Genomic DNA, 57671 nt, shown 5'->3' on the forward strand with positions numbered 1-57671 from the left:
AGAGGGCTAACCCGGCAGCAATATCCATGGCATGACCAGGCTGGCGGAACCGTCCACGCTTTCCGGCTCCTCCGAAACTCAACAACGAAGGCGACAGATCACGAGCTACAAAAATACGACATCTTCATCCGCTACGGACAGGATTTCGTATTCTTCACGTCGCCACTCGGTAAGCTGCTCAATCGTTGCCGCCGGCAATCCTGATTTGCCTTCGATTTCGATGGAGGTTCTTTGGGGAAGCCGTCGAATGCCAAAAAATTCTTCACCTCTGCGTCCGTTTCAGACTCTACGAACGCTTTCGCCAGCTGCTTGTCATCCAGCACCGCTAGGCAGAGAAGAAGTGCTTCAACGTAACTACGGAGCAATGCTTTTGCAGGTGCATCGAACCCGCAAGCGCACAGAAGTCGAATAGAAAGCCCAAAGGAGACGGCAGAACCAACGAGCGCCCAAGTAGCGAGATATCTGTATCGATTTTCTTCTGACTTATTTTCGAGATCATTCGTAAGTGCGACGTGAACATACGATAGCCATTCGAGACCCAGCTCCAAAATAGCGAACCATGGCTGTAGATCGACAGCAGCCTTTGTTCTCGCTTCGTTTTCTTCGTTCAAAATGAATTCGGCAAACACACCCCTATCGTCGGGGCTCTGTTTAATATCCGCGTAAGCCTTAATCCACGCCTGTCCTATTTCTTCGTAGATTGTCCACATGAGCCGGCCTCGAGAGCCTTCGGAATCAAAAGCAACGGAGAGGAGACAGCGAGTGAACGCAATGTCAGGCTACTATTTTCCCCACACCTCCTGCGCCACCTCGACCGCGAGGCGGAGCTTGGCCCATTGCTCCTCTTCGGTCAGGACGTTGCCCTCCTCGGTCGAGGCAAACCCGCATTGCGGCGAAACCGCGAGTTGATCGATCGGCGCAAAATGGGAAGCCTCTTCGAGCCGGCGCTTGATGTCGTCCTTCTTCTCGAGCTCGCCGCTCTTTGACGTAATCACGCCCACCACGACGACCTTGTTGCCCTTGGGCAGATAGCGCAGCGGCTCGAAGCCGCCGGCACGCTCGGAATCATATTCCAGGAAATAGCCGTCGTAATTGGTGCCACCGAGCAGCGTCTCGGCCACCGGCTCGTAGCCGCCGGAAGAAATCCAGGTCGAGCGGAAATTGCCGCGGCAGACATGCGTGGTGATGGTCATGTCGGCGGGCCGCTCGGCAAGCGCGTAGTTGATCACGCGGGCGTAAATTTGCTGCAGACCGTCGAGATTGTCGCCGCGTTCGCGCGCCTTCTTCAACTCGTCCTGCGAACAGAGATAGGCCCAGACCGTGTCGTCGAACTGCAGATAGCGGCAGCCGGCGTCATAGAACGCCTTCACCGCCTTGCGGTAGGTTTTGGCAAGGTCGTGAAAGAACGCGTCGAGATCGGGGTAAACCTCCTTCGAGATCGACCTGCGGCCGCCGCGGAAATGCAGCACCGCTGGCGAGGGGATCGTCATCTTCGGCGTGACGTGAGCGGTGTCGCATCGCTTCTTCAGGAACTTGAAATGTTCCAGCATCGGGTGATCGTCGGGAAAGTCGAGCGGGGCGATGACGCGCACCGCATCGTGCCGGGTCTGAACGCCGGCGAACTGGATGCCCTGCTCGGGATGGAACATTTCGCATCCGGTGAGCCTGGCGAGAAAATCGAAATGCCACCACGACCGGCGGAATTCGCCGTCGGTCGCAAGCCGCAGGCCGGTCGAGGCCTGCCGGTGCACGACCTTCTCGATTTCCATGTCCTCGATCTTGCGCAGCTCGTCCGGCGAAATCTCGCCTTTCTCGAGTTGGGCGCGCGCTTCCTTGATGCGCGGCGGCCGCAACAGGCTGCCGACCTCGTCAGCGCGGAAGGGGGGCTTTGTTCGTTGCATGGTTTTGCTCCCTAGAACTTCAAGGTCATTCCGGGATGGTCCGAAGGACCAGACCCGGAATCTCGAGATTCCGGGTTCGACGCTTCGCATCGCCCCGGAATGACGGCCAAAGATAACCTCACGACTTGCCCGCGACACCCAGAAAGCGTTCCAGCGCCAGGGGATCGGCCCTCAGGGCACTGCTTGCGGCATCGTGAACGATCGCACCACGTTCCAATATCACGGCGCGGTCTGCAAGCGACAGGATTTTCCGCGCGTTCTGCTCGACGATGATCGAGCAGATGCCGCCCGAGCGGGTGATGGTGCCGAGCGCCCGCAGCAGTTCCTCGACGATGATCGGCGCGAGCCCTTCGGTCGGCTCGTCCAGCAGCAAGACCTTCGGATTGAGAATGAGCGCACGGCCAACCGCCAGCATCTGCTGCTCGCCGCCGGAAAGCTGATTGCCAAAATTGCTGCGCCGCTCCTTCAGGCGCGGAAACATCTCGTAGATCCGATCGACCGTCCACGGCCCCGGTTGCGCCACGGCGGTCATGTTCTCTTCCACCGTCAGCGAACGAAAGATATTGCGCTCCTGCGGCACCCAGCCGATCCCGGCCCGCGCCCGCTGATCCGGCCGCATCGCCGTCAGGTCGCGCTCCGCCAGCGCCACCTTGCCGCCAAAGCGGCGCGTCACGCCCACGATCGAGTTGATCAGCGTGGTCTTGCCGGTGCCGTTGCGCCCGAGCAGCGCCAGCACCTCGCCTTCCCTCAGGCTCAGCGTCATGTCGGGGAGCACGATCGCCTCGCCATAGCCGGCGCGCAGGTTCTTGATTGAAAGCAGATCAGCCATCGGCGCCCTCGCCGAGATAGACCGCTTTCGCCCGGGCATCGCGCGCGACCTCGTCGGGCGCGCCTTCGACGAGCACGGCGCCATTGACCAGCACCGAAATCCGGTCGGCAAAGGAAAACACCAGATCCATGTCGTGTTCGATCAGAAGCACCGTGACGTCGCGCGGCAGGCTGGCGACGGCGGCGAGAATATCATGACGCTCGCTTTCCGGAACGCCGGCGGCGGGCTCGTCGAGCAGGAGCACGCGCGGTTTGCTCGCGATCGCGACCGCGATTTCGAGCAGACGCTGCTTGCCGTAGGCAAGCGTTACAGTCGGCTCGTTCCTGACATCGGTCAGATGGAAGCGTTCGAGATTCTCGGCGATCTCGGCATTGACGTCGTCGCGCGTGCCCATCACGCGCCACCAGTCGCCGCCGCGCCCGAGCCGTTCGGCCACCGCAAGCCCGATGGTCTCGATCGGCGTCAAATCAGGGTAGAGCTGGTTGATCTGGAAGGTGCGCGACAGCCCGCGCAGCACGCGGCGATGCACGGTCAGGTTCGTGATGTCATTGCCTTCCAGCAGGATCCGCCCCGCATTCGGCTTCAGCACCCCGGTCAAAAGGTTGATCACGGTGGTCTTGCCGGCGCCGTTCGGGCCGATCAGCGCATGGCGGGCGCCTTGCGTGACCTGCAGCGACAGGTCGCGCGTGACCTTGAGGCCGCCGAACTGTTTCCCCAGCCCTTTGGTTTCCAGCGCGAGCGTCATGATGCCTCGCCCTCGGAGACGGCGACGGTGGCCTTTTGCCCGCCGAATTGCCGGATGATCCAATTCGGCACGAACAGCACCCAGCGATGGAGCCGTGCGCGGCCGACCAGCACGATCACGACCAGCACGAGCCCGATCCAGAACTGCCAGTATTCCGGCGTGATGTTGGAGAAAAACTCCTGCAGCATCCGGAACACCACGGCGCCGATCAGGCCGCCATAGAGATAGCCGGTGCCACCGATGACGAGCACCAGCATCAGGTCCGCCGAACGCTCGAACGAAAACACATCGAGCGAGGCGAGCTGCGTGGTCTGGGTGAATAAAGCCCCGGCAATGCCGGCATAGAAGGCGGCCAGCGTATAGACCCCGATCAGGCGGCGGTTGACCGGCACGCCGATCGCGGCTGCGCGCAGCGGATTGTTCTTGATGGCGCGCAGCGACAGGCCGAATGGCGAATGCACGATCCGCCGCGCGATCAGAAACAGCACGAACAGCACGATCAGCGCGTAGAAGAAGCCGGTCCTGCCGAAGATGTCGAACTGAAACGCGCCGAGCACCGGCGCCATCTCGATGCCTTGCAGCCCGTCGGTACCGCCGGTGATGTTGGAAAAGCGTTCGGAGAGCGCTTCCAGCAGAAGCGCGATGCCGAGCGTGACCATCAGCCGGGTCAGGTCGACGCCGCGGATGACGAGAAAGCTGGTGAGAAAGCCGATCACCGCCGCGACAAGGCCGGCCACGATCAGCGCGAGTACCGGCTGGGTGATGACGCCGTGCACCGCCAAAAGCCCCGCGCTGTAGGCGCCGATGCCGAAGAAAGCGGCGTGCCCGAGCGACACGATGCCGGCATAGCCCAGGATCAGGTCGAGCGAGAGCGCAAACAGCGCCAGCCGCACGATGTCGGTCATGATCAGGTAGCGCGAGGGAAACAGGAAGCCGCACGCAAGCGTGAGACACCAGAATACGATCTCGCTCCAATGCCAGTTGGCGTGAGCCCTTGCGATCCTGCCGACGTCTGACGAGGCGGACATGCTTTACCGAATTTACCGGGCCGCCGTACGGCCGAACAGGCCGTTGGGACGCCAGATCAGGATGACGATCATGATGGTGTAGATCACGAACGGCCCCATCCTGGGCACGTAATATTTGCCGGCGACATCGCCGATGCCGAGCAAAAGCGAAGCGAGGAACGGTCCGGTGATGGAGGAAGAGCCCCCGACCGTCACCACGATCAGGAAGTAAATCATGAACTTCAGCGGGAAATACGGATCGAGGCCGAGGACTTCGGCGCTCAACGCGCCGCCCAAACCGGCAAGGCCGCAGCCGAAGGCAAAGGTGAAGGCAAAGACCTGCGGCACGTTGATGCCGAGCCCGCTTGCTGCGCGGGGATCGTCGACCGCGGCGCGCAGGCGGCTGCCGAAGCGCGTCTTCGCCAGTATCAGTTGCAATAGCGCGGTCAGCAGGCCGCAGATCACGATGATCATCAGCCGGTAGCGGCCGATGCCGACGCCGTACACATCGAACTGGCCTTCGAGAGCGGAAGGCAAATTGATGAAGACGCGCGACGAGCCCATGAAGTAATCGACGGCGGCGACCGACATGAAGACGAGGCCGATCGAGAACAACACCTGGTCGAGATGGCTTCGTGTGTAGAGATGACGGTAGAGCGTGCGCTCGAACGCGGCTCCGATCAGGCTACTGCCGACGAATGCAAGCGGCAGCGCCGCGAAGAACGGCCAGCCTTGGCCGTTGACCAGCACCGCGCAGATATAACCGCCCGCCATCGCGAACGAGCCGTGGGCGAGATTGACGAAATTCATCAGCCCGAGCGTCACCGCCAGCCCGCACGCCAGCACGAACAGCAGCATGCCGTAGGCGACGCCGTCGAACAGGTTGGTGAGGATCGAGGTCATGCAGGAAAAAATCCGGCTTGCTTGATCCCTCCCCCTTGCGGGGAGGGTGGCACGTTGAGAGCGTAGCGAGCGACGTGGCGGGTGGGGGGAAATTCATTTTAAAATAATACCCCCACCCCGGTCTTCGCTTCGCTCGACCGACCCTCCCCGCAAGGGGGAGGGATAGGAACTCCGGATGACGTCGCTCTCGCGACGTCACTTCTTGGTCTTGCCGGGGTCCTTGACGTCCTTGAAGGTCTCGAATTCGACGTTGTAGAGTTCGCCGTCGACCTTCTCGACCTTGCGGATATAGACGTTCTGGATGATGTCGCGGGTTTCCGGATCGATCGAGATCGGGCCGCGCGGGCTCTCCCATGCCAATCCCTTCATCGCCGCGATCAGGGAGTCACCGTCGGCCTTGCCGCCAGTCTTCTTCAGCGCCGCGTAGATCAGGTGCATGCCGTCATAACCGCCGACCGCCATGAAGCCCGGCCGCTGCTTGAAGGCCTTCTTGTAGGCGGCGACGAACTCCTTGTTCTTCGCGGAAGGATGCGCGGCCGAGTAGATATGCGCAGTGACGGTGCCGAGCACCGCATCGCCCATGTCCTTCAACTGGTCGTCGTCGGTGACATCGCCGGGACCAATCACCTTGATGCCGGCCTTGTCGAGGCCCCGTTCGGCATATTGCTTCATGAAGTTGCCGCCCTGGCCTGCCGGCACGAACACAAACACGGCGTCGGGCTTGGCGTCCTTCATGCGTTGCAGGAACGGCGCGAAATCGGGATTGGCGAGCGGCGTCTTGACCTCTTCGACGATCTGGCCGCCGCCGGCCGTGAAGTGCTCCTTGAAGAATTTCAGCGCGTCGTTGCCGGGCGCATAGTCGGAGGTGAGCGTCGCGACCTTCTTGATGCCGTTCTTCACCGCCCAGTCGGCGATGATGGTGGAGGACTGGCCGAGCGTGAAACTGGTGCGCACGATATAGGGCGACTTCTCGGTGATGACCGAGGTGCCGGCCGCCATCACGACTTCCGGCACTTTCGCCTGCGTCGCCAGCGGCGCCGCCGCGAACGCGGACGGCGTGATGCCAAAGCCCGCGATGATGTTGACCTTTTCGTTGACGATCAGTTCCTGCGCGAGACGTTTGGTGTTGTCGGGCAGCGTCGCGTCGTCCTTGAGGATGACTTCGATCTTCTTGCCGGCAACCGTGTCGCCGTTCTGCTGCATGTAGAGCTTGACCGCATTGTCGATCTGCTTGCCGGTCGAGGCCTGGCCGCCGGTCATCGGCACAATCAGGCCGATCTTGACGACTTCCTGCGCCGGCACAGGCCCTGACGCCAGCGCGCTCGCGGCAACAACGCCGGCTGCGAGCAAGAGGTGACTGCGAACAAACATGAATGTTTCTCCCTGATCGAATCGTGTCCGAAAATGCCGGCTTTGCCTCATCCCGCCGTCGATGCGCTGGCGGCTGCATCGCAGCAGCCTGGCAACCGTACCTGCAGCGGACATGGCCACCGGACTTGGCAATGGTTTTGGCAGTGACTTGGCATCGCTTGCGCCGCTGCCGTCAATTGAACGAAGGGCGTCCTCCCCAATCAGCCGCTCGTTTGCCGAAGCGTAGATGATGAGCGGACACGCTACGGTTCCATCGTACCGTCAACTGCGACCGGGTTGCGTCTTCCCGGCTCTCGATTCCCCAATCGCCGTCCTCAATTCCCGCCTCAATTTTCATTTGTACGATTGTACAAATGAAATGGTCTTGTCAACAAGACCTTCCTCGTGGACAAGGCGCTGGTGACGTCCACCGATTGCCTTTCGCCCGGTGCAGCATGAACTCTGCGGAGCCGGCGTCGGCCCCAAATCCATCTTTTTTAAAGGCCATAGCCCTATCGTCTCGCCGACGAGAACCGCTGGCGTGGCGGTTCAGAAGTCCGCATAGGATGTTGCCACGAATGCAAGCGAACTTCGCAATCGGAGCACGGGCCCGCGCCCGCTATGTCACCACGATTGCCGCGCTCGCCCTTGCGGGGGCCATTCTCGCCGGCTGTTCGTCGGTCAATGAGCGAATTGGGCCTGCGATCGGCGATACGCTGCCGCAATGGGCTGGCGGCGAACCAAAGGACATCCCGCCGCGGCGCGGCACGCCGGAATACGATGCCTACATGAAAGAGCAGGAGCGCAAGCGGCTTGAGCCTGCGCCCTCCAACGCGAATGCTTCGTCGGCGCCAGCCTCGTCGTCCGGGCTCGGGCCGGTGCATTAAATCAACGACTGTCATTCCGGGGCGATGCGCAGCATCGAGCCCGGAATCTCGAGATTCCGGGTCTGGTCCTTCGGACCATCCCGGAATGACGAAGGCTTCAATCCATGAATACGACGGTCTTGCGGCCGTTGAGGATCACTCGGTCCTCCAGATGATGGCGCACGGCGCGCGCCAGCACGCGCCGCTCGATGTCGCGGCCCTTGCGAACGAGGTCTTCCGGCGTGTCGCGATGGCTGATGCGCTCGACGTCCTGGTCGATGATCGGGCCCTCATCGAGGTCGCTGGTCACATAGTGCGCCGTAGCGCCGATCAGTTTGACGCCGCGCTCGTGGGCCTGGTGATACGGCCGCGCGCCCTTGAAACCCGGCAGGAATGAATGGTGGATGTTGATGCATCGGCCGGACAGTTTCGCCGACAGGTCGTCCGACAAAATCTGCATATAGCGCGCGAGCACCACGAGATCGGCTTTCGTCTTCGTCACGAGATCCCAGATCGCAGCCTCCTGCTCCGCCTTGGTCTCCCTGCTGACCGGCAGATGGTGAAACGGGATGTCGCCGAAATCGAGGCCCGCATAGGTCTCGCGCGGATGGTTGGACACGATGGCGGCGATATCCATCGACAGCTCACCGGTGCGCCAGCGATAGAGAATGTCGGCGAGGCAGTGATCGGATTTGGAAACGAGCAGCATCACCCGCCGGCGGCTGGCGCGGTCGCGCATCTGCCATTCCATGCCGAAGCGATCGGCAATCGCGGTGAATCCGGTTTGCAGGGCCGCCAGCCCGACGGCTAGATCAGCGGCGTTGAAAACCACGCGCATGAAGAAATGCCCGGTCTCGACGTCATTGAACTGTTGGGCGTCGAGAATGTTCTGCCCGTTATGGGCCAGAAACGTCGACACTGCGGAGACGATGCCGGGTCGATCCGGGCAGGAAAGCGTCAGAACGAATTGATGATCGGGCATGGGACGAAACCTTGGCAGCGATGAGCCCTGCTCTATCACCCGCGACTGCCTTGCGCCAATCCGGCAAGATGAACAAAGTAACGTCAACGTAAACCGGGATCACAGATCATGACCGAGCGACTGAATGGCTATCGCATCCTGATCCTGGAAAGCCGCGAGGAAGCGCAATTCTCAAAGCTCCTGACCGAGCAAGGCGCCGACGCGCTGCAATGTCCGATGTTTACGATCGAGGATGTGCCGGACCCGGCGCCTGTCGAGGCCTGGATTCGCGGCTCGATCGAGCATCCCCTTGACGATCTCGTGCTGATGACCGGCGAAGGCCTGCGGCGGCTGATGAAGGCGGCGCGACGCATGAATGCCGAAGCGGATTTCATCGCCGCGCTCGGCAAGGCGCGCAAATTCGCGCGCGGACCAAAACCCGGACGCGCCCTGCGCGAGATCGGCCTCGACCCGCAGATGACGACGGAAAAGCCGACCACCGAAGGCGTGATCGAGATGCTGGCGCAGATCCATCTCAAGGACCATCGCGTCGGCGTGCAGCTCTACCCGGACAAGGATCACGGCGCGCTGCTGGGCGCAATTTCAGCCCTAGGCGCCGTGGCGATTCCCGTGACACCTTATGTTTACGATGCACGCGCTGCCGAAAGCCACATCATGACCGCGATCGAGGAAATGGCTTTGGGGCGCATCGATGCGATCGCGCTGACCAATCTCGGCCAGATCCGCCGGCTGTTCGACGTCGCGCAAGCGAAGGGACACGAAGCGCGCCTGCGTGAGGGCCTGAACAGGACGCCGATCGCCTCGGTAGGACCCGCGGTGTCGAACGAACTCGCGTCGCACGGGCTCTCCGCCGCCATCTATCCGCCAAACGATGCTTTCTTCATGAGACCGCTGATCGCGGCGATGGCGGCGGCGCTTGGAAAGAGGCCGCCGCGCGGAGCGAGGTGAAGTTAAAGTCGTCATTCCGGGGCGCACGAAGTGCGGACCCGGAATCTCGAGATTCCGGGTCTGGTGCTAACGCACCATCCCGGAATGACACGATATCAACTGAGCAATCTGCTGCTCACTCCGTCGCCTGCTTGTGCTCGCGCAAGTAAGCCTGATAAGCGAGCTTGATGCCGTCGTTCAACGAGGTGCGCGCGCGCCAGCCGCGTCTGGCGAGCCGGGAAACATCGAGCAGTTTCTGCGGCGTGCCGTCGGGCCGCGAGGAATCGTAGCTGATCTTGCCGGAATAGCCGACCACATCGGCCACCACGCGGGCAAATTCCGCGATGGTGATGTCCTCGCCAGTGCCGATATTGACAAGTTCACCGCTCGAATAGGTCTTCATCAGGTGGATGCAGGCGTCCGCAAGGTCATCGACATAGAGAAACTCGCGGCGCGGCGTTCCGGTGCCCCACACCTTGACCTCAGGCGTGCCCGCGACCTTCGCCTCGTGAAAGCGGCGGATCAGCGCCGCCACCACGTGGCTATGTTCGGGATGATAATTGTCGCCCGGACCATAAAGATTGGTCGGCATCACGCTGATGAAGTCAGATCCGTACTGGCTGCGATAGGCCTCAACCATCTTGATGCCGGCGATCTTGGCAATCGCATAAGGCTCGTTGGTGATTTCGAGCGGACCGGTCAGCATCGAATCCTCGCGCAACGGCTGCGCAGCGAGTTTTGGATAGATGCAGGATGAGCCCAGAAACATCAGCTTCTCGGCGCCATTCTGATGCGCGGCATGGATGGCGTTGGCAGCAACGACCAGGTTCTCATAGATGAATTCGGCCCGCAGCGTGTTGTTGGCGACGATGCCGCCGACCTTTGCCGCGGCCAGAAACACGGCGTGCGGACGCTTTTTCGCAAACCAGTCGAACACCGCCGCCTGATCGCGCAGATCGACCTCGGCTCGCGCGACCGTAAGAAGCTCGACGTCTTCCGAAGCCAGCCGGCGCACCAGCGCGCCGCCGACCATGCCCCTGTGGCCGGCGACAAAAACCTTCTTGCCTTTCAGCTCAAACGGCGTCTTTGCCATTGGCAACCTCGCGCCGGGCGATTGCGAGATCGCCGGCCACCATCTGCTTGACGAGGTCGGCGAAGCTCGTTTGCGGCTTCCAGCCGAGCATCTTGTGCGCCTTGCTGGCATCGCCGATCAGAAGGTCGACCTCGGTCGGACGGAAATACTGCGGATCGATGCGAACGAGCGTCTTGCCGGACTTCTTGTCGAGGCCGGTTTCCTCGACGCCCTTGCCGCGCCACTCGAGACTGCGGCCGACCTCCTTGAACGCCAGCTCGACGAATTCGCGCACCGAACGCGTTTCACCGGTTGCCAGCACGAAATCGTCCGGCTTGTCGGCTTGCAGGATCCGGTGCATGCCGACGATGTAATCCTTGGCGTGGCCCCAGTCGCGTTTGGCGTCGAGATTGCCGAGATAGAGCGTTTCCTCAAGGCCGGCTTCGATACGCGCCACGGCGCGGGTGATCTTGCGGGTGACAAAGGTCTCGCCGCGGATCGGGCTCTCGTGGTTGAACAGGATGCCGTTCGAGGCGAACATGCCGTAGGCCTCGCGGTAGTTCACCGTGATCCAGTAGCCGTAGAGCTTGGCGACCGCATAAGGCGAGCGCGGATAGAATGGCGTCGTCTCCTTCTGCGGAACCTCCTGCACCAATCCATACAGTTCGGACGTAGAGGCCTGGTAGAAGCGGGTTTCCTTTTCCATGCCGAGAATGCGGATCGCCTCCAGAAGCCGCAGCACGCCGATCGCGTCGGCATTGGCGGTATATTCGGGGCTCTCGAAGCTGACGGCGACGTGGCTCTGGGCGGCGAGATTGTAGATCTCGGTCGGCCTGATCTGCTGTACCAGCCGGATCAGGTTGGTCGAATCCGTCATGTCGCCGTAGTGCATCAGAAACGGCACGTTGCCGGTATGCGGATCTTCATACAGGTGATCGACGCGGGCGGTGTTGAACGAGGACGACCGGCGTTTGACGCCGTGCACGGTGTAGCCGAGGCCGAGCAGGTATTCGGCGAGATACGCCCCGTCCTGACCGGTGACGCCCGTGATCAGCGCCACACGCCGCCTTGAATCCTGAGCCGTCATTTCGTCTCCAAAAGCATGATCCGGACCCGGAGGGCCGCGTTAGCGCAAAGTGGAAACGGTTTTCCGAAAGATCATGCGCAATCAAAGGGATTTTGGAGGAGGCCTTAGCATCCGGCTTCCGCGAAGTCTAACGCAAAAGATGATGGAAAATCAGCTTGATAGAAACAAACCCAAAGAATTTGGTTACTCGCCATAACTGCGCAGGCGCTCGATATCAAGGATAGTGACCCCGCCATATTCAAGGCGGAGCAGGCCTTCTTTCTCAAGCCTTTTCAGGCACTGGTTGGCGTTTTGCCGGGATATGCCTGACAGCGCTCCGATTTCCTCCTGGGTGATCTCGAGATGGCGGCTCAGATCAGGATAGAGGATCGGATTGAACAGCGACGCGATCGAACGCGCCAGGCGCGCGGTGACATCCAGCGTCCGGCCATACTCGACAAGGCCGATGAATTGGCCGAGCCGCTCGTTGAGCTGTGCGACGAGGAAGCGGTTGAAAGCGACGCTGTTATCGTAAAGCCAGAAGAACGTGCCCTGATCCATCAGCGCGATACGAGTGTCGCGCAGCGCCACCAGGTCGTAGCGCCGCGCCTCCCTCTTCAGCATGGTGCCCTCGCCGAACCAGGCGCCCGAAGTCAAACCGGTGAACGTCATGGCCTTGCCACCGCGGGAGACCGTACCCATCCGGATCAGTCCCGAGACGACTCCCGTCCAGTAGTCGAAGCGGTCGCCGCGCAGGAAGATGGACTCGCCCTGCCGGTACGACTTCTCCGCGATGCCCCCGCGCGCGGTTTCGATCTCGCGCTCTGACAGTTCGCGCGACCAGATCGCGATCTTTCGCAGGTAGTCCGCCGTGATCATGACGACGCCAGCCTTCCTGCTGCATCGCAGCAAGCAACGTTTTCGCTTAGTCGAAAATCGCACATGAATTGTCGGCCCCAAGACATTCCAGGCGCCGGCTTTACTCTATGCAGGCGGATACGCCCAATCGGGACGTTGGGCGTAAACCGACCCTGATGGCATTCGGTGTGCCAGCGCGAACAAATTGCCAATCGTCGCATGGCTTCACCGGTTCGGCCGATATAGGATCGCGTTGAAAATTCAGGGATAACGGCCAAGAGCTGCGAAAAGCGCCTGCCCCTAATTCCTAAGCTGGGAGGGACGATTGGACCAGACGTTGGAGGTGCGCGGGGTTTCGCTACGCTTTGGCGGCGTGCGCGCGCTGACCGATGTCAGTTTTGCCGTCAAACCGGGCGAGCTGTTCTCGATCATCGGTCCCAACGGCGCCGGCAAGACCTCGATCGTCAACTGCATCTCAGGCCGCTACCGGCCGACCGAGGGCAAGCTGTTTTACAGCGGACAGGATATCACCGCGCTGAACCCGAATGCCCGGCCGCGGCTTGGCATCGGCCGCACCTTCCAGAACCTCGCGCTGTTTCACCACATGAGCGTACTCGACAACATCATGGTCGGGCGTCATCACCTGTTGAAGAACAACTTCGTCACCGGATCGCTGTACTGGCTGACGGGCGCGAGGGCCGAGGAGCTGCGGCATCGCCACAAGGTCGAGGCGATCATCGACTTTCTCGATTTGCAGTCGGTGCGCAAGGCGACCGCAGGCACCCTGCCCTATGGCCTGCGCAAACGCGTCGAACTGGCCCGCGCGATGGCGCTGGAGCCGCGGCTGATTCTGCTCGACGAGCCGATGGCCGGCATGAACTTCGAGGAAAAGGAGGACATGGCGCGCTACATCGTCGACCTCAACGAAGAGTTCGGCATGACCGTGATGATGATCGAGCACGACATGGGCGTGGTGATGGACATCTCCCACCGCGTGATGGTGCTCGATTTCGGCCGCAAGATCGCAGAAGGCGACCCGGCCTCCGTGCTCGCCGATCCTCATGTCAAGCGCGCCTATCTCGGCGAGGAAGACGAAGCACTGGTTGATCCCGGGGAAGCCCCAACTCCCACCAGTACCGCCGATCTGAAGTCCCTGCACCGCGAGCGGCGAGTTCTTTCAGGGACTTCAGATCGATGAGCGGTACTAGAATTATTGTTTGTTTGGTGATGCCCATGACTTTCCGAAGTTCGCAAATAGACATCGAGGAGCCAATTAGCGAACTTCGGAAAGTGGGCATCACGCTGGAGACCGCGGCATGATGGATTACGCCGCCCGCGTCGCAGAGGCCGACACCTATCCGAAACTCTTGCGGCTGAACGCGCGCGAATTCGGCCAGGAGATCGCGCTACGCGAAAAGGATCTCGGCCTCTGGAAACTCGTGACCTGGAGCGACTATCACACCCGCGTTCGGGATTTCACGCTCGGCCTGGTCGAACTCGGTTTAGAGCGCGGCGACGTCGTCAGCATCATCGGCGACAACCGGCCGGACTGGGTTGCGGCCGAGATCGCAACCCATGCGATCGGAGGCTTGAGCCTCGGTCTTTATCGCGACGCGCTCGACGAGGAAGCCGCCTATCTCCTCAACTATGGCGAAGCTAGGCTCGTCTTCGCCGAAGACGAAGAACAGGTCGACAAGCTCCTGGGGCTGGCCGACCGCGCGCCATCGCTGCGCCACATCATCTATTCCGACCCGAGGGGTTTGCGGAAATACAGCGATCCGCGCCTGATGTCGGCCGAGCAACTCGTCACAAAAGGACGCGAACGGGCGAGCCGCGAGCCCGCGCTGTACGACAACCTCGTCGACGCCACGCGCGGCGAGGATGTCGCGATCCTCTGCACTACCTCGGGCACGACGTCCCATCCGAAGCTCGCCATGCTGGCGCCGGGCCGCGTGCTGCGGCATTGCGCGACCTACCTCGAGTTCGATCCGAAGGGGCCGGAAGACGAATATGTCTCGGTGCTGCCGCTGCCCTGGATCATGGAACAGATATACGCGCTCGGCAAAGGGCTGCTCTGCCGGATGAAGATCAACTTCGTCGAAGAGCCCGAGACCATGATGAACGATCTGCGCGAGATCGCGCCGACCTTCGTGCTGTTCGCGCCCCGGGTCTGGGAAGCGATCGCCGCCGACGTTCGCGCGCGGGTGATGGATGCATCGACGCTCAAGCAGGGGCTCTACGATCTCGGCATGAAAGCAGGCCTTTCGGCGCTGGCCAGGAACCGCCATTCGGTCGTGGCCGAAACGCTTTTGTTCCGCGCGCTGCGCGACCGGCTCGGTTTTACCCGCCTGCGTTCGGCCGCAACCGGCGGCGCGGCGCTCGGCCCCGACACGTTCAAGTTCTTCCGCGCGATGGGCGTGCCCTTGCGCACGCTCTACGGCCAGACCGAGACACTTGGGGCCTATACCCTGCACCCGGAGGATGCCGTCGATCCCGACACGACGGGCGTTGCCATGGCGGAAACGGTCGAAATCAGGATCGACAATCCTGATATTCACGGCGTCGGCGAAATCGTGATCCGCCACCCCAACATGTTCCTCGGCTATTTCAAGAATCCGGAAGCCTCAACGGCCGACATGAAAGACGGCTGGCTGCAATCGGGAGACGCCGGGTACTTCAATGGCGCGAAGCATCTTGTCGTCATAGACCGCATCAAGGACCTCGCCGAGACTTCGCGGGGCGAGCGCTTCTCGCCGCAATACCTCGAGAACAAGCTGAAATTCTCGCCCTATATCGCCGAAGCGGTCGTGCTTGGCGCCGGCCGCGATCATCTCGCGACGATGCTCTGCATCCGCTTCTCGATTCTGTCGAAGTGGGCGGAAAAGAACCGGATCGCGTTCACGACCTATACCGATCTGTCGGCGCGGCGCGAGGTCTATACGCTGTTGCAGAAAGAAGTCGAGGCGGTCAACGCCACGCTGCCGCCGGCGCAGCGCATCTCCCGCTTCCTGCTGCTTTACAAGGAGCTCGATGCCGACGATGGCGAACTGACCCGCACGCGGAAAGTCCGCCGTGGCGTGATCAACGACAAATACGCCGACATCATCGAGTCCATCTACGCCGGAAAAAACGAGATACCGGTCGATACCGTGATCCGTTTTCAGGACGGCACCACGCAACGCATCCGCACCAAGCTGAAGGTGGTCGATCTGGCGCCAGCCACGCCACTCGCGGAGGCCGCGGAATGAGCAAATCCAACGGCAAGCACACTGTTTGTCTTCACCTCTCCCCGCCTGCGGGGAGAGGTCGGATCGCCTTAGCGATCCGGGTGAGGGGGAGCATCCGCGAGAGCAGCGGAAATTGCGTCCAGCACTCCAGCCATGTTGCGAAGAACGTCGTTGTTCCAAAATCGCAGGACTTTGAATTTATGGTCGGCGAGCCAGCGGTCGCGTATGGAGTCACGACGGCTGTCGGCATGTTGTCCACCGTCCACCTCCACAATCAGCCGGCATTCGCGACATACGAAGTCTACTGTGTACGGCCCGATCGGTTCCTGCCGAACAAACTTGTGACCATTCAATCTGCGAGAGCGCAGTCGATACCAGAGCCTTCCTTCCGCAACGGTTGGCGTACTTCGCAACCGTCGCGCACGTCCGGTCTTGAATTCGTCAGCACCTCGCAAGTCGCGATCCCCCTCACCCGTCGTGCACCGGACGATGCTCCGCATCGCCGAGCGCACGCCGGCCTCTCCCCGCACGCGGGGCGAGGCGAAGAATAGCATAAAGCTTATGAACACTGCGTTCCTGATCCAGCTCCTGGTCAACGGCCTTGTGGTCGGCACGCTCTACGGCGTGGTCGCGATGTCGTTCGTCTTGATCTACAAGGCCACACAGGTCGTCAATTTCGCGCAAGGCGAATTGCTTCTGATCGGCGCCTGGGTGTGCTGGGCGCTGCTCACCAAATATGGCGTACCGTTCTGGATCGGGATGCCGCTGACGCTCGTCTTCATGTTTGTGTTCGGCATCGCGATTCAGGTCGTGATCCTGAGACCGATGATCGGCGAGCCGATCATTTCGGTGATCATGGTGACGATCGGGCTGTCGACCGTGCTTGATGCGGCGCTGAAATGGATCTTTGGCGTCAACCCGCAGCCGTTCCCGCGCGTATTTCCCAGCGAGTCCGTCAACCTCTTCGGCCTGCAGATCCAGAGCGTCTACGTCATGAGCCTTGCGGTGTCGCTCGCGATGATGATCGGCATGGCCTGGTTCTTCCGCGCCTCGAAATACGGCCTCGCGATGCGCGCGACAGCCTTCAACCAGCAAGTCGCGCAATCGCTCGGCATCTCCGTGAAAAACGTATTCGCGATGGCCTGGGCGATCTCGGCCACGGTCTCGGCCGTCGCCGGCGTCGTGGTCGCCGTCGTTAACGGCGTGTCGTCGGGGCTTGCCGACTACGGCATCAAGGTATTTCCCGCTGCGATCCTCGGCGGGCTCGATTCGATCGGTGGCGCCGTGCTTGGCGGCGTCATCATCGGGTTGCTCGAAAACATCGCCCAATATGTCGACAGCCAGTACCTGCACTGGGGCAATCTCTACGAGATCGCACCGTTCTACGTGCTGATCATCATCCTGATGATCAAGCCGTACGGCCTGTTCGGCACCAAAGACATCGAGCGGGTGTAGGCATGATCGCCGAAAAGTGGAAACCGGTTTTCGCCCGCGACAAACGCGTAACGCGTTTGCGCGGAGATCATGCCCAAATAAAAATCGGCGGTCCGATGACTGACACTTACCGTCTCGGAAGGTAGAGCCCCTATGGCAAGCCCCTCCCTCATTCCCTCCGGCGACTTCCGCACCTCGTACGCGGCGGACACCACGATCTTTCCGACGCTGAAGAGCCGCAACTTCGCGATTGCCGGCGTCATCCTCGCCTGCCTCGCGCCGTATCTTTTGTCGAATTACTGGCTCAGCATCTCGATCCAGATCGGCATCTTTGCGATCGCAGCGCTCGGTCTCAACGTTCTCGTCGGCTTCACCGGCCAGATATCGATCGGCCACGCGGCGTTCTTCCTGTTCGGCGCCTTCACCTCGGCCTACCTTTCCAACAATTTTCCGATCCCGGTATTCTTTGCCATTCCGCTCGCCGGCGTGGTCACGGCGCTGGTCGGCCTGATCTTTGGCGTGCCGGCAGCACGGCTGAAGGGACTTTACCTCGTCATCGCCACGCTTGCCGCGCAATATATCCTGCTCGACTTCTTCTCGCGCGCCGACTGGTTTTCCGGCGGCTCGGTGCCGGCGAGCGCCAATCCGTTCTCGATCTTCGGCTACACCTTCCGCGGCGACCGGCAATATTTCTACGTCGTGCTGGCCTATCTCGTGGTCAGTTTCCTTCTTGTGACCAACCTGATGCGCACGCGCGACGGTCGCGCGCTGGTCGCGATCCGCGACCACTATCTCTCCGCTGAAATCATGGGCATCAACCTGACAAAATACCGGACGCTATCGTTCGGGCTTGCGGCATTCTTCGCCGGCATCGCAGGCGCGCTTTATGCGCATTATCAGCTCGTGATCTCGCAGGAAGGCTTCGGGATCGATCGTTCGATTCTGTTCCTGGCGATGATCATCATCGGCGGCACCGGCTCAGTGATGGGAACGCTGATGGGAACGGCCTTTGTCGTGCTGCTGCCGGAGTCGATGGAATGGATCAGCGCGAACCTGAAAGGATCCGCCTTCGATCACGCGCTTTCGCTCAACAACAACATCACCTTCCTGCGCGAGATCACGGTCGGCGCGATCATCATCGGCTTTCTGATGTTCGAGCCTGACGGACTCGCGCACCGCTGGCGGCAGATCAAGATCTATTGGAAGCTCTACCCGTTCTCGCATTAGGGTTTGGAATAGCTCGAATTGAAATAGCGACTTAAACAAAGTACCGGAGGAGACCCCATGATGTTGAAATCTCTGCTTGGCACCGTTTCGTTGGCCATCATGCTCGGCGGCGCCACATCGACAGCGCACGCCCAGATCGCGATCGGTCATCTCGAAGATCTCTCGGGCGGCACGGCCGACGTCGGCGTGCCCTACGGCCAGGGCGTCGTGGACACCTTCGCCTGGGTCAACAAGAACGGCGGCGTCGGCGGCAAACAGCTTTCCGTCGACTCCAACGACTACGGTTATCAGGTGCCGCGGGCGATCGCGCTCTACAAGAAATGGTCGGCGGGCGACAACAAGGTCTCGGGGATCATGGGCTGGGGCACCGCGGATACCGAAGCGCTGACCGCGTTCCTCGCGCAGGACAAGATTCCCGACGTGTCCGGCTCCTATGCGGCCGCGCTGAGCGATCCCGAAGGCACCAGCGGCAAGGCGAAGGCGGCCCCGTATAATTTCTTCTACGGCCCGACCTATTCCGATGCGCTACGCGCCGAACTCACCTGGGCGGCGGAAGACTGGAAGGCCAAGGGCAAACCCGGCAAGCCGAAGTTCGTCCATATGGGCGCCAACCACCCCTACCCCAATGCGCCGAAGGCAGCCGGCGAAGCACTGGCGAAAGAACTCGGCTTTGAGGTGTTGCCGCCACTGGTGTTTGCGCTCAAGCCGGAAGATTTCAGCGGTCAGTGCCTGAGCCTGAAGAGCTCCGGCGCCAACTATGCCTATCTCGGGAACACGGCCGCCTCCAACATCTCGGTCATGAAGGCGTGCAAGACGGCCGGCGTCGACGTCCAGTTCCTCTCCAACGTCTGGGGCATGGACGAGAACGCCGCCAAGACCGCCGGCGCCGCCGCCGACGGGGTCGTCTTTCCCTTGCGCACCGCGGTCGCCTGGGGCGGCAATGCACCGGGCATGAAGACCCTGATGGAAATCTCGAAGATGAGCGATCCGACCGGAAAGGTTTATCGCCCCGTGCACTACATCGCCGCCGTTTGCTCGGCGCTTTATATGAAGGAAGCACTGGACTGGGCCGCCAAGAATGGCGGCGCGACCGGCGAGAACGTGGCGAAGGGCTTCTATCAGAAGGCCAACTGGGTGCCATCAGGCATGGACGGCGTCTGCAACCCCTCGACCTGGACCGAAAAGGACCATCGCGGCTCGATGAAGGTCGATCTCTATCGCGCCAAGATTTCAGGTCCGACCGACGGCGACATCAACGACCTGATGGCCAAGGGCACGATCAAGCTCGAGAAGGTCAAGACCATCGACCTGCCGCGCAAGGCCGACTGGTTCGGCTGGTGATCCCGTAACCAGCTACGTCAACGTGGCGCGGGGCTTGCCCCGCGCCTCCATCGGAAAAAAGGTTCTCTTGAGGGTGGATTGCCGGGCGAGCGGAGGCGACGCCATTCTTCGAACGCTGTGCTCAGTATCCACTTGGCACCACCACAGGCAGGATGGCCGAGACGGCGGATCACGTGCAACAAGTCCATGTTACGCCGCCACCAGATTCTGAGAGTACAGAAATTGACGACTGACGTGAATCATGCTGTCTCCACGAGCGTCTCGTCGCGCGATACGTTTCTGGACTGCCTGAAGGGCTTTGCCATCGGCACCGTCGTGCTCGGTCATACTTTCCAGGGCGCAACACCGGATTTCGATCACTCGCTGCCGTTCCGTCTCATCTACTCGTTCCACATGCCGATGTTCATGTTTATCGCCGGCATGACGGCGTCGTTGAGCTTTTCGAAGAGATTGAATACGACGCCTGATTTGCCGTCCTATCTCTCCGAGATAAAATCCAAGGCGCTCAGACTGGTCGTGCCCTTCATGACCTGGGCCATCATCAAGTACTTCCTGGTTCATCCGGCTGGATACGACCCCGCGACGTGGCTTCTGCACATGTTGCAAGTTCCCGACGAAGGCCTTTGGTTTCTCTGGGCTCTGTTTCAGTGCAGCTGCGTCCTGGCTTTGGCAAGCATGGCGGTCCAATACTTCTACTATTCCCTGACTGCCACTTCATCCAGCGGAAGAAATAATCCAGCGGAACTCTATCTTCTCTTGATCCTGGCGTGGCCCATCGCCAACGCATCGTTTCGTGCGTTGCCCTCCGATCTCGGCCTCGGCATGGCCAAAGCATTCTTTCCATATTTCTTTGCCGGCTTCATTTTTCACATCATACGGCCTGCCGGGCTTCCCAATACCCTTCGTTGGATTCCTTACGTCATATTCGTCGCGCTGGCGCCTTTTTGGTATCGAACCGAAGTGTCGCCGGTCGCGCAGCTGTTCCCAAACCCGGGGTCAGCCAACCTGGAATTTCAACGAATCGTGGCAGTCGCAGGCACTCTCGCCCTGGTCGATTTTGCCCGCTTGTTCACAGACAACGCGCCCGCCGTGCTGACACGAGCGGTCGCTTATTGCGGCAAGCGGTCATTGGATATCTACGCAATACATTTCTTCTTTCTCCCATACTTCCCGCCGGTGATAGCTCCGATCGTCGCCAGCCTCGGCGTGTCTGTCATCCTTCGGACCAATCCTGTGACATCCTGGCTCTGCCTCGGGCAGAAGCCGATGAAAATCTGGCCGATGAACCGATACCGTTTGTCTCAGGGCCCTGCGGGATTGACGAATAACGCTGTAGCGATGCCGAAAGAGTAACGAACATGAGTGAAGTCCCTCATATCGAGCACCAGCCATCGGGCGCGGCCGCCGCCTCCCTCCTCGCCGTGCGCAATATCGAGGTGGTGTATGACGACGTGATCCTGGTCCTGCGCGGCTTGAGCCTGGATGTGCCGAAGGGATCGATCGTGGCGCTATTGGGCGCGAATGGCGCCGGCAAGTCGACCACGCTGAAAGCCATCTCCGGTCTGCTCAAGACCGAAGACGGCGAGGTAACGCGCGGCGAGATCCTGTTCAACGGCGAGCGCATCGACGGCATCGATCCCGAAAAGATCGTCCGGCGCGGCATCTTTCAGGTGATGGAGGGACGCCGCATCGTCGCCGACATGACCTCGCTGGAGAACCTGAAGCTCGGCGCCTTCACCCGCAGCGATGGCGAAGTGCCGGCCGACATCGACATGGTGTTCGACTATTTTCCGCGGCTGAAGGAACGCACCGGGCTCGCCGGCTATCTCTCCGGCGGCGAACAGCAGATGCTGGCGATCGGGCGCGCGCTGATGGCGCGACCGAAGATGATTTTGATGGACGAACCGTCGATGGGTCTATCCCCGCTTCTGGTGAAAGAAGTGTTCACCATCATCAAGGCGATCAACCGCGATCTCGGCGTGACGATCCTGCTCGTCGAGCAAAATGCTCGCGCGGCGCTCTCCGTCGCCAGCCACGGCTATATCATGGAGCAAGGCAAGGTGGTGCTCGACGGCACCGCCGACGAATTACGTGACAACGAGGACGTCAAGGAATTCTATCTTGGCGGCGCGGGCGATCAACGCAAGAGCTTTAAAAATCTGAAAAGTTTCAAGCGTCGCAAGCGATGGTTGTGAAGAAATATCTGCTGTCGTTCCGGCGCACGCGAAGCGTGAACTATGGTGCGCAGTTGCGCACCGGAGAATCTCCAGATTCCGGGCTCGGTCCTGTCGGACCGCCCCCGGAATGACGGATTAAACCCATGACCGACCACTACGACTGGAAAGAAACCCGCGATCACGCCATGCGCGAGGCCGACCTGTTTTCGCAGCTGCCGGATGTGCTGCGCGGGGCGCTTGCCGCGCCCGGCTATGCCGAACACCTCCACGGTGTCGATCCCGCGGCGATCACAAGCCGCGCAGCGCTCGCCACGCTGCCGGTGCTGCGCAAATCCGACCTGCCGGCCCGGCATAAAGCCGCGCCACCTTTCGGCGGATTCGTGGGCGCGCCCACGGGCTCATTCGGTAGGCTTTATACATCGCCCGGCCCGATCTTCGAACCGGAGCCCGCGCACGCCGACCCATGGCGCGGGGCGCGCGCGCTGTTTGCGGCCGGCTTTCGCGCGGGCGATGTCGTGCTCAACACCTTCAGCTATCACCTTACGCCGGGCGGTTTCATTATCGACACCGCGGCGCGCGCGCTCGGTTGCGCCGTGATTCCCGCAGGCCCCGGCAACGCCGAAGCACAGTTCGAACTGATCGAGGCCTACCGCCCGACCGGCTATTGCGGCACGCCGGATTTCCTGAAGATCCTGATCGACGCGGCCATCGCCGCCGGCCGCGACGTCTCCTCTCTCAAACGCGCGCTGGTCTCGGGCGCGGCATTTCCGCCGTCGTTACAGAAAGAGATCAAATCGCACGGCATCGAGGCCTATCAGGCGTTTGGCACGGCGGACCTTGGCCTGATCGCCTACGAGACACCGGCGCACGAGGGCATGGTGGTGAGCGAAGACATCATCGTCGAAATCGTCAAGCCCGGCACCGGCGAGCCGGTGAACGACGGCGACGTCGGCGAAATCGTCGTCACCACGCTCGATCCCGATCACCCCTGGATCCGCCTTGCCATCGGCGACCTCACCGCGGTGCTGCCAGGCAACAGTCCCTGCGGACGCACAAATTTGCGCATCAAGGGATGGATGGGCCGCGCCGATCAAACGACCAAGGTGAAAGGCATGTTCGTTCGCCCCGAGCAGATCGCCGAGATCGGCAAGCGCCATCGCGAACTCGGACGGCTGCGCCTCGTCGTCGGCCGCGACAACGAACAGGACGTGATGGTGCTTCGGTGCGAATGCGCCTCGCCCGGCGACGCGCTGCACGAGGCGGTCACCTCCACGCTGCGCTCGTTAACGAAACTCGGAGGCAGTGTCGAACTGGTAGCACCGGGAAGTCTGCCGAACGACGGCAAAGTGATCGCGGATGAACGGGATTGATCAGAAGATCATCGCCGATCGGCTCAGCCGCCACGCCCCTTCTTGCCGAGTACCGCTACTCAAGCGGCTTGCGCCGCGGCTCTTCGGCGACCGTCCAGCGTCTGCTTGAGTTTTCGAAGAAGAGGTTTTTCTATGCAAAGGTGGATGGCAATACCAACCAAAGCGGCCGCTACTACCTCAAATATCGTCACCAATACGTTCTCGCTCGCTATCGGCAGATGCAAAGCCCTGAATAGCGCACGCTCAATCCCATAGAAGATGGGATGAGACAAATAGAGAGAGTAGGAAGAATCACCAAGCAATACGGCCGGCTTCCAACTGACCTTCGCGCCGCTACTTTCCGCAAAAAGAGCACATCCAACAACGAGCGGGGGAAACCACCAATAGTAAGCGAGGATCCAATTCGGCCAATACGGTCGAATGAACTGGGCGCCAAAGAAACAAACGATGAGAGCCCAGCACATCGCGACAACGAACCATCCGCCAACAAAAGAAGAGCCGAATTCCCACACATAAAACAACGCAATCCCCGCCAGGAAATAGTGAATATAGTCGTGGGAATAGTAGTGGATCAAAAACCCGCCATAGCCATGGCGGTCCAGCAGGATGACCGTATAAATAACTGCCGCGCAGATCAGGGGGGCGAAACGGCGGCTTATCCAGAGCGCCACGCCGAATACGAGATAAAAATAGATTTCAAAATTAAGCGTCCATCCCACCCCGAGCACGGGCAGCTTTTCCGATGGCAGGAACAGCAGGCTGTCAAACAGGTCCTTTGCGAGAGTCGGATTCGCGCTAAAGGCCGTCGAGCTTAGCGAGCCAAACCCGTAGCGCAACGCTACAAATGCGAGCGTTCCGAGCCAGTACATCGGAATGACCCGAATGAAGCGCTTGGTCAAAAATCCTTCGGCGTTTTCTCGTGTGATGAAACACATGATGAAACCGCTGATCACAAAGAAGACAGCTACGCCCGAAAAGTCAGTGTGCCAGTCGCCCGCCAGATTGAAGCCGGTGTGGTAGAATGCGACGCCCAAGGCGGCACATCCCCGCAGCACCTGGAGATTAAAAAGCAAAGTGGCCTCTCTGGATGGGGATGATGATCGCGTTGACGCTCGTTTGGAGAGCGGAAGCCATGGCGCAAGTCTATCCGGTCCCGAAGGGTTGGGTACGCCTCGTTACCGGGGCATGCCCTGTACGGTCTCGTGGTACTCCCGAAACCACTTTGAGAATCGCGCGATGCCATCCTCGATCGAGGTCGCGGGGGCAAACCCGATATCGTTTGTGAGGTCGTCGATATCGGCGTAAGTCGCCGGCACGTCGCCCGGCTGCATCGGCAACATTTCCTTGATGGCAGGACGGCCGAATTCTTTCTCCAGCAACGCCACCACGTGCATCAGTTCTTCGGGCCGGTTGTTGCCGACATTGTAGATCTTCCAGGGCGCGGCGCTGCTGGATGGATCGGGCCTGTCACCGGACCACGTAGCATCTCCTGGTGGCGCACGGTCAATCAGCCGCTCGATTGCTTCGACGACGTCTTCAACGTAGGTGAAATCCCGCCGCATGTTGCCGCCGTTGAACAGCTTGATCGGCTTCCCCTCCAAAATTGCTTTTGCGAAGATGAACATCGCCATGTCCGGACGGCCCCAGGGGCCGTAGACGGTGAAGAAGCGAAGGCCGGTCGCCGGAATCTGATAGAGATGGCTGTAGGCATGGGCCATCAGTTCGTTGGCCTTCTTCGATGCGGCATAAAGACTGATCGGGTGATCGACGTTGTCCTTCACCGAAAACGGCAACTTCGTATTGGCGCCGTAGACCGAGGACGATGATGCAAAGAGGAGGTGGCGGCAGCCGTGATGGCGGCATCCCTCGAGCACGTTCAAAAAACCTTCGATATTCGCATCGGCATAAGCGTGCGGATTCTCCAGCGAATAACGCACGCCCGCCTGCGCGGCCAGATGAACGACAACGGGAAAACGATGCTGCGCGAACAGCGCCCTTGTCGCTGCGCGATCGGCAAGGTCGGATTTTGCGAAAGTGAAGCAGGGCTGGCGCTTCAGGACATCGAGCCTCGCTTCCTTCAGAGCCGGATCGTAGTAGTCGTTGACAACATCAAGACCGACGACCTTGCGGCCGGAGGACAGCAGGCGTTTGGCGACATGAAAGCCAATAAAGCCGGCCGCACCGGTGACCAGGATCGTATCGTCTGTCATGCCTTCACCCGTTCAGCGTTCACAGCCGCCACAGCTCGATGCCGGCGGGCTTTGCGCTTCGATCGAGCTTCATCTTGACGTCGAAGACAAGACCGGAGCCGCCGACCAGGAGTCTCTGAATTAGCGGCCAGCCGCCTTCGACGTAGCTGTCGTGCGCAACCGCCAGAATGATCGCATCCGCCGGCCGCAACGCGTTCAGCCTGGTAATGGTCAGGCCGTATTCGTGTTTGGCTTCCTCGGGGCTCGCCAGGGGATCGTGCACCTGCACCTGAAGGCCGAACGATTCCAGTTCGCGGATGATGTCGACGACGCGCGAGTTGCGTGTGTCCGGAACATCTTCCTTGAAGGTCAAGCCAAGAACGGTGACGGTGCCCGCCGACCCATTTCGGCGAAGCAGCCCGCGGATGCATTCCTTGGCGATACGCTGGCCCATGCCGTCGTTGATGCGACGCCCGGCGAGAATGACCTCGGGATGATAGCCCGCCTTCTCGGCGCGGTAGGTCAGGTAGTACGGATCGACGCCGATGCAGTGGCCGCCGACGAGGCCGGGCTGAAACGGCATGAAATTCCATTTCGTCCGTGCGGCAGCGAGCACGTCGCCAGTGTCGATTTGGAGCGCCTGAAAGATCAGCGACAATTCATTCATGAAGGCGATATTGAGGTCGCGCTGCGTGTTTTCGATCACCTTTGCCGCCTCAGCCACCTTGATCGAGGGGGCGCGATGTACACCGGCCTTCACGACAGAGCCGTAAGTATCGGCGATGACGTCGAGCGTTTCCGGATTCTGCGCGGAGACCACCTTGATGATCGTCTCCAGGCGATGAAGCTTGTCGCCGGGATTGATGCGCTCCGGCGAATAGCCGACGTTGAAATCGGTGGCCACCTTCAGCCGTGCTCCCTGCTCCAGGATCGGCACGCACTCCTCCTCGACCGCGCCCGGATAGACGGTGGATTCATAGACCACGATATCGCCCTTCTTGAGCACAGCGCCCACAAGGCGCGACGCTTCGAACATCGAGCGGAGATCTGGCCGCCGTGCTTCATCGATCGGCGTGGGCACCGTGACAATGAAAAAATCCGAGTTGCCGAGACTCCGTGCATCACTCGTGAACCTCAGCGAAGGGTGCTTGAGATCGCCCGCTTCAACTTCACGCGTGCGATCCTGCCCGCTCTCAAGCTCACCGACACGCGAGGCGTCGATGTCGAAACCGGTCACAGCAAAGCCCTCGCGCGCAAAAGCGACGGCCACGGGCAGGCCGACATAGCCCAATCCGATGACCGCGATTTTTCGTTGGTGTGCCACGTTTAAAGCGCCGCGTGAAAATCGTGCCATGTGGGAGTGCCGCGAAAGAGCGGCACGGTACGACGAACAGCATCAAAGCTCGCCAGCACCTCGTCGATTGTCAGCCAACTGCCGGGGACCTCGCGGCCAAATGTGCCGGAGTGGCTATCGTTGAATTGCGCCCACACATAGCGACCCTCCCGCCAGGTCCACGGCCAGAGCCAGGATTCATTCTTCTCTCTTTGATCGACCAGCTGAAATCGTCGATAGCCCAATTCAAAAAGTGTTTGCGCGATCTCTCGCGAATGTGCTTCGGCAGATACGTAACGTGGAAGCTCGGAAAGCGATTTCAATGATTTAACGGCATCAAGATCGGCCTCCTCGATATCAATCTTGAGATAATAGGGAATCCCGTGCTCCCGCAGCACGCAGTCGAGCGTTGTGCAATCGACCTCTATCGTCCGAAGCGCGTCATCCATTTGCCCACGCCGGCTAGGCATGATTGAAGACCAGTGAGGATTGGAAGCATGCACGTCAAGCTCGACGCGGCCCTTCGTGGAGCCTATTGCTGTTTCCACGATCGTCAACCGGCCTTCGTCAAGGTGGCTGGCGAACCGCTCTCTCGCCAACATGACGAGAGCGGGATTCGCTTCGATTGCCACGACTCGAAAACCCTTGGCCAGGTAAAACTCGGTATCTCCACCGTCGCACAAACCTACATCGTAAATGAGTGCAGCCTCATCGGGCTGCCAGGTGAATGGCCACACAACGAGCGGCCCTCTGAGCCAATCCAACGCCTTCCGTCGCACTCGAATGAGCGCCGCCGGTGTAGAGCTCTTGATTACATCCCTTAACATGACCGAACTGAAGTGCTTTCCGAATTAACTAACAAATGCCAGCCGTAACTGCGTGCCTCTTTGCGGCAAACGCATTTATGATGCCTCGACGTCGTTGTCCACTTCTAAGCGCACCACTGGTCGTGCCAGGCTTGGGCCATCAGGACATTCCAAAGCCAATAACCGTGGTTGCGCCGGCCGCTCATGTGCTCGGCCGTCCGCGCCGCGACGCGGCTCGCATTGAACAGGCCCTGCGCTTGCAGCCGCGCCGGCGAGAGAAGGTCGCTGGCCCATGACCTCAGCGGTCCGCGCAGCCAGTCATCGATGGGAATGCCGAAACCGGTCTTCGGCCGGTCGACCATATCTGCCGGAACGTGTTGATAGAGCACCTGTCTGACCAGCCACTTGCCGCGGCCGCTCCGAACTTTCATGCCGGGAGGAATTCGCGCGGCAAATTCCACCACATCCTTGTCGAGAAATGGCACGCGGGTTTCAAGTGCGACCGCCATCGCCGCGCGATCGACTTTCTGCAAAATGTCGTCGGTCAGATAGCTGAGCGAATCCGCGAGCGTCATGCGATCGAGCGGATCGAGGGCAGCTTTCACTCTGTTCATTTCGCCGTCCGCCCAGCTCCGGTCCTCCTCGCCGCGTAGAACCGTTTGCGCGGGATCGTCGTCGATCGAGCAAAGCTCCCGGTACATCTCATCGAGCGAGGTCGATCCAACGATACGCGCCAGCTTGGCGGCCTGGTCGCCCGCGCGCCGTATCTTGAACCGCGCGGGCAGGAGCGGCCCCGCCATCCGCGCGATCGTGCCGGCGGGCTCCGGCGAAACGCTGCGCAGAAGCACTCCGAGCACCTGCCGAAGCACTGCCGGCATCGCGCCGAATCGCTTGTTGAGGCTGTTACCCCAGACGTGGCGGTTATAGCCGCCGAACAGTTCGTCACCAGCATCGCCCGACAACGCCACCGTGACATGCTGCCGGGCCAGAGCCGACACCAGGTGTGTCGGAATCTGCGACGAATCCGCGAACGGCTCGTCATACATTGTCGGCAGCTTTGGAATGACGTCCATCGCCGTTTTCGCATCGACGTAGAATTCGGTGTGCGAGGTACCGAGATGAGCGGCGACCTTGCGGGCGTCCGCCGCCTCATCGAATGCGTCTTCCCGGAAGCCGATGGTGAAGGTGCGAACCGGCTGACTGGCTTGCGCCTGCATCAACGCGACAATGGCGGAAGAATCGATTCCGCCCGACAAGAACGCCCCGAGCGGCACATCGGAGAGGCACTGGCGCTTCGTGGCGATGGAGAGCAGGCGCTGCAATTCGGCGACCGCCTCCCCCTCGTCGGTGATGCGCGCCGCCTGCGCGGCAACGACCGTCTCGCGTTGCGACCAATACGGCTTGGCCGCAGGCAAGCTGCCTACGACCGCGCCAGCGGTGAAGATGATATAAGAAGCGGCGGGAAGCTTCCGGACATCGGTCCAGATGGTCGAAGGCGCGGGCACGTAGGCATAGCGCATGAAGGACGTCAGAGCATTGCGATCCAGCGACGGCGACCACTCGGGGTGGGTTGTCAGCGCCTTGAGTTCCGACGCGAAGATGAGGTCTCGCCCGCTCCAGCCATAAAAAAGCGGCTTCTCGCCGAAGCGGTCGCGGGCGAGCGTCAGCGTCCGCTCGCGTTCGTCCCACAATGCGAGCGCAAACATGCCCGAGAAACGTTGCAGCGCTGATTCCAGGCCCCAATGTCTGACGGCGCAGAGCAATGTCTCGGTGTCGGAATGTCCGCGCCAGTTCGGCGCGGCGCCGGCAGCTTCAAGTTCGCTTCTAATATCGAGATGGTTGTAGATTTCGCCATTGAAGATAACGGTAAAGCGGCCGCAGTCGCTGTGCATGGGTTGGTGACCTGCCTGCGACAGATCAAGTACCGCAAGCCTGCGATGGCCGAAGGCGATGCCGGCGGGCGCGCGGGTCCAGGTGCCCTCCGCATCAGGACCTCGATATGCCAGCGCATCCGTCATATGCCTGGCAATCGCGGTTAGCTCGGTCTCCTCGCCGCCTCCGGGCCGAAGCAAGCCCGCGATGCCGCACATCAGCCCACACTCTCGTTGGAATGGCCGTGAGGCGTCAAGCTTTCCTGCAACTGTCGCCACGCCTCACCGGTTGCCGGAGAAACGGGCTTCAGGCGCCTCCGCTGCATCTGCCGATTGAGGCCCAGTGCGAGGGTCGCGACATCAGCCGCCCCCTTTGCGCAGTTGGTCGCGATTCCGGCCAACGCCGGCAAAGCTTCACCCGTTGCGATCGCGTTGCGCCAGACCGATCCCATAAACGTCGTCCGCCCCGGCAGCAGTTTTTTCAACGCCAATCGTTCCTGGCGGTAGCCGAGAAGGACGTTGTCAAGCGCGCCCAGCCTGCTGTGACGAAAACTGCGCAGCAACAGGTCCTGATCTTCTGCATATCCGAGCTCGGCGTTGTAGGGATTGTTGCGAAACCAGCTCGCTCGTCCACACCAGGTTGGATGAGGAAACGGAAAGCCGACGAAGGGTCGCGCAGCGATTTCCTGATGATGGAGCCCGACCGGCATCTCACCCACAAGTTCGCCGCCGTTCCTGAAAACAACGGCGCCACATCCCAGAAGATCGAGCTGGGGATCCTCGCGCAAGCGGGTGACCTGCTGCGCCAGACGTTCGGGAAAGCAGATGTCGTCGGCATCCATCCGCGCGATGAACTCCCCCCTCGCAAGACCAACCGCCTGATTGAGACGCGCCGCGAGAAACAAGGTGCGGGCCTCGCGGACAAGCTGAATACGCTGATCGTCGAAGCCTGCCACGATAGCGCCGCTGTCGTCAGACGAGCCGTTGTCAATGACGATGAACTCCCAATCGCGCAAGCTCTGCATCACGACCGAGCGTACCGCCTCGCCGACAGTCGAAGCGCCGTTGCGCATCGACATGATCACCGAGACGACAGGAGGAGGATTACCGTTGTAACCAGAATTTCGCAAATTTGGTCTTCTCAGCAAACGGGTTCTACGCTGCAGCCCCCGTCACGCGAGCCGGCAAATCGCGTTATCCGGCGTTTGCGCGACGAATTCGAAGTTCCACGGCACCAATCAAGAGCAGCTTGATTTATCCATCAAACCAGAATCCACGGCTCGGGGTAAATGTCCCTGGTATTTTTCCGGCTCAGCTCAGACGGCGAAAACCATGAGCGCGGCGCGACGACGATCTTGTCGGGCGAACGATTGAGCCACGCCCCCCACCAGCTGAAGGAACTATTGGCAATCACGTGATGCCGGCATCGCGCCATCAGCGCCATGTCTTCCCAGGGACGCTCGGCGTCGCCGCGCACATGCACAAGCCGCGACTTCGGCACAAAGCTCAGAACCTGCTCGGCGGCCTCCGAATCGTCCGAAAAGATGAACAGCTCGGCTTCGTCGCCGGCTATGCTTTCCAGGCGACCGAGCGCCTCGCGATAGAACGTTTCACCGAGAATTCCGTGAACCTCATGCGTGCCAGGCTTGAGATAGTCGCCGCGGCGGACGTGAATCGAGACCGGCAGGCGGCTCGCTCCGATCCGATTCAGCGCCGCCGTGGCCGCAGTCCCTAATGGTTCACGAAGCGCAAACCAATCCCGCAAGCCTTCCGCAATCGAAGAGAAGTAGCGCTCGCTCTGGAAATAGCCGAACAACGCCATCTGCGGACCCAGCGCTTCGAATGCCGGATCATAGTGGAAATGCGGTTCGCGATATTCATTCGGCGCTGCAAGTCTCGGCAGGCCGGCCTTGCCAAGCAACCGGTCAATCCGCGCCTTCCATTTGGCGCGTTCAAAGTTCGCTTCTGCTTTTTGAGCGGGCTCGGCCCGTGCCAAGGCGACGGCTTCCGGTACGGCCAAGCGGTCGAGCAGAAACGGGCGCAGCGCGTAATTCCGAAAGCCGCTGATATCGAGCGCCAGGGGAACGCCGTGACGCATCGCAAGTGCCTTGCCGGCTGCGTACTGGAACATCTGGTTTCCCAGACCGCCGATCAGCGATACCGTGATCACGTCAACGCCGTCCAGACATCAAATTCGACGGAGCTCGGCGACCGCAGCGCGAACGCCGGCTTCGATGTCGATTGCGGGTTGCCAGCCGAGTTCTGAACGAAGCAACTCGGGCGAACCGACCAGCCATGGTTCGTCGTCCTTGCGCATGGGGAGTGCGCCGAGGCCGATTAGCGATACGTCCGCATTCATCGCCCGTGCAACCGCTTCGGCGAATTCGCGTACCGAGTGGCCGCGTCCGGTGGCGACATTCCATGCGGCAATACCGCCCTTCTCGCTGGCATTTGCATCGGCGCGCAACATCGCCTCGATGACGTCGTCGATATGAACGAAGTCGAGGACCTGCGTGCCCGCCGAGATCGCCACGCATTCGCGCTTGCTCAAGCCGGTCACGAGCGCCGGCAAGAGCCGATGCGGCGCTTCGCCAGCGCCGTAGACCTTGAACAGTCGCAACAAGCGAAACCCGACGCCGCCCTCCTGGGCGACCGCGCTCGCCATCAACCCGCCGGCGGCTTTCGACGCACCGTAGAGCTTGTGCATCTCCAGCGGAGCATCTTCGGTGACCGGATCTTGCGTTGATGGACGTCGATACTCGGAAAAAGTGCCGGCCATCACCATGCGGGCGCGCCATTCCGCGCAGAGCCGCGCCAATGTGGCCGGCAGCTCCATATTGATCCGCAACATCTCGGCGGCGTCGCGGTGATCCGGTTTCACGCCATAGGCGGCAAGATGAAAGACCACGTCGACCGGCGCTATCGAAAGACGCCGCAGGTTGCCTTCGCTGAAATCATCACACGCAACGATGCGAAGGCGATCACGCCACTCCGCAGGCTGCACGCTTGACGAGCGGACCAGCGCAGTGACCTGCCTGCCCTCGGACAGTAGCCGGGCGACGAGACGGCACCCGATGAAACCGGAGGCGCCGGTGACAAGCGCACTAGCTGTTGACATGATCCCGAACGACTTCGCGATATTGCTCGATCTGCCGAGCGGTGATTTGCGCCGCCTTTGCGGGATCGGCGGCAAATTCCCGATACCAGTCGGCTGTCAGCCTGACCGTTTCGGCAAACGACAACGGTGGTGCCCAGCCGATTAACGTACGTGCTTTTGTGCTGTCGAGATGCAGGAAGCGCGTTTCGGGGAAACTGCCCGCAGCGTAAGTGATCGCGGGCCTGGTCCAGACCGTGGCGAGTTGCTCGACCAGATCACCGACGGTGCGAGAGGCCTCGTCGCCCGGACCGAAATTCCAGTTGTCCGCGGCAACGCGATCTCCGCCTAGCAGCCTCGCAGCCAGCACGAGATAGCCATGAACGAGCGCCATCACATGCTGCCAGGGGCGGACGGCGGCGGGATTGCGCAGGTTGATCGGCAGGCCGGTCGTCACCGCACGCGCGAAATCCGGCACGATGCGGTCGGCCGACCAGTCGCCGCCGCCGATGATGTTGCCGCCGCGGGCATTCGCGATCAGCACGCCGTTGCCGCGCTCTGTGAGGGTCGCGCGATAGGATGCGGCGACCAGTTCGGCGCAGGCTTTGGAAGCGCTGTAGGGATCCTTGCCGCCGAGCGGATCCTGTTCGCGATAGCCCCACACCCGATCCTGGTCGCGATAAACCTTGTCGGTGGTGATACAGACAACCGCCTTGACGCCAGGCGTGAGCCGCGCGGCCTCGAGCACGTGGGCCGTGCCCAGCGCATTGGTGGCAAAAGTTTCAAGCGGATCGTCAAAGGATTTCGAAACCAGCGGCTGTGCGGCAAGGTGAATAATGACGGACGGCCGATGTCGCTCGATCGCCGTTCGAACCGTCTTGAAATCCCTGATATCGCCGATATCAGATGCCATGCCGTTGGCGATATCAGCCGCAGCGAACAGGCTGGGTTCGGTGTTGGGCGCCAGCGCGAGGCCCGCGACGTCACAGCCGATGCGCTTGAGCCAGCTGACAAGCCAACCGCCGGTAAAGCCGGTATGCCCGGTCACAAAGATGCGCTCGGCTTTCAGCGGAGCCTCAAAATCGAGCAAGCGAGCGTCGGTCGTCATCAGCGGCAGCGCCTCAACGTGCGGCGAGGAAGAACGCCCGGAGATTTTATGTATTCATGGATGAACATCTTATCCTCGAGCCGGGGCTTCCACCGTTTCTGACATCATAGGCGACATGACCGTTTCCCCCCGCAACACGCGCTCGTAGGACCGGCCGATCGTGGTCCATGTGAAGCGCTCTTGCCAGGCAAGGTGGCCCGCCTCTCCGAGCTTGTGCAGAAAATCTGGAGAGCGAACCGCCTTTTCCAACTCTCGCGCGAGCACATCAGGCGATACGTTCGTGTATCCGCGCTCGTCGACCTCGGCCGGACATATCCAGCCGCCACCGCTCCAGCGCACGATTTCCCCGGAGTTGCCAACCGGTACGGTGACAAACGGCGTACCAGCAGCAGCGGATTCAAACAAGACGAGCGGCGAGTACTCGACCTTGGAGGCAAAGACAAAAAGGTCGGCCTCCAAAAAGGCGCTGACGACGTCTTCGCGCGGCAAGTCGACATGCAGCACACGCTTCGTCCCGGCGCGAAGATCCCCGCTTTTAACGACGGTCTTGTCCAGATGCATCTCGGGCACCGGAGATCGCCTCGGGAAAAGCCGTTTCCAGACGCCTTGCCAGCCTTCCCGGGACAAAAACTCCACGCCTTTTCGCCAGACCCTTGGACGCAGCAGGAAGCCGAGAATGGCCAACAACGGCCTCTGCCTCGGCTCAGACGACCTGCCGTTCAGGATCAAGGCGACGTTACGCGAACCCGCATCCATCTGTGCGAATGCCTGGCCAACCTCCTTGTGGCCCTTACCCTCGATCGGGCTGCCAACGGTGAGGAACACGAAGTCGTCCGGCGGGATACCGAGCCTGGCTCTCAGCGTTCCATCTGCCACCCGGCCAAACTCCGTCTCGTTCGCCCCGTTGGGAATGATCGAGTAGTCGATAATTCCGTGCGCCTTTGCGAAGTCAATGTCGCGATATTTTCCCGAATAGAAAATCAGGTGATCGAACTTGCGCAAGATTTCCGGCATCCTGGCGAAGTAGTCGGCGTAGATCGGTTCATAGAGACCCGAGAAGCCGCACGGTATGAAAACCTTCCGCAGCTTCAGGCTATCCAGCACTGGCCAGAGTGCGTCAAAGCTCCATTGCTGCGCCGCCTTGATCAGAACCGCGTCACCTTCGAAATTCCTGACAAAACTCCGGTAGCGGTCGACTTCGCCAACCATGCCGACGGCAAGATTGCCTTCGACGCGAAATTCCTGGATCCGAACGCCATTGTGAAATTCGGCCGTGCGCGCCGAATGCGCACTGGTTGCCACGGTGACGTCATGGCCGGCCTTGACCATCTGCTCGGCGATCTGCCGGATCACCTCCTGCACGCCGCCGACGCTCGGCCAGTATTCGGCGCAGCAAAAAAGCAGTTTCATGTTGCGCTACTCAACAGGGATTTTCCGGGAGATGGCATTTTTTCACCCGGCCGCGAAAATAGCCCGCGCGGCGTTGTGAACCTGAACAACGACGCTCAGCGACCGAATATGAGCCGCCTCACTCATTGATTGTTTTCGCCCATCCGGCCGCCGGCGCGTCTAACGGTTCGTACCCATGTGCGAAGCCGCCCCCCGCTCCTGTCGCTGAGGTCTTCGTAAACCGAGTTCAACAGGTTCTTCAAGATGACTGATCGCGCGCGAGGAAGCATGTAACGCCAGCGCCTGGGCGTATCGAAATGCATCTTCACGAGGTGCCTGAAGGTCGTCGATATCATCAACCATCGCCGGGACGACATGTTGTTGTTATGAATCCGGATATGGACAAACGGCTCATCGATGTAGACGATCTCGTGATCGTAGGCGATGCGCCGCCACATATCCCAATCCTCGCAGGCGTCGAACTTTTCGTCGAATCCTCCGAGCTGTTTGACAATGTCGGCATGCACGAGCAAACCGTTTGAAAAGCAATTGCGCGTCATCAGCGCTTCCGGGAACGAGAGTCCCGGTGGCAGATGCTTGTCCGGGTGAGGCACCCAGTTTTCGATCAGACCCGATTCATTGAACCGCACCCAGCTGTTGGTAACGACACACGCTCCCGTCGACGTCGCCGTCCCGACCTGTCGCTCAATCTTGGCCGGCGCAAAAAGATCGTCGTCATCGAGGAACGTGATCCATTCCCCCGTGGCGGCCTTGATTCCGTTGTTGCGGCTGGTCGCGAGATTGCGTGGCGGCGTCACCACGATCTTGACGCCATATCGTTCCTCGAGCGATCGCGCCGAAGCGGTCGTTTCTTCGTTGGAGCCGGTGAGCACCACAACGATTTCGATAGGCCGGTACGTCTGCCCAATCACGCTTTCTACGGCTTCGCGCAACATCGCCGGCCGGCTACGCGCCGGAATGACGACGGAAACGAGAGGCGCCATGGCTTACCGAGCACCCGTGACGATGCGACGAACGTGCCCCCAGACCGCTCGCACAGCGCGCCGCGCCCTCATCACGGATGGCTGATGAAGCATCAGGCGGCGGCGCGCACGCTTAATCCTTTGTCTCAGTTCCGGACCGGGCCGACTGCCACCGATTTTGCGCCCGGCTTCGCTAACCACCGCGAGCATGGCCTTGATATCCGGATTTTTCGAAACGCGCGCCTGTGCGTTATGAGTAAGCGCAGCGATGTCGATGTGAACCTGTTGCGGCGCCGCCGCTCCCGTCGCATGCGCCAGATTTTCCGAAGAAATGGTTACAAGCTTTTCCAGAAACGGCTGGCGACTATCGCGCGTCATGCTGGAAGGCACTTCGCGATATACTGTCAGACGTTCGGGAAGATTGGCCACGCGATAGTGCCGGGAGATGCGCGACCACAGCTCATAGTCTTCGGGCGGCTGTCGCGCCGGATCGGTCGTGTAGACACCGACGCGATCGAGCGCCGACTTTCGCATCATGACCGAGGAATGCACGAAGGGATTGTTGAACAGAAGATCGAACCGCAGGATCTGGTCTTCGGTCGGATGGTCGTGAAACCGTCCGCTCGGCGTATCACCAATCCATATCTCGGCGCGCGTGCCGACCAGCGCGTGTTCGGGGTTGGCGTCGAGAAATGCAACCTGTTTTGAGAGCCTGCTCGGATCGGCAAGATCGTCATGATCCTGCCTTGCGATATAACGCCCTCGCGCGAGTGAAATGCCGCGGTTGAGCGCGGCCGCCAGGCCCATGTCCTCCTGATGAAAGACGCGAACCCTGGGATCCGTAATCCGGTCAAGAAACTCCCGCGTGCCGTCCTTTGAGCCATTATTAACGGCAATCAGCTCAAAATCCACAAACGACTGCTTCAGAATTGTATCGAGTGCGAAAGGCAGGTCAGCGCCGCCATTGCGCACGGAGAGCACGACGCTGACGGTGGGATCAGAGCTCATTGCGCGTCTCGGGCATTCGCTGGAAGCGACCGGTCAACAATGACTCAGGCCCATACGCGCCACGGCGCACGGCCTGACTGCCAGAGATTTTCGAGGTTCATCTTGTCGCGAAGCGTATCCATGGGCTGCCAAAAACCGGAATGGCGGAACGCGGCAAGCTGGGCATTGCGTGCCAGTCCTTCAAGTGGCGCGGCCTCCCAGGAGGTGTCGTCGCCTTCGATACAATCGATGGCGGGCGGGTTGAGCACAAAAAAGCCGCCGTTGATAAGAGCATTGTCGCCGGGCGGCTTTTCGACAAAAGACTTCACCATGGCGCCGTCAATCTCCAGGGCGCCGTAGCGTCCCGGCGGCCGGACCGCCGCGACGGTGGCCAGCTTGCCGTGGCTGCGATGAAACGCGATCGATGCCGTGATGTCGATGTCCGAAAGTCCGTCGCCATAGGTGAAGCAAAACGGCTCGTTGGCGTCGAGATAATGGCGCACGCGCTTGAGCCGGCCGCCGGTCAGCGTCGCCTCCCCCGTATCGACCAGCGTGATGGACCACGGCTCGGCATAGCTTTGGTGGTAGGTGATGCTGTTCTTCGCAGCGTCGATCGTCACGTCGGAATGGTGCAGCACGAAGTTCATGAAGTATTCTTTGATCATGTAGCCTTTGTAGCCAAGGCAGATCACGAAATCCTTCAAGCCGTGATGCGCGTAGATTTTCATGATGTGCCAGAGGATCGGGCGTCCTCCGATTTCGATCATCGGCTTTGGACGTACCGAGGTTTCCTCGGCGATCCGGGTGCCCATGCCGCCGGCAAGAATAACGACCTTCACGATCTCACCTGTTGCTCTGCTTTGGATTCAAAATCATTAGCGAAGAAAAACGTCGTCATCGCCGGCTTCAGCTGAAATGGTTAAGGACAGTTGACAAGCAACAGCGCTTCATCATCTTTGAGCACCCCCGAACCTTGGAGATACAGATGAAATGGCTTCGTAACTTGCGCCGATCCGGGAGGCCGCAAACCTCTCTGAATCAAGCCGGTTCCTTGTCGTTACCATCGACCTTTCGGTACTCGATCGCCGACCTGAATGTCGTGGAGAGCAACTACGCACAAATGTTCTCGATGCATCGGGACATTCACGAAGCAATCGTCCGCGACATTTGCACCGACGCCAATTCAAGCGCTCTGGAAGTTGCTTGCGGTCCGGGGCACTGCGTTCCTCTGTTTAGAGCGTACGGCATCAACTATACCGGCATGGACATCAGCGAAACGGCGATCGCGGCAAGCGCAATGAAATTTAGCGACATTCAACTCCTCAACTTATCCATCGAGCAAAGCGCGATCCTCGCGCCTCGGTCGTTTGACGCGGTATATAACTCGTCGATGCTTGAGCATATTGGAAAGTTCGAGGAAGCAATTTTCGCCATGTGGCGTCTCGCTCGCCGTCGGATGGACTTGATGTTTTTCGAAGGCCTCTCGGATGCCAAGGAGCATGCGATCAAATTTTTTCCCTACGATCGTTCGGAGGATGCAACGAGCTGGGGCGGCGAGTATGGCATGAAAGTGGCCCTGCAAGATCATGGTCCGCGAGACGGACGCATCGGCTCTGAGCCCGTGCCCGGGTATTTCTACAGCCGCTATGCGCAAGAGCCGATGCTTGACTTGCTTCGAACGCTGCCCGAGGCGGTTGTATCGAATGTACAGACACTGGTTCACACAGAACACGGGTCGAGGAGCTGGATTACCATACGCCGCGCCGGAGCAAACTGAAGTCACGTATGCTTCGTACCCTACGACCCAAACGACTTGGGTCGCTCGGCGGGAAAAAGCCGGTCATATTCGTGCTTAATTCGTCTGCGCACGCGCGCCTGCAGGGAAATCGATGGCGGAGGCGATGGCGGCGGCACTTCCGCATGACCTGGAAACAGGTGCTTGGCGTCTCGAACCGGGACGTCTTCCAGAAAGGTCCAATCGCCAGTAATCGGATTGGCCGGGTCATAGTAGATGCCTGTCCAGCGCTCCGTATACTTGTCCCAATCGACCTTGAGGGTGGACAGGTTTTGCTCTCGCAAACCCGGATCGGCCCATTCGAAGTGCTCCAGCAGCGCGTCGCGGCAAGCAACGATTTCGTAGCCGGCATGCCATATCTTGAGCGCCAGGTCGCTATCCGCGCAGTAAAAATCGTAGCGGGCATCGTCGATCCAACCGACCCGCTCCAGCGCCTCACGCAGGAAGAGTCCATGGTTGACCATTGTGTGATTTCCGAGGGACGCACCCACTCGATATTTGGATTCTTCCGGCCACGAGCGCCAGCAGAATGCAACCCCTCCCAGACGCCGGCCGCCGGCGAGTTCGCGATCGAAGTGGCGCACACCATTTGCGATCGTATCGGGATGAACGACAGAGTCGTCGCTGATCATGCAGATGTGACTACCCTCGGCGCATTTGAACGCGAGGTTCATAAAGTATCCCCAACTGCGCTTTCGCCTGGACTTCCCGTCGACCACTTCACGATTATGCTGGACGATCGAGATGATATCGCGCTGCTCCGTGAGCCAGTCGATGGTGCCGTCGGTCGAGCCGCCATCGACTACGATGATCTCATAGGAAACGTCGATCTGGCTTGCGCGCACGCTGTCGATGGCCGCTTTCAGAAACGACAGCCGGTTGTAGGTGCCCAACACCACTGAAACCTTTGGAGGGACAGTCTGCATCGTCAGGTCCAGCAGCGGCGAACCGCTTCGAATCGATCGAGGAGAGCCAGCGCGTCGGCAACAAACCCTTGAGGCGTTCGGGCCGCTGCGATCTTCTTGCCGGCGTCGATCAGATTTGCGCGAAGGTTCTTTTCGCTTTCAAGGCGCATGACAGCTTCGGCAATCCCCTCGGGCGACGTCGGGTCGACAAACAGCACGGCGTCTCCGAGCTGTTCGCGGGCGCCGGACACTTCAGAGGCAATGACCGGACAGCCCAGCGCAAAAGCCTCCAGCGGCGGCAAATTCTCCGGTCCGAAGAAGGTGACGTAGGACAGCGCGAAAGCCTGCCGATAAAGATCGATCAGATCCTCTCGTGGAACGAAGCCGAGAAAATGCACGCGACCTGTGAGACCAAGCCTCTCGGAGGTGGCCTTCACATGCGCGAGGTTGCCGTGATCGGCGCCGACAAAGGCCGCGCTCAGAGGCCTCTCGAGACGCTTCTGAAGCAATTCGAGCGCCAGCAAAAGATTGACGTGATTTTTGTGTGCCCAGAACTGCGCCGGATAGAACAGGTAATCCCCGGCAATTCCGTATTTCTCCCGGATCTGGCGTTTCGCTTGGAGGTCAGCATCCGCAAATCGCGGCGTCGGATGCGGCGTGATCAGGATCCGCGACGGGTCCACCCGGAAGAAGCGTTCGACTTCCCTCTTGCCCGCCTCTGTGCCGACAATGACCGCGGCCGCGCGGCCGAGCACCGCGGTGTAAAGCGTATCGCGGTGCTGCCAGTTGCCGTTCGCGGAGACTTCCGGAAACCAGGGCTGAAGGCGATGCTGAAGGTCCCAGACCACGACCATATAGGGCACTTCCAGCACCTGGCCGGGCGCACCGAGTTGCCAGACGAATTCGACGCCGGCGGCGCGTAGCCGCTCGTCCAGCGATTGTCCCGCCGGCTTGCTTCGTCCCAACAAGGTGCGGCGCGGCGCGGCCGGCCCCGCGTCGAGCGCCATGACCTCGGCATTGGGCAGCGGCTTCGGTGGAAGCCTGGCAGCCGTATCGGGATCACAAAGAAAAACGAACGAGTGTCGTGCCTTCGCGCCGATCGCAAGCAGCGCGTTGAAGATTTCCGACTGAAACGTATGACCGCCGCCCGCAGTGAGATCAAAATTCTCGAGCAGGATTCCGACACGCATCTCTTCAGGCTCTCCGGCGGGCGATCAGCACGATGTGCCAGGTATCGGGCGTGAGCACTTCGTCGGCCGAATAACCGGAATAATACTTCACGACGTCGAAACCGCACCCATCCAGCAGCCCGCTCATTTCCTGCAGCGAAAAAAATCTGTTGGTCTGCCGTTCGACCGCCGTCTGGTACGTTCCGTCCGACCGCAGATCATAGATGGCATGCTCGACCGTGGCGCATTGCGAGGCGAGATCGACCGTGGTGTTGGAGAGCCGCAGGATTTCCCCCCGGCTGGTCGCGAACTTCCGAACGCGTTGCGGATCATGTCGACCGGCCATGGCAGCCGCATGCCAGAATTCCAGGGCGAACAGCCCGTCCTTCCCCAGATGGCGATGCACCGCCCGAAACGTCTGCTTGATCGCGGCGGTCGTCTGGACATGGCCGATCGCGTCGAACAAGCACAGCGCAGCGTCGAACGGCTTCGGGACGACATCGAGAGTCCGCATATCCTGCTGCTCGAAACGAACCCTTGAGTCCTTTTCGCGCGCCTTTTCCTTCGCAAAGACCAGCATGTCCTGCGAGATATCGCTGCCGACGACGTCGTAACCGAGCCGCTCCAGTTCGATCGCGTGGCTGCCAGTACCGCAAGCGACGTCCAGGACGCGGCGTACCGCTTGTCCCGAAAACCGTTGCAGCAGGCCGTGGAGATAACCGACCTCGGAAGCGTAGGGTTTCGCCCCATAGAACAGATCGTAAAGTTCGGCATGACGGCCGTGGTAGATCCCCATCCCGACCCGCTCCGATCAGGCCTTAGCCATCGTCGCGGCGCGGGCGATTTCGCCGCACACGGTCGCAATCTGGTCGTCGGTCAGCATCGTACTCGACGGCAGATAAAGGCCGGTTTCCCAGATTTCATCTGCAACGGGACATTCAACCGGCCGGTATCCCGGTCGCTCTTTCAGACAAGGCTGCTGATTCATCGGGCAGAAGAACGTGCGCGTATCGATGCCGCGCGCCTTCAGATATGCGGCAAGCTGGTTACGCGACAATGGATAATCGCGGCCGACCGTAAGCGCGTACATCCAGTAGACGTTGAACGCCCAATCCTTCTCGGCCGGCAGCTGCAGGCCGGGGACGGCAGCCAGGGCTTGCGAGTACTTTTTCGCTACGCTTCGCTTCTTTGCGATGATCGCATCGATTTTCTTGAGCTGGGCGACGCCGAAGGCCGCCTGGAAGCCGGTCATCCGGAAGTTGAAGCCGGCCCGTTCATGCAAGTAACGCGGTTGAGTGAAGGCGAGATTGCGCAACAGCCGCAAGCGCTCCGCCAGCGCCCCATCGTTGGTGGTGACCATGCCGCCCTCGCCGGTCGTGATGACCTTGTTGGCGTAGAAGCTGAAGCAGTTCATGTCGCCGAAACTTCCGACCACGCGGCCACGGCACTTCGCACCGTGCGCCTCGGCGCAGTCCTCGATGACGACGAGATTGTGCTTCTTCGCAATCTGGTTCAGCCGGTCCATGTCGACCGGATGCCCGAACAAATGCACGGGAATGATGGCGCGCGTCCGCGGCGTGATCAGGCCTTCGATCAGATCGAGATCGAGGTTCCAGGTCTCGCGCTCGGAATCGACCGGCACCGGCACTGCGTTGGCGTAGATGATCGCCAGCGCGGTAGCGATATTCGTGCTCGATGAGAGCAAGACCTCGTCACCCGGCTTCAGGTCGAGGGCTGCGATCGCCAGGTGCAACGCAGTCGTTCCGCTGGTCACGGCGACGCCATGGCGGCAACCGCTGAAGGCAGCGAACCCTTCCTCGAAATCGGTGATCGCGGTGCCGAAGGATCCGGAAATCTCGCCGCGGCGCAACGCCGCGACCACGGCTGCGATCTCCTCCTCGCCAAAATCAGGTTCGAAAACCGGGATCATGACTTCGCGCTCACGAATACCTTGTCGTACTGATCGCCGAGGAACGGCCCCTGCTTGACGCTGATGCACTGCATGTCCTCGACGACGCGGATGGCGTGAACGCCGTGAATGAGGACGATCGCATCGCCCGCCTTCAACTCGACTTCCCGCAACAATTCGCCGTCGTCGGTGAAGAGCTGCACCGCAACGATGCCGCGCTGCACGACGAACATCTGCTGAAGATCCTTGATCGGGCGCTCGAACTCCCGATGGTAGTGCGCCGGTTCGACGAACCCAGCCTCGTGCGCCAGGAGCCCGAATTGAAAGGACGATTCGGCCGGCGAGAAGAACGTCGTTTTCTCGACCTTGACGTCGGCGCGGATGATTTCCGCATAGCGGGTTCCGCCGTGAGCGATGACCTCCAGTCCCATTAATCCTCCTGCTGTCTCCGGGCAAAATGCCGGAGTGTTGGTGCCGAAAGCGTCAATTGAGCATCTCGGCAAACTTGGCCTTCAGTTCAGCAGTCCGCTGGCGATAGGTATGGCTCGTGCAGGTTCTTGCCTGGCCTCTCTTACTGATTTCTGCGCATCGATCGGGATCGTCGAGCAATTCCTCGATTCGCGCGACGCATTCTGCCGGATCTCCGTAGTCGACAACCTCCGAACCAACCTCGAACAGCTCCTGCAAATTCGTTTTTCGGTCAGTCACGAGCGCTGCCCCGCAGCCGGTCGCTTCGTAAAGGCGCATATTGTTGGCGAATTCGCCTGCGATGCCGATGTGCTGGTTGATTACAATTTGCGAGCGACGAAATATCGAAAACATCTCCTTGCCCCAGGCCTGCCCTCGATAGCAAGCATGTATTGGCGAGGCTGGCGATATCTCGTCGGCTATCATGCCCCAAATATTGAACCTTGTTCGCGTGGCGAGATACTCGAGCAACCGGATTCGATCGGCGTGAAATGAAGACAGCGTTCCAACGAACGTCACTCCGAGAGATCGTTCGGCAGTCGGCAGACGATCCAGAACATTCGGTGCAAACCCGAGCCGGTTGTAGAATGTTCGGACACCGCGCTTCTCGAACTGCCGCAAAAAATTAGGCAGCGAAGTCACGATCAGATCGTAGTTGCGATCGTCGTCAGGCTGGTGCCATGGCGCGGCGATCTGACCAGCCATCAGACACTGCTTGCCGACCAACGAGCGCAGGGATCGCGCGCTGACCAGGTGCATCGCCTGATTCAGGATCACGTCCGGGCGGAAGTGCTCGATCTGGGCAATCATGACGGTTCGCATCCAGACCGGCATGGCTGCGAGTTCGGGAGCGAGCTTTTTCCTGGTCCCCAGCAACCGGCGCACCCTGGCGGCAACAGTATTGGGTTCGGCTGGGTCGGCTTCCGGAACAGTCAGACCATGTTCAGCTGCCCACCGCAGCTGCATGTTCCGATTGTTGAGATGAAGATCGGCCGCCTCGGCTCCGTTGGCAGTGAGACCTTCGGAATAAAAATTCGCGGAGCCAAACAGCGATTCGTTTCGCGCCACCATCTGTTCCGCGTAGCTCGCCTGAGCCAGTCCGGGATTCTGTGCATAGAGGTCCTCGAGAAAGGCCTCATAGTCGGTATTGAGGATGAGAACGCGCACCGGGAAACCGTCAGTCCTGTTTCGTCAATCAGAGCACCGCATGGTGGGCTCAGCGCAAATTTTCCAAGCTACCGCAGTCCGGGTGAAACAACCTCCACCCGGAGGCCCCTGGGCAGGAGCAATGACTGAACGCGGCGACTTGCAGCGCCGCGCGATAAGCCGCGCTCAGGCGGCAGCCACCAGATCCGCGTCAAGGTGAACGCGCACCTTGCCGCCGAGCATGTCGAGCAGAATTGCGACCCGGTCACGATCTTCCATTCCGTCGAACAGGCCAGCACTGTCCACGAACACGCCGGCCCGCACGCGCACCTTGTCGCCGTGCGCGAATTTGGGCCGCGCATCTATTTTAACAAAGCCTTTGGCATCCTCGCGCGCCTTCAGTGCAGAGAGGACACCGGCGGGTACGGCCGCCGGCTCGTTACCGTTGGTAACGAGATGCGAAACTCCGTAGGTGGACTGAATGGAGCGCCAACGCTGCGTGGCCATGTCGATGGCGACGAACAGATAGCGCGGAAACAGCGGCTTCGCAAAGAAATCGATCTTCCGGGCGTGACGGCGCGGCTTCAAATAGCGCGGCAGATAGATCTCGTAGCCTTGTCGCAACAGGTTCTGCGCGGCTTTCGCCTCCCCGTTCGCCTGGGTTTGCACGACATACCAGCGCCGGGCGGCTGACGTCATGGCGCGCCCCCCGCCGTCGCGCTACGTTCGCGTAGCCCAAGCAATGCAGGCGCAAGCACCCGGTCCAAGCCCCGCGCCGACGTAGCTGCGTCATAAGATGCTGCTGCACCCGCGACATCGGTGACTATGACCGCATCGAACGCCTCTTTCACTTGGTCGTAGGACGCGCAGACCTCAGCGCCGAAAAAGCGGGCGACATCGCTCTGGGGATCGACGATGGCCACAATCGTAACGCCCGCTTCGACCGCGCAAAGAATCGCGACCTCGGCCAGGTCGGATCGCCCCGCCAGTACCAGACGCGAAAAGCCTCTCGCCTGGGCCTCACTGAACACACGGGCGCAATCGCTCTTTGCCAACCGGAAGAACGAAAAAGAGTCGGACAAATATTGCACCGTAAGGCGCGATTTCTCGGCGAAGCCCTGGGGCGTCAAGTAATAGGCATAACGGCGCGCCGGCGCCTCGCTGACCTTGACCAGGCCTTTCTTGACGCAACGCTTGAGGTAAGCGTTGACGAGGCCGAGCGCGATGCCGAGTTCGGCCGCGATCCGGCGCTGCGTGCGAGCGCCATCCGCCTCCACCGAACTCAACAGGCCGAGGACGATGCGCTCATTGTCATGTTCGTGCGCAGTGTTTAGCAGTCGGTCCATCTCACGCCCCCACCCCCGACGCTAATACAGCGTTCAAGCCATGAACGTCAAGATCGATCTTCATGACCAAATTGACTACAACATATTGAACTTCATGTAGTTTATTGGTTTCCGGACACGCACCGCGGGCAGTTCTCCCCGCCTGCGCCGCGAACGCGCACACTTACGCGGAAGAGTCGTCCGCCGGCTCAAGCTGCACCAGCATGCTGTCTCCCAACCCCAGCGCATCGACCGTCCTATTGAAGGGCGCGATCGTCTCCACCGAAATGCGTTCGGCGCGCGACGCAAGTCTAGTCTTCCACCGTGCCGTGACCGATGGCGACGGGTTTCGTGTGGATGGACCCGAGCCGGCCCAAGCGGTCGATGGTTGTCCTTCGACGGTTTCATCTCCATAAGCGCGCAATTGCAGGATCGTCCACAGATTTGGCGTGACGGTCTGTATGCTAAGGACGTTGTAGCCCGCTTTTTCGGCAATCCTTTTGAAGGACGCCTTGTTGTAGTGATGCAAGTGATACGGGATATGCCAGTTGAGCCACTTTCGACCCGAAATCATCTTGTTGAGTGAGCCCGAATTGGGCGTACCGAGAATCACTTTTCCCTGCGGCCGCAGGCGACTCCGTACCAACTTCAACAATGCAATCGGATCCGGCACGTGCTCGATCACCTGGTTCAGAACGATGAGATCGAAATCATGGCCAGGAAACGGGTTGTCGTGAATGCTGCCGATGTGGACATTCAAGCCGAAATGATCGGCGATCGCACGAACGTTCGGATCTGTCTCGATCCCAAACGCCTCGCCGCCCAGATTACGGATTTCCAGCAGCGAAATGCATGAGCCACAGCCGATATCGAGCACTTTCTGCGCCGGCCTGACGAAGTAGTGTCCCTGATTGTCGGTGCCGTTCCTGTGGCGCGCCTTCGCTGCATCTGGAGCCAGCACCAGTTCGGCTTCGCGCTCGATCGCCGCCACGTCGGCGTTGCCGCGAGGATAATAACGGCTGTAGAGCGCCGGCAGATCCTGCTCTGAGAGCATCGGCGATGTCACCATCTGCCCGCAGGTAGAACATTTCAGGATCGAGAACTTCCCCGGCGAACCATATCGGTCGTCCCAGATTTCATCGATATAGGTCTGGTTCTCGCCCTCACAGGCAATGCAGGTTGCAAGGCTCGGCGTTGCCATTCAATCAAACCTCTGGCTGGGGTAAAACTGTTCATTGTCGGATCGCATACGGCGCCTGCACGGAATCGCATTGGTTGGCGTTCCAGCCTGAGACATCGCTCGAAGATCTTGACGTGATCCGCAGCCGCCTCCGGCCGAGGCGATCGACACGCACCATGGCTCCCTGCCCAAAGGAAGAAAGCCTATGGCCAACAGCAACGAACCGACTCGAATTCGTCGAACAGCGCATGGACCTGTGCGACATAGTTGGGCATCGAGTTACGAGCGGCGATGATCTTGCCTTTGGCCACGCGCTGCGCGCATTCCGCAGGGTCATCGATCAGCTTCTTGATCCCTCCCGCGATTGCGGCGGGGTCGCGATGATTGACCGGCACGACCGCATCCTCGAATAGCTTGCGGATGCCGGGGATGTCGGACAGCACCACCGGGCAACCCAACGCAAAGGCTTCGAGGGGCGGCAAATTGTCCGGACCAAAGAAGGTGACGTAAGTGAGCGCGAATGCATGGCGATAAAGCGCGGACACTTCGTCGGCGGAAACAAAGCCGGCAAAAACGACCTTATCGTCAAGACCCAGGGCGCGCGCTTCGGCCTTGATAAAATCGGCGTTACCGTGATCGGCGCCGGTGAAGACCATGGAACAATCGAACCCGTGCTGGTCGCGCAGGATTTTCAGAGCCCGAAGCAGGTTGATGTGGTTCTTGTGCGGCCAGAACTGCGCCGGATAAAACAGGTACGGCCCGGCGAGGCGATATCTTGCGCGAAGGTCCGCCTCACTGACGTTCGGCTTTTCCATTGATGCCGCCTCGGTGGCCGTCTGCGGCGTCGGGAAATGGATCACCCTTACGCGCTCGGAAGGCACGCCATAGAACTGGGTGACCTGCGCCTTGGTCTCGTCCGACGAGGTGACGACGAAAGCGGCGCGCTGTAAGCCTTCGGCGAAGAATGCTTCGCGCTGGCGAAATTGTCCGTTTTCGCTCACTTCAGGAAACCACGGCTGCACGCGGTGCTGCAAATCCCAGACGTTCAACACATAGGGCGTGCCGACGTGGATCGGTTCGATGTGATTGAACCAGAGCAGGTCATATCTTCGTTGAGCGATATCCGCGTCAAATTCCCGGATCATGTCCGGATTGGGCCAGGTCAGCCGCTGCTCGATAGCCCAATCAACATACGACCGTATTGCGGGAGCAATGCGCTCCTCACCTCCGGGCGGTTTCGATCCGAGCACCTTCTGGACAAGGACGCGCACGTTCTTCTTCAACACCGACGGGGTGAGAACGGACGCCACGCCATCCCATGCCATACCGTCGTGGGGCGAGACGCCGGCAGAATCGAACTTGAGCTGGCGCGGCTTTGCCCGCACCAATTCAATCTCATGCCGGCCGGGATTGGCCAGCGCAGCTTGCGCAAGACTTTCGCGGAATACGTATCCTCCGCCGAGCGAGGCCGGCATATCGATGACGCAAAGACCGATTTTCATGGAGAAGCCGAAGGTACCTAAACCGCAACTGCGCAAACCGCTGCCAGCCAGTGGCTCGCATTCGCCGGCTTTTCGATATCCGGATAGCCGGTCAGCGCAGCGCAGCGGAAGCCATGCGACTGTAACGCGAACTCGAGCTCGAGCGGGAAGAAATAGCGCATGGTATGGACTTCCTCGCTGTCGGAGCGAATCTGCCCCTGCTGCATTTCGATGACGCGGATGGCGATGCGAATGCATTGCCGGTCGGGATCATGCGTGCCGCGGGAGCAGCGAAGTATCTTGGTATCACCAGTTGCAATCTCCCGCAGCCGCTCGCCCGGCGGATCGGTCACCACCGCCGGACCATACCAGAAATCCGCAACGAAAACGCCGCCGGGACGCAGGTTCGCCCGCGCCGTCGCAAGCGCCGCCGCGAAGTCCTGATTGCTGCTCATATAGCCAAGCACGTTGAAGTTCATCAGCACGGCATCGAACGGGCTGGCCGATCGATAACTTCGTGCGTCACCCCGGACGAAATCAAGCGAGCCCTTGCCGGAATGTCCACGCTCGCGCGCGCGAGCCAACATGGCTTCCGAGAAATCCACCCCGGTCACATCGAAGCCACGCCCTGCCAATTCGACCGCATGCCGACCGGTCCCGCAGCCGAGGTCGAGGATGCGCGAGATTTTTCCGTCGCCATGCTGGAACAAAGTGATCACGGCGTCGCATTCCGCGGCGTTGCTCTTGTCCGCATACATGGCATCGTAAGCGGACGCATAGGCTTCGCTAAACACGCCGGTCATGCCAGAACTCTATGGACGGCCTCACTGACCGCGTCGACCTGCTCAATCGTCAAGGTCAGCCCCGAGGGAAGATAAAGCCCGCGCCGGGCCAGGCGTTCGGTGACGGGATAGCGTTCGTTCAAATGCAGCCCCCGCTCGTGAAACACAGGCTGTTCGTGCATGCCGAGAAAGAGCGGGCGCGTCTGCACCCCGAACTGCAGAAGACGCTTGGCAAATTCGACCGCATCGAACGGCACATCGTCGCTCAGCACGATGCTGTACATCCAATAGACGTTCCTATAGCCGGGCAGTTCGACCGGCAAACGAAGCTGCGTCAGATCGTGCAGCCGCTCGGCGTAACTCGCGGCCATCCAGCGCTTGTGCTTCAAATGGTCATCGATCCGCTCAAGCTGCGCGAGACCAATGGCGGCCTGCAAATTGGTGAGGCGATAGTTGTGCCCCAGTTCGGTATGATAGAAGCGCCGCTCCGGTTCGAAGCAGAGGTTACGCAACGACCGAAGACGCCTCGCAAGCGCCTCGTCGCTGGTGAGGACCATCCCGCCTTCGCCGGTGGTGATAATCTTGTTGGCATAGAAGCTGAAGGTCGCCAAGTCGCCAATTCCGCCAACCCTGCGTCCGTGGACCTCGGCGCCGTGCGCTTCAGCCGCGTCCTCGATGACCTTCAGATTGTGCTTGGCCGCGATCTTCATCAGGCGCGGCATGTCGACCGGGTGGCCGAACATATGCACCGGCATGATCGCGCGCGTCTTGTTGGTGATTTTGGCTTCAACCTGGTCCAGATCGAGCGCCCAGGTCTCGGGATCGACATCGACCAGCACGGGGATGCAGCCGGCCTCGACGATCGCCAGCGAGCAGGAGATAATCGTGAACGACGGCAGAATGATTTCAGATCCCGGCTCGAGATCGAGCGCGGCGACGGCGATCTGCAATGCCGTCGTTCCGTTGGAGACGCCAACGCCGAACTTGGCGCCGCAATACTCGGCCCAGGCTTGTTCGAACGCGGCGAGATAACGTCCCTCGGAAGAGACCCAGCCGGTCTGGATGCAGTCGGCGACATACTTCGCCTCAGCTCCGGCCAATAATGGTTCAGATACCGGGATCATGAATTTCTCTCTGAATATCCGGGCTCAGCGCCGCCCAGGCGACGGCATAGAGCTGCCAAGATCGGTTTATCCAATGCCGGGACCTCAGCGCTGTTCGGAGCGAACCGCCGCAAAGCGCGTCTTGTCACGATCGCCGGCATAGGGTCCCTGCTTTATCTCGATCATCTCGATTTCCTCGAGGACCTCGAAGCCATGACCGCCGGAGATCAGCAACACCACGTCTCCGGTTTGCAGCACATGACTGGACAGATAGCGCTGGTCATCGGCATAAAAGTCGACCCTGAGCTTTCCGCGGCGAATGAAGAGCGCCTCCTGCGTAAAGTTGATGCTGCGGGAGATGTGATTGTGAAGATGCGGTTCGATCATCTTGCCGGCCGGGTGGCGCATGAATCCCATTTGCTGCGACAGTTCGCCGTCGGTGAAGAATGTTATTCCAGGCTCGCAGAAATCGCTGCGCACGATGACGGCCAGCAGCTGCTCTTCATGTTTGACCCGCACCACGGAACCAGCTGAAACTTCGTCAAGCACGGTCATGAAAAGACGTCCAAGGACCGCGCATGAGACATTTCGTTCAGGTCGAGCATTCCGCCTACTCCATTAGGCCGCAGGACTTTTCGCAAAGACCTTTCACGCGCCAACGCGTTAACCACGCTACCGCACTCCGGGTGAATCTGTCACCCGAGGCTTGGTTCAAGTTCGTACCACGCCCTGCACTGGCAGCGCCGCGTCGGACAATCAACCGGACCGTCCGGCTGCGTATGTCACGCAGGATGGCGACAGGTGCGCGCAAGGCCGTTGCAATCTCGGCAAGCTCGAAAAATGCCCCCCGGCAAGATTGCAGGAAACCTGCTCCCCGAAAGCTTCGTCGAACATTTCGCATGCGCTCACCACGCGCACGCCCGCGAATTTGCCAGAACGCATCAGTCAACCGCACCATTCCTGCCGGGACATCCGGCGTCGTGGGAAGCACGGCCGCCAGCCGTCAGCAAAATAGGGCTTGCCAAATCCGTTCACATCATGAACAAGTATATTGTTCAGCCCATGAACGTCAATATGGTCTGTACCAAGTCAGCCACCGGGGTGCCAATACCGCATTAAGAGGATTTGGCTTTTGGGCCACATGGCCATCGTCGACCATGAGGTTTGGGAAGTCCAAATTCCTTCTGCGGGTTAAGGGTAATCGCTGTCTTTAGCCACGGGTCAATGCCAGCAATCAACTCCATAACTCTGGTCAATCCGATCTCAGGGCGAGGCCATCTCGACGCCTATGCTCGCCTCTATTCGCGAGCCTTCATCGAGTTGGGATTGAAGGTCACGCTGTTTGCCGAAACCGACGGAGACGCTACGGACTACCTGGCACGCACCAGCCCGCAGAACGCTCCGCTTTTTTCTTTCATCTCGTTCAAGAGAGCGCAGTCGTTCGGTGCCGCGACTAACCCGGGCACGACTTCTGCATTTGGACTTGCCAGGCGCGCGAGAATGGTGTGGCAGAAGGAGGGAGCGGCCGAAGTTGCAAGGCGAACTCTGACGCTTGTTCTTGAGCGGTCGGCGTCGTTCATTCCCGGACCGGTCCGGCTTCAGGCCCTTCGCCTCAAACACGCAATCGCACGCCGCTTCCTGGCGAGCCCGTCGGAGAACGCTTTTTCGTTAGATGCCGACCCTGGCCGTACTCGATTTCAAGGCCTCGTCGATGGCGTTCGGACAACCGCGATGATGGCGGGACAGTCGAAATCCGACCTGGTCCTGTTCCTCTACCTGGATCTGATGGCTGAGCAGAGTCAAAATACGTCCTGTCTCGACCAGTGCGGCGCGCCATGGATCGGAATTCTGTTTCATCCCCGATTGGCTCGGGACTGCAATGCCAAGACCGAAGGCTATTTCAACTCGCATCTAGCTCGAGGAGGACTTTTCCTCATCCCGGCCGCGCTGCCCATCTACGCCAAAGCGACACCACACCTTGCCTTCGCGCTGGCGCCTGATGTCGCGGATCTGGAGTTGCCGGCGGACCTGCCCGCCGTTGCACGCGAGATGCGCCGGCGCGCTGGCAATCGCAGAATTGTGCTGCAGATTGGCTCCATCGCCGCGCACAAGGGTATTTCCACGCTTCTCGACGTCGTCGAGCTTGCCGATGCCAGCCAGTTCTTCTTCGCACTGATCGGTGAAGTGCATTGGGGCACATTCGAAACGCACAACGAGCGCATCCAGGCATTCTACGCGCGTCCACCTGAAAACGTCCTCGTGTTCGAAGGGTACATCAGCAACGAGCGCGACTATAACGGCGTGATCCAGGCGAGCGACATCATCTATGCCGTGTACCAGGACTTCGACGGCTCATCCAATTCGCTTACGAAAGCGTCCGGACTTCGCCGGCCCATTCTGGTGTCCGAGCGATCTCTGATGGGTGAGCGCGTTCGTCACTTCGATATCGGACAGACATCACCACAAGGCGATGCGAAGCAGATCTTGCAAGGGCTGCGCTCGCTGGCCGCGCGGCAGCAAGGCAGTTTCGGGTTTGATCGCTTCAATCGGGAGCACTCACTTGAAGCCCTGAAGGCACTGCTCGCAAACACCATTCCCTCCTGGCTCCGGGAAATCGATCCGGTAGCGACATCACGAGTTTTGTGAGATGCAATCTGTGAATACCAAAGAAGCCGACAACGACTGGACCACCGTGATCGATTCGATCGAGAGCCGGTATCTGCCGGATGTGCGCGGAGTCTGGCGATATCGCGATCTCGTGGCGCTGCTGGTGCGCCGGGATTCTGTTGCAAGCTACAAGCAAACCCTGCTCGGTCCGCTGTGGTTCGTCATCCAGCCGCTAATGACGACGATCGTCTTTACGATCGTATTCGGTCGCATCGCATCGCTTCCGACCGACGGCCTCTCACCCTTCCTATTCTATTTTGGAGGCGTGTTGTGCTGGCAATATTTTGCGGCGAACGTCAATCGTACGTCTGACACCCTGTCAGCCAATGCTTCCATCTACAGCAAGGTATATTTTCCACGTCTGGTTACACCGGTTTCGACCGTCATCAGCAACCTGATCGTCTTCGGAATTCAGTTCGCGGTATTTGTTGTGGTGGTCTGCGTATTCATGTTCCGCGGCGCGCCTGTTCGGCCGAGCATATTTGTAATACTGCTTCCGGTGCTGCTCTTGCAGGTCTCTGCGTGCGGAATCGGCGTGGGCCTCACCATTTCAACGTTGACGACCCGCTATCGCGACCTGAACTTCATGCTCGGCTACGCACTGCAGCTTTGGATGTATACTACTCCAATTGTGTATCCGCTGTCGCAAGTACCCGAAAAATGGTTGTGGCTCATTTATCTCAACCCGATGACCGCCGCTGTGCAGACGTTCCGCTATTTGTTGCTTGGCAGCGGAGCGCCGAGCATTTCGATGATCGTCTACAGCGCCGTCGTCAGCACGCTGGTTCTCGGCCTCGGCCTGGCCCTCTTCACCCGGGTCGAGCGCACCTTCATGGACACGATATAGCATGAGCCGGGTGATCATCTCTGCCGAGTCTCTAACCAAGACCTACCGTCTTGGCGTCATCAACCACGACACGTTGCGGGGAGAGATCAGATCCTGGTGGGCGCGCAAGCGCGGGCTCCCCGATCCGACTCTCAAAATCGGCAACAGCCCCTCTCCCAGGAGCCGCCCTACATTCAATGCGCTCGAAGACATAACCTTCGATGTGAAGCCGGGCGAGACAGTGGGATTCATCGGCAAGAATGGCGCCGGCAAGTCGACCCTGCTGAAGATCCTTTCGCGGGTCGCCGCCCCGAACAAGGGCAGAGTGCGAATCCGCGGCCGCGTTTCCAGTCTGCTGGAGGTCGGCACCGGGTTTCACCCGGAGCTTACGGGTCGCGAGAACGTCTATCTCAATGGCGCGATCCTTGGGATGACGAAGGATGAAATCCGACGCAAGTTCGATGAGATCGTCGCCTTCGCGGAAATCGCCGAATTCATCGATACGCCGGTCAAGCGGTACTCGTCCGGGATGTATATCCGCCTGGCATTCGCAGTAGCCGCTCACCTCGAGCCGGAAATTCTTATCGTCGACGAAGTGCTGGCGGTAGGCGACTATGAGTTCCAGCGGAAGTGCCTCGGCAAAATGAAGGACGTCAGGACGGAAGGCCGAACGGTCCTGTTCGTCAGCCACAACATGACCGCCGTGAACAACCTCTGTGTCCGCTCCATTCTGCTGGAAAAAGGGAAAATTGTAGCCGATGGACTTAGCGCGGATGTAACGAGGACCTATCTTGGGATGTCCTCGACGCGGACGCAATCGCACTGGCAATTCGCCGATCCATCGGATGGCAGGAAACGGGCATATATTCGCGAGGCATTCATTCTGGATGCCGACAACGGGAGTCGTGAAGCCTACGAGCTGACGCAGGATTTGCAGATCGGATTGCGCTACCGGCTGCCGGAACCAATACGGGGCCTCACGGTCGGCCTGCAGATCCTCTCGGAGGAGAACAACGAGACCCTGATTTCGCTGACGGACTCCGAACTCGATCAATCTCGCCTGGAGACACGCGAAGCAGGCGACTACGTGGCCCATATCCGCGTTCCGGCGCGCATTTTGAATACGGGAACCTATTCCCTGCGCGTCGGCCTTTCCAGGGGGCGGCAGGAAGTCTTCCACGTCGTGGAAGGATTGAATTTTCGGATCATCGACTCGGTCGGCATCGTGATGTTTATCGGCTTTGAGCGCAAAGGATCGCTGCTCTCGCTTCAACTACCGTGGAAGGTGGAAAAAGAGCCTCGGCTCACCGCCTATCCTGATGCTGAAGCCGTGTAAAAGCCAGAGCACAAAATGACTATTCTGGGAGCGGTGGCAGAAACCTGGATACAGCGATGGCGTCATTTGCGATTGCGCTGGCTGTTTGGTGTGAAGGCGCCCCGTGACTGCAAGATCGGGCGACACGTGACGGTATCAGGCTGCCTGTCGCTGGGCAGCAAGGTGACCATTCGGGATGACGTCCAACTCAAGGGCGACATATCGATCGGCTCGAATTCATTGATCGAACGATATGTCGAAATGAGCGGCAATATCGCTCTTGGTGACAGCTGCGTCGTGGGCTCGTTCACAATTCTTTCGACGGCTCCCGCGGCCAGGCTGGAGGTCGGCGTCGATACCTACATCAACAGCTATACGGTTATCGGCGCAATGGCGGCGGTCAGCATTGGAAATCATTGCATCTTCGCCGCCTTTGTTTCCATAACCGATGCGACACATGGCATTGAGGATCTTTCGATCGCGACCAAACACTCCCCAATTGCTGCGAAGCCGGTGACCATCGGCGATAACGTCTGGCTCGGCAGCGGCGTCATTGTGATGATGGGTTCGCGCATCGGCAATGATGCGGTGGTGGGAGCAAGATCGCTCGTGCGGGAAGACTTGCCCGACCGGTCGATCAGCTTTGGGACGCCGGCCAAGGTTCATCGCATTCGAGAATGACGTTGGAGCTGAGATGACGATCGAGGGCAAGAAAGTACTCGTCACCGGGGCCGACGGCTTCATCGGGTCGCATTTGACCGAAATGCTGGTTGCGCGAGGGGCGCAGGTGCGCGCGCTCTGTTTGTACAACTCCTTCAATGATTGGGGCTGGCTGGAAAATCTGCCATGCCTGGACCGGATCGAGGTCCTGACAGGCGACGTTCGCGATCCTCACTTCGCAAGGGTCGCCGCGCAGAATTGCCATACCGTCTTTCACCTCGCCGCGCTAATCGCCATTCCATACTCATATGTCGCGCCGGACAGTTATGTGCAGACCAACATCATCGGCACGCTCAACCTCTTGCAAGCGGCTCGCGACAATCAGGTTGCACGGTTCATCCACACCTCGACCAGCGAAGTCTATGGCACGGCACGGCGGGTTCCGATTGACGAAACGCACCCACTGCAGGCCCAGTCCCCCTACAGCGCCACCAAAATCGGCGCGGATGCGCTTGCCTACAGCTTCTTCAACTCATTCGGCCTTCCGGTCACGATCGCCAGGCCGTTCAACACCTATGGGCCGCGCCAGTCAGCGCGCGCCGTCATTCCAACGATCATCAGCCAGATTGCGGCCGGAAAGAACACGATCCGGCTCGGCAGCCTGCACCCGACGCGCGACTTCAATTATGTCGAGGATAGCTGCCGCGGCTTCATCGAATTGGCCGAATGCGTGGCGGCCGTCGGCGAGACCGTGAACATCGGGTCAAACAGCGAGATTTCCATCGGAGACCTTGCCGGCTTGATCAAGGAGTTGATGGGGTCGCCGACAAGCATCGAGGCCGATGACGTTCGAAAACGCCCGGATGCCAGCGAAGTCGAACAGCTGGTGTGCGACAACAGCCGCATCCGTCAGCTCACGGGATACACGTCGCAGGTAGGCATCCGGGAGGGTCTATCGCGAACCATCGCCTGGTTCACCCGGCCGGAGAACCTCAGGCGCTACAAGGCCGGGATCTACAATCTCTGACCAGACCAATTGTGCTAACGTTTGAGCAGGTAAGTTCGATCGATGACTAAGCGGGCGATCATTCTCGCGGGCGGCAAGGGGACACGGCTTCGTCCCTATACAATCGCGCTGCCCAAACCTTTGGTGCCGGTCGGCGATACGCCGATCCTCGAGATCGTGATCCGGCAACTGGCGCGGCTCGGCTTCGGCCACGTCACCATGGCAGTGAACCACCAGGCCGAGATCATCAAGGCATTCTTCCAGGACGGCTCCAAATGGGGCATCCGCATTGACTACTCCCTGGAAGACAAGCCGCTAAGCACGATGGCGCCCTTGAAGCTCGTGCACGACCTTCCCGCGCACTTCCTGGTCATGAACGGCGACATTCTCACCGACCTCGATTATGCGGCGTTCCATGACGATCATGTCGCGCGCGACGGCACCTTCACGGTCTCTTCCTATCTGCGCGAGGAATTGATCGATTATGGTGTGCTGGATACTGACGCCACCGGCCGGCTCGTCGGCTTCCGCGAAAAACCAAGTCACGCCTATCAAGTGAGCATGGGCGTCTACATGGTCAGCCGACGGGTGCTCGATGATATTCCCGCAGGAATCCCCTTCGGCTTCGATCATCTGATGCATCGCCTGATCGGCTTGTCCAGGCTTCCCGACGTTCGTCTGCACAAGGGCTATTGGCTCGACATCGGCCGCCCGGATGACTACGCGCGAGCGGTGGAGGAATACGAACGGGACGGAGGACGCTTCATGGCAAAACAGCCGTGAGTACCTTTCTTGTCACAGGCGCAAAAGGCTTCATCGGTCGCGCGCTCGCTCGCCGGCTCGAATGCACCGGGGATTCGGTTATTGGCCTGAGCACGGCTGACGGTGATAT

Annotated in this window: 56 protein-coding genes (1 of these 56 running past the window's edge); 18 read left to right on the forward strand and 38 right to left on the reverse strand. The window is 60.2% G+C overall.

Annotation, left to right across the window (positions count from 1 at the left end; all coding sequences use genetic code 11):
- Window positions 1–131 precede the first annotated feature (131 nt).
- The 7 genes from M6D32_RS17970 to M6D32_RS18000 all read right to left on the reverse strand — a co-directional run bounded on the left by M6D32_RS17970 (window position 132) and on the right by M6D32_RS18000 (window position 6756).
- On the reverse strand, window positions 132–710 hold the full coding sequence (locus M6D32_RS17970; RefSeq protein WP_298258605.1) for a hypothetical protein: 579 nt from the start codon (window positions 708–710) through the stop codon (window positions 132–134).
- A 72-nt stretch (window positions 711–782) separates the two neighbouring features.
- On the reverse strand, window positions 783–1901 hold the full coding sequence (locus tag M6D32_RS17975; protein ID WP_298258607.1) for a cobalamin-independent methionine synthase II family protein: 1119 nt from the start codon (window positions 1899–1901) through the stop codon (window positions 783–785).
- A 118-nt stretch (window positions 1902–2019) separates the two neighbouring features.
- Window positions 2020–2730, reverse strand: a complete 711-nt coding sequence (locus M6D32_RS17980; RefSeq protein WP_298258609.1) for an ABC transporter ATP-binding protein — start codon at window positions 2728–2730, stop codon at window positions 2020–2022.
- Window positions 2723–3475: an ABC transporter ATP-binding protein gene (locus tag M6D32_RS17985; protein ID WP_298258610.1), complete on the reverse strand. Its 753-nt coding sequence runs from the start codon at window positions 3473–3475 to the stop codon at window positions 2723–2725. The genes M6D32_RS17980 and M6D32_RS17985 overlap by 8 nt, the downstream gene beginning before the upstream one ends.
- Window positions 3472–4503, reverse strand: coding sequence for a branched-chain amino acid ABC transporter permease (locus M6D32_RS17990; RefSeq protein WP_298258612.1), 1032 nt, complete (start codon window positions 4501–4503; stop codon window positions 3472–3474). The genes M6D32_RS17985 and M6D32_RS17990 overlap by 4 nt, the downstream gene beginning before the upstream one ends.
- 12 nt (window positions 4504–4515) lie before the next feature.
- Window positions 4516–5385, reverse strand: coding sequence for a branched-chain amino acid ABC transporter permease (locus M6D32_RS17995; protein ID WP_298258614.1), 870 nt, complete (start codon window positions 5383–5385; stop codon window positions 4516–4518).
- A 195-nt stretch (window positions 5386–5580) separates the two neighbouring features.
- Window positions 5581–6756 carry an ABC transporter substrate-binding protein gene (locus M6D32_RS18000; protein WP_298258616.1) on the reverse strand — a complete coding sequence of 392 codons (1176 nt, stop codon included), beginning with the start codon at window positions 6754–6756 and terminating at the stop codon, window positions 5581–5583.
- A gap of 557 nt (window positions 6757–7313) precedes the next feature.
- On the opposite strand from M6D32_RS18000, the gene M6D32_RS18005 reads away from it, so the two are divergent.
- Entirely contained in the window at window positions 7314–7622 is a 309-nt protein-coding gene (locus tag M6D32_RS18005) for a hypothetical protein (protein WP_298258618.1), read from the forward strand.
- Between the two features lie 97 nt (window positions 7623–7719).
- Here M6D32_RS18005 and purU read toward each other — a convergent pair whose 3' ends face one another.
- Entirely contained in the window at window positions 7720–8583 is an 864-nt protein-coding gene (purU, locus tag M6D32_RS18010) for a formyltetrahydrofolate deformylase (RefSeq protein WP_298258620.1), read from the reverse strand.
- A 108-nt stretch (window positions 8584–8691) separates the two neighbouring features.
- Between purU and M6D32_RS18015 the strand changes: the two genes are divergently transcribed.
- Window positions 8692–9531 (forward strand): uroporphyrinogen-III synthase, encoded by an 840-nt coding sequence (locus M6D32_RS18015; RefSeq protein WP_298258622.1) that lies wholly within the window; start codon window positions 8692–8694, stop codon window positions 9529–9531.
- A gap of 115 nt (window positions 9532–9646) precedes the next feature.
- Here M6D32_RS18015 and M6D32_RS18020 read toward each other — a convergent pair whose 3' ends face one another.
- The 3 genes from M6D32_RS18020 to M6D32_RS18030 all read right to left on the reverse strand — a co-directional run bounded on the left by M6D32_RS18020 (window position 9647) and on the right by M6D32_RS18030 (window position 12527).
- Complete coding sequence (locus M6D32_RS18020) at window positions 9647–10603, reverse strand: GDP-L-fucose synthase (RefSeq protein WP_298258624.1); 957 nt, start codon at window positions 10601–10603, stop codon at window positions 9647–9649.
- On the reverse strand, window positions 10584–11669 hold the full coding sequence (gmd, locus tag M6D32_RS18025) for a GDP-mannose 4,6-dehydratase (protein ID WP_298258626.1): 1086 nt from the start codon (window positions 11667–11669) through the stop codon (window positions 10584–10586). The genes M6D32_RS18020 and gmd overlap by 20 nt, the downstream gene beginning before the upstream one ends.
- Before the next feature lie 183 nt (window positions 11670–11852).
- The gene (locus M6D32_RS18030) at window positions 11853–12527 is read right to left on the reverse strand and encodes a Crp/Fnr family transcriptional regulator (protein ID WP_298258628.1); all 675 of its coding nucleotides are present in this window, start codon (window positions 12525–12527) and stop codon (window positions 11853–11855) included.
- 304 nt (window positions 12528–12831) lie between these two features.
- On the opposite strand from M6D32_RS18030, the gene M6D32_RS18035 reads away from it, so the two are divergent.
- Both M6D32_RS18035 and M6D32_RS18040 read left to right on the forward strand, forming a co-directional pair.
- Window positions 12832–13704, forward strand: a complete 873-nt coding sequence (locus M6D32_RS18035; protein WP_298258630.1) for an ABC transporter ATP-binding protein — start codon at window positions 12832–12834, stop codon at window positions 13702–13704.
- 118 nt (window positions 13705–13822) lie between these two features.
- Window positions 13823–15754 carry a long-chain fatty acid--CoA ligase gene (locus M6D32_RS18040; RefSeq protein WP_298258632.1) on the forward strand — a complete coding sequence of 644 codons (1932 nt, stop codon included), beginning with the start codon at window positions 13823–13825 and terminating at the stop codon, window positions 15752–15754.
- Between the two features lie 68 nt (window positions 15755–15822).
- Here the strand turns inward: M6D32_RS18040 and M6D32_RS18045 are convergent, their stop codons facing one another.
- Entirely contained in the window at window positions 15823–16287 is a 465-nt protein-coding gene (locus tag M6D32_RS18045; RefSeq protein WP_366145844.1) for a DUF559 domain-containing protein, read from the reverse strand.
- Window positions 16288–16294: 7 nt separating this feature from the next.
- Between M6D32_RS18045 and M6D32_RS18050 the strand changes: the two genes are divergently transcribed.
- The 6 genes from M6D32_RS18050 to M6D32_RS18075 all read left to right on the forward strand — a co-directional run bounded on the left by M6D32_RS18050 (window position 16295) and on the right by M6D32_RS18075 (window position 23282).
- The gene (locus tag M6D32_RS18050) at window positions 16295–17188 is read left to right on the forward strand and encodes a branched-chain amino acid ABC transporter permease (RefSeq protein ID WP_298258635.1); all 894 of its coding nucleotides are present in this window, start codon (window positions 16295–16297) and stop codon (window positions 17186–17188) included.
- 132 nt (window positions 17189–17320) lie between these two features.
- Window positions 17321–18394 carry a branched-chain amino acid ABC transporter permease gene (locus M6D32_RS18055; protein WP_298258637.1) on the forward strand — a complete coding sequence of 358 codons (1074 nt, stop codon included), beginning with the start codon at window positions 17321–17323 and terminating at the stop codon, window positions 18392–18394.
- A 57-nt stretch (window positions 18395–18451) separates the two neighbouring features.
- A complete protein-coding gene (locus M6D32_RS18060) occupies window positions 18452–19735 on the forward strand; it encodes an ABC transporter substrate-binding protein (RefSeq protein WP_298258639.1) in 1284 nt (427 codons plus the stop codon).
- A gap of 222 nt (window positions 19736–19957) precedes the next feature.
- The gene (locus M6D32_RS18065; RefSeq protein ID WP_298258641.1) at window positions 19958–21088 is read left to right on the forward strand and encodes an acyltransferase; all 1131 of its coding nucleotides are present in this window, start codon (window positions 19958–19960) and stop codon (window positions 21086–21088) included.
- Window positions 21089–21093: 5 nt separating this feature from the next.
- On the forward strand, window positions 21094–21930 hold the full coding sequence (locus tag M6D32_RS18070; protein ID WP_298258643.1) for an ABC transporter ATP-binding protein: 837 nt from the start codon (window positions 21094–21096) through the stop codon (window positions 21928–21930).
- 125 nt (window positions 21931–22055) lie between these two features.
- Window positions 22056–23282 carry an AMP-binding protein gene (locus M6D32_RS18075; RefSeq protein ID WP_298258645.1) on the forward strand — a complete coding sequence of 409 codons (1227 nt, stop codon included), beginning with the start codon at window positions 22056–22058 and terminating at the stop codon, window positions 23280–23282.
- A 59-nt stretch (window positions 23283–23341) separates the two neighbouring features.
- On the opposite strand, the gene M6D32_RS18080 is transcribed toward M6D32_RS18075, so the two are convergent.
- The 13 genes from M6D32_RS18080 to rfbF all read right to left on the reverse strand — a co-directional run bounded on the left by M6D32_RS18080 (window position 23342) and on the right by rfbF (window position 37881).
- Entirely contained in the window at window positions 23342–24355 is a 1014-nt protein-coding gene (locus M6D32_RS18080) for an acyltransferase (RefSeq protein ID WP_298258647.1), read from the reverse strand.
- Between the two features lie 102 nt (window positions 24356–24457).
- The gene (locus M6D32_RS18085) at window positions 24458–25492 is read right to left on the reverse strand and encodes an NAD-dependent epimerase (protein WP_298258649.1); all 1035 of its coding nucleotides are present in this window, start codon (window positions 25490–25492) and stop codon (window positions 24458–24460) included.
- Window positions 25493–25511: 19 nt separating this feature from the next.
- Window positions 25512–26795, reverse strand: a complete 1284-nt coding sequence (locus tag M6D32_RS18090) for a nucleotide sugar dehydrogenase (RefSeq protein ID WP_298258652.1) — start codon at window positions 26793–26795, stop codon at window positions 25512–25514.
- A gap of 2 nt (window positions 26796–26797) precedes the next feature.
- On the reverse strand, window positions 26798–27541 hold the full coding sequence (locus tag M6D32_RS18095) for an FkbM family methyltransferase (protein WP_298258654.1): 744 nt from the start codon (window positions 27539–27541) through the stop codon (window positions 26798–26800).
- A gap of 194 nt (window positions 27542–27735) precedes the next feature.
- Window positions 27736–29700, reverse strand: a complete 1965-nt coding sequence (asnB, locus tag M6D32_RS18100) for an asparagine synthase (glutamine-hydrolyzing) (RefSeq protein ID WP_298258656.1) — start codon at window positions 29698–29700, stop codon at window positions 27736–27738.
- A complete protein-coding gene (locus M6D32_RS18105; protein WP_298258658.1) occupies window positions 29700–30611 on the reverse strand; it encodes a glycosyltransferase family A protein in 912 nt (303 codons plus the stop codon). Before M6D32_RS18105 ends, asnB begins: the two co-directional genes overlap by 1 nt.
- A 131-nt stretch (window positions 30612–30742) precedes the next feature.
- The gene (locus tag M6D32_RS18110) at window positions 30743–31651 is read right to left on the reverse strand and encodes an alpha-1,2-fucosyltransferase (RefSeq protein ID WP_298258660.1); all 909 of its coding nucleotides are present in this window, start codon (window positions 31649–31651) and stop codon (window positions 30743–30745) included.
- 18 nt (window positions 31652–31669) lie between these two features.
- The gene (locus tag M6D32_RS18115; protein WP_298258662.1) at window positions 31670–32599 is read right to left on the reverse strand and encodes an NAD(P)-dependent oxidoreductase; all 930 of its coding nucleotides are present in this window, start codon (window positions 32597–32599) and stop codon (window positions 31670–31672) included.
- Window positions 32586–33683 (reverse strand): CDP-glucose 4,6-dehydratase, encoded by a 1098-nt coding sequence (rfbG, locus tag M6D32_RS18120; RefSeq protein ID WP_298258664.1) that lies wholly within the window; start codon window positions 33681–33683, stop codon window positions 32586–32588. The genes M6D32_RS18115 and rfbG overlap by 14 nt, the downstream gene beginning before the upstream one ends.
- 69 nt (window positions 33684–33752) lie before the next feature.
- A complete protein-coding gene (locus M6D32_RS18125; protein ID WP_298258666.1) occupies window positions 33753–35093 on the reverse strand; it encodes a glycosyltransferase family 4 protein in 1341 nt (446 codons plus the stop codon).
- 122 nt (window positions 35094–35215) lie between these two features.
- Window positions 35216–36076, reverse strand: a complete 861-nt coding sequence (locus M6D32_RS18130) for a glycosyltransferase family A protein (protein WP_298258669.1) — start codon at window positions 36074–36076, stop codon at window positions 35216–35218.
- Window positions 36077–36079: 3 nt separating this feature from the next.
- The gene (locus M6D32_RS18135; RefSeq protein WP_298258671.1) at window positions 36080–37063 is read right to left on the reverse strand and encodes a glycosyltransferase; all 984 of its coding nucleotides are present in this window, start codon (window positions 37061–37063) and stop codon (window positions 36080–36082) included.
- Window positions 37064–37107: 44 nt separating this feature from the next.
- Entirely contained in the window at window positions 37108–37881 is a 774-nt protein-coding gene (rfbF, locus tag M6D32_RS18140) for a glucose-1-phosphate cytidylyltransferase (RefSeq protein WP_298258673.1), read from the reverse strand.
- An 11-nt stretch (window positions 37882–37892) separates the two neighbouring features.
- On the opposite strand from rfbF, the gene M6D32_RS18145 reads away from it, so the two are divergent.
- The gene (locus M6D32_RS18145) at window positions 37893–38819 is read left to right on the forward strand and encodes a methyltransferase domain-containing protein (RefSeq protein WP_298258675.1); all 927 of its coding nucleotides are present in this window, start codon (window positions 37893–37895) and stop codon (window positions 38817–38819) included.
- Between the two features lie 20 nt (window positions 38820–38839).
- Here M6D32_RS18145 and M6D32_RS18150 read toward each other — a convergent pair whose 3' ends face one another.
- From M6D32_RS18150 to M6D32_RS18210, 13 genes are all read right to left on the reverse strand, one after another.
- A complete protein-coding gene (locus tag M6D32_RS18150; protein WP_298258677.1) occupies window positions 38840–39763 on the reverse strand; it encodes a glycosyltransferase in 924 nt (307 codons plus the stop codon).
- Window positions 39764–39765: 2 nt separating this feature from the next.
- Window positions 39766–40932 (reverse strand): glycosyltransferase family 1 protein, encoded by a 1167-nt coding sequence (locus tag M6D32_RS18155; protein ID WP_298258679.1) that lies wholly within the window; start codon window positions 40930–40932, stop codon window positions 39766–39768.
- 4 nt (window positions 40933–40936) lie between these two features.
- Window positions 40937–41707, reverse strand: a complete 771-nt coding sequence (locus M6D32_RS18160; RefSeq protein WP_298258681.1) for a class I SAM-dependent methyltransferase — start codon at window positions 41705–41707, stop codon at window positions 40937–40939.
- Window positions 41708–41722: 15 nt separating this feature from the next.
- Window positions 41723–42841, reverse strand: a complete 1119-nt coding sequence (locus M6D32_RS18165; RefSeq protein ID WP_298258683.1) for a DegT/DnrJ/EryC1/StrS family aminotransferase — start codon at window positions 42839–42841, stop codon at window positions 41723–41725.
- Window positions 42838–43251, reverse strand: a complete 414-nt coding sequence (locus M6D32_RS18170; RefSeq protein ID WP_298258685.1) for a hypothetical protein — start codon at window positions 43249–43251, stop codon at window positions 42838–42840. The genes M6D32_RS18165 and M6D32_RS18170 overlap by 4 nt, the downstream gene beginning before the upstream one ends.
- 52 nt (window positions 43252–43303) lie before the next feature.
- Window positions 43304–44455: a glycosyltransferase gene (locus tag M6D32_RS18175; RefSeq protein ID WP_298258687.1), complete on the reverse strand. Its 1152-nt coding sequence runs from the start codon at window positions 44453–44455 to the stop codon at window positions 43304–43306.
- Between the two features lie 165 nt (window positions 44456–44620).
- Entirely contained in the window at window positions 44621–45133 is a 513-nt protein-coding gene (locus tag M6D32_RS18180) for a transcriptional activator RfaH (RefSeq protein ID WP_298258689.1), read from the reverse strand.
- On the reverse strand, window positions 45130–45780 hold the full coding sequence (locus M6D32_RS18185; protein WP_298258691.1) for a winged helix-turn-helix transcriptional regulator: 651 nt from the start codon (window positions 45778–45780) through the stop codon (window positions 45130–45132). The genes M6D32_RS18180 and M6D32_RS18185 overlap by 4 nt, the downstream gene beginning before the upstream one ends.
- Before the next feature lie 163 nt (window positions 45781–45943).
- Window positions 45944–46960, reverse strand: coding sequence for a class I SAM-dependent methyltransferase (locus M6D32_RS18190; RefSeq protein ID WP_298258693.1), 1017 nt, complete (start codon window positions 46958–46960; stop codon window positions 45944–45946).
- A gap of 182 nt (window positions 46961–47142) precedes the next feature.
- Window positions 47143–48441, reverse strand: a complete 1299-nt coding sequence (locus tag M6D32_RS18195) for a glycosyltransferase family 1 protein (RefSeq protein ID WP_298258695.1) — start codon at window positions 48439–48441, stop codon at window positions 47143–47145.
- Between the two features lie 17 nt (window positions 48442–48458).
- Window positions 48459–49223 carry a class I SAM-dependent methyltransferase gene (locus tag M6D32_RS18200; RefSeq protein WP_298258698.1) on the reverse strand — a complete coding sequence of 255 codons (765 nt, stop codon included), beginning with the start codon at window positions 49221–49223 and terminating at the stop codon, window positions 48459–48461.
- Window positions 49220–50326: a DegT/DnrJ/EryC1/StrS family aminotransferase gene (locus M6D32_RS18205; RefSeq protein WP_298258700.1), complete on the reverse strand. Its 1107-nt coding sequence runs from the start codon at window positions 50324–50326 to the stop codon at window positions 49220–49222. Before M6D32_RS18205 ends, M6D32_RS18200 begins: the two co-directional genes overlap by 4 nt.
- Before the next feature lie 84 nt (window positions 50327–50410).
- Window positions 50411–50860: a hypothetical protein gene (locus tag M6D32_RS18210; protein WP_298258702.1), complete on the reverse strand. Its 450-nt coding sequence runs from the start codon at window positions 50858–50860 to the stop codon at window positions 50411–50413.
- Window positions 50861–51529: 669 nt separating this feature from the next.
- On the opposite strand from M6D32_RS18210, the gene M6D32_RS18215 reads away from it, so the two are divergent.
- The 7 genes in view from M6D32_RS18215 to M6D32_RS18245 are tightly spaced (at most 42 nt apart) and all read left to right on the forward strand, a layout consistent with a single transcriptional unit that may run on beyond the window.
- The gene (locus tag M6D32_RS18215) at window positions 51530–52951 is read left to right on the forward strand and encodes a hypothetical protein (protein WP_298258704.1); all 1422 of its coding nucleotides are present in this window, start codon (window positions 51530–51532) and stop codon (window positions 52949–52951) included.
- Window position 52952: 1 nt separating this feature from the next.
- Window positions 52953–53819 carry an ABC transporter permease gene (locus tag M6D32_RS18220; RefSeq protein WP_298258706.1) on the forward strand — a complete coding sequence of 289 codons (867 nt, stop codon included), beginning with the start codon at window positions 52953–52955 and terminating at the stop codon, window positions 53817–53819.
- Between the two features lies 1 nt (window position 53820).
- Window positions 53821–55134, forward strand: a complete 1314-nt coding sequence (locus M6D32_RS18225) for an ABC transporter ATP-binding protein (protein WP_298258708.1) — start codon at window positions 53821–53823, stop codon at window positions 55132–55134.
- Between the two features lie 15 nt (window positions 55135–55149).
- A complete protein-coding gene (locus tag M6D32_RS18230; protein ID WP_298258710.1) occupies window positions 55150–55794 on the forward strand; it encodes a hypothetical protein in 645 nt (214 codons plus the stop codon).
- Window positions 55795–55807: 13 nt separating this feature from the next.
- Complete coding sequence (locus tag M6D32_RS18235; protein WP_298258712.1) at window positions 55808–56800, forward strand: NAD-dependent 4,6-dehydratase LegB; 993 nt, start codon at window positions 55808–55810, stop codon at window positions 56798–56800.
- A 42-nt stretch (window positions 56801–56842) separates the two neighbouring features.
- Window positions 56843–57562, forward strand: coding sequence for a sugar phosphate nucleotidyltransferase (locus tag M6D32_RS18240; RefSeq protein WP_298258714.1), 720 nt, complete (start codon window positions 56843–56845; stop codon window positions 57560–57562).
- A protein-coding gene (locus M6D32_RS18245) for an NAD(P)-dependent oxidoreductase (protein ID WP_298258716.1) crosses the window boundary here: on the forward strand, window positions 57559–57671 show its beginning. It continues 751 nt past the right edge of the window; 113 of the gene's 864 nt are visible here — the first part of the coding sequence; the start codon lies at window positions 57559–57561; its stop codon lies beyond the right edge, outside the window. The genes M6D32_RS18240 and M6D32_RS18245 overlap by 4 nt, the downstream gene beginning before the upstream one ends.

Origin of the sequence: Bradyrhizobium sp. (assembly GCF_027307225.1) — a bacterium.
Classification (GTDB): Bacteria; Pseudomonadota; Alphaproteobacteria; order Rhizobiales; family Xanthobacteraceae; genus Bradyrhizobium.

Coding starts and splice junctions, on each gene's coding strand:
- M6D32_RS17970 (WP_298258605.1), bottom strand. CDS start 710: ATGTGGACAATCTACGAAGAAATAGGACAGGCGTGGATTAAGGCTTAC.
- M6D32_RS17975 (WP_298258607.1), bottom strand. CDS start 1,901: ATGCAACGAACAAAGCCCCCCTTCCGCGCTGACGAGGTCGGCAGCCTG.
- M6D32_RS17980 (WP_298258609.1), bottom strand. CDS start 2,730: ATGGCTGATCTGCTTTCAATCAAGAACCTGCGCGCCGGCTATGGCGAG.
- M6D32_RS17985 (WP_298258610.1), bottom strand. CDS start 3,475: ATGACGCTCGCGCTGGAAACCAAAGGGCTGGGGAAACAGTTCGGCGGC.
- M6D32_RS17990 (WP_298258612.1), bottom strand. CDS start 4,503: ATGTCCGCCTCGTCAGACGTCGGCAGGATCGCAAGGGCTCACGCCAAC.
- M6D32_RS17995 (WP_298258614.1), bottom strand. CDS start 5,385: ATGACCTCGATCCTCACCAACCTGTTCGACGGCGTCGCCTACGGCATG.
- M6D32_RS18000 (WP_298258616.1), bottom strand. CDS start 6,756: ATGTTTGTTCGCAGTCACCTCTTGCTCGCAGCCGGCGTTGTTGCCGCG.
- M6D32_RS18005 (WP_298258618.1), top strand. CDS start 7,314: ATGCAAGCGAACTTCGCAATCGGAGCACGGGCCCGCGCCCGCTATGTC.
- purU (WP_298258620.1), bottom strand. CDS start 8,583: ATGCCCGATCATCAATTCGTTCTGACGCTTTCCTGCCCGGATCGACCC.
- M6D32_RS18015 (WP_298258622.1), top strand. CDS start 8,692: ATGACCGAGCGACTGAATGGCTATCGCATCCTGATCCTGGAAAGCCGC.
- M6D32_RS18020 (WP_298258624.1), bottom strand. CDS start 10,603: ATGGCAAAGACGCCGTTTGAGCTGAAAGGCAAGAAGGTTTTTGTCGCC.
- gmd (WP_298258626.1), bottom strand. CDS start 11,669: ATGACGGCTCAGGATTCAAGGCGGCGTGTGGCGCTGATCACGGGCGTC.
- M6D32_RS18030 (WP_298258628.1), bottom strand. CDS start 12,527: ATGATCACGGCGGACTACCTGCGAAAGATCGCGATCTGGTCGCGCGAA.
- M6D32_RS18040 (WP_298258632.1), top strand. CDS start 13,823: ATGATGGATTACGCCGCCCGCGTCGCAGAGGCCGACACCTATCCGAAA.
- M6D32_RS18045 (WP_366145844.1), bottom strand. CDS start 16,287: ATGCTATTCTTCGCCTCGCCCCGCGTGCGGGGAGAGGCCGGCGTGCGC.
- M6D32_RS18050 (WP_298258635.1), top strand. CDS start 16,295: ATGAACACTGCGTTCCTGATCCAGCTCCTGGTCAACGGCCTTGTGGTC.
- M6D32_RS18055 (WP_298258637.1), top strand. CDS start 17,321: ATGGCAAGCCCCTCCCTCATTCCCTCCGGCGACTTCCGCACCTCGTAC.
- M6D32_RS18060 (WP_298258639.1), top strand. CDS start 18,452: ATGATGTTGAAATCTCTGCTTGGCACCGTTTCGTTGGCCATCATGCTC.
- M6D32_RS18070 (WP_298258643.1), top strand. CDS start 21,094: ATGAGTGAAGTCCCTCATATCGAGCACCAGCCATCGGGCGCGGCCGCC.
- M6D32_RS18075 (WP_298258645.1), top strand. CDS start 22,056: ATGACCGACCACTACGACTGGAAAGAAACCCGCGATCACGCCATGCGC.
- M6D32_RS18085 (WP_298258649.1), bottom strand. CDS start 25,492: ATGACAGACGATACGATCCTGGTCACCGGTGCGGCCGGCTTTATTGGC.
- asnB (WP_298258656.1), bottom strand. CDS start 29,700: ATGTGCGGCATCGCGGGCTTGCTTCGGCCCGGAGGCGGCGAGGAGACC.
- M6D32_RS18115 (WP_298258662.1), bottom strand. CDS start 32,599: ATGTCAACAGCTAGTGCGCTTGTCACCGGCGCCTCCGGTTTCATCGGG.
- rfbG (WP_298258664.1), bottom strand. CDS start 33,683: ATGACGACCGACGCTCGCTTGCTCGATTTTGAGGCTCCGCTGAAAGCC.
- M6D32_RS18125 (WP_298258666.1), bottom strand. CDS start 35,093: ATGAAACTGCTTTTTTGCTGCGCCGAATACTGGCCGAGCGTCGGCGGC.
- M6D32_RS18130 (WP_298258669.1), bottom strand. CDS start 36,076: ATGGCGCCTCTCGTTTCCGTCGTCATTCCGGCGCGTAGCCGGCCGGCG.
- M6D32_RS18135 (WP_298258671.1), bottom strand. CDS start 37,063: ATGAGCTCTGATCCCACCGTCAGCGTCGTGCTCTCCGTGCGCAATGGC.
- M6D32_RS18150 (WP_298258677.1), bottom strand. CDS start 39,763: ATGCAGACTGTCCCTCCAAAGGTTTCAGTGGTGTTGGGCACCTACAAC.
- M6D32_RS18155 (WP_298258679.1), bottom strand. CDS start 40,932: ATGCGTGTCGGAATCCTGCTCGAGAATTTTGATCTCACTGCGGGCGGC.
- M6D32_RS18160 (WP_298258681.1), bottom strand. CDS start 41,707: ATGGGGATCTACCACGGCCGTCATGCCGAACTTTACGATCTGTTCTAT.
- M6D32_RS18165 (WP_298258683.1), bottom strand. CDS start 42,841: ATGATCCCGGTTTTCGAACCTGATTTTGGCGAGGAGGAGATCGCAGCC.
- M6D32_RS18170 (WP_298258685.1), bottom strand. CDS start 43,251: ATGGGACTGGAGGTCATCGCTCACGGCGGAACCCGCTATGCGGAAATC.
- M6D32_RS18180 (WP_298258689.1), bottom strand. CDS start 45,133: ATGACGTCAGCCGCCCGGCGCTGGTATGTCGTGCAAACCCAGGCGAAC.
- M6D32_RS18185 (WP_298258691.1), bottom strand. CDS start 45,780: ATGGACCGACTGCTAAACACTGCGCACGAACATGACAATGAGCGCATC.
- M6D32_RS18190 (WP_298258693.1), bottom strand. CDS start 46,960: ATGGCAACGCCGAGCCTTGCAACCTGCATTGCCTGTGAGGGCGAGAAC.
- M6D32_RS18195 (WP_298258695.1), bottom strand. CDS start 48,441: ATGAAAATCGGTCTTTGCGTCATCGATATGCCGGCCTCGCTCGGCGGA.
- M6D32_RS18200 (WP_298258698.1), bottom strand. CDS start 49,223: ATGACCGGCGTGTTTAGCGAAGCCTATGCGTCCGCTTACGATGCCATG.
- M6D32_RS18205 (WP_298258700.1), bottom strand. CDS start 50,326: ATGATCCCGGTATCTGAACCATTATTGGCCGGAGCTGAGGCGAAGTAT.
- M6D32_RS18210 (WP_298258702.1), bottom strand. CDS start 50,860: ATGACCGTGCTTGACGAAGTTTCAGCTGGTTCCGTGGTGCGGGTCAAA.
- M6D32_RS18215 (WP_298258704.1), top strand. CDS start 51,530: ATGCCAGCAATCAACTCCATAACTCTGGTCAATCCGATCTCAGGGCGA.
- M6D32_RS18220 (WP_298258706.1), top strand. CDS start 52,953: ATGCAATCTGTGAATACCAAAGAAGCCGACAACGACTGGACCACCGTG.
- M6D32_RS18225 (WP_298258708.1), top strand. CDS start 53,821: ATGAGCCGGGTGATCATCTCTGCCGAGTCTCTAACCAAGACCTACCGT.
- M6D32_RS18230 (WP_298258710.1), top strand. CDS start 55,150: ATGACTATTCTGGGAGCGGTGGCAGAAACCTGGATACAGCGATGGCGT.
- M6D32_RS18235 (WP_298258712.1), top strand. CDS start 55,808: ATGACGATCGAGGGCAAGAAAGTACTCGTCACCGGGGCCGACGGCTTC.
- M6D32_RS18240 (WP_298258714.1), top strand. CDS start 56,843: ATGACTAAGCGGGCGATCATTCTCGCGGGCGGCAAGGGGACACGGCTT.